General features: G+C 68.5%; 62 protein-coding genes and 2 tRNA genes (1 of these 64 running past the window's edge). 32 read left to right on the top strand and 32 right to left on the bottom strand.

Annotated features, from left to right (window positions below; genetic code table 11):
• Nucleotides 1–153: 153 nt before the first annotated feature.
• Nucleotides 154–369 carry a hypothetical protein gene (locus tag DJ74_RS07775; protein WP_094525149.1) on the top strand — a complete coding sequence of 72 codons (216 nt, stop codon included), beginning with the start codon at nt 154–156 and terminating at the stop codon, nt 367–369.
• Between the two features lie 13 nt (nt 370–382).
• Here DJ74_RS07775 and DJ74_RS07780 read toward each other — a convergent pair whose 3' ends face one another.
• Genes DJ74_RS07780 through DJ74_RS07790 form a run of 3 tightly spaced genes read right to left on the bottom strand, consistent with a single transcriptional unit; the run spans nt 383 to nt 2,900 of the window.
• The gene (locus DJ74_RS07780) at nt 383–1,609 is read right to left on the bottom strand and encodes a DNA primase (protein ID WP_094526878.1); all 1,227 of its coding nucleotides are present in this window, start codon (nt 1,607–1,609) and stop codon (nt 383–385) included.
• 54 nt (nt 1,610–1,663) lie between these two features.
• Nucleotides 1,664–2,215, bottom strand: coding sequence for a DUF5518 domain-containing protein (locus tag DJ74_RS19610; protein WP_249269145.1), 552 nt, complete (start codon nt 2,213–2,215; stop codon nt 1,664–1,666).
• A gap of 7 nt (nt 2,216–2,222) precedes the next feature.
• Nucleotides 2,223–2,900: an HVO_2922 family protein gene (locus DJ74_RS07790; protein ID WP_094526879.1), complete on the bottom strand. Its 678-nt coding sequence runs from the start codon at nt 2,898–2,900 to the stop codon at nt 2,223–2,225.
• A 122-nt stretch (nt 2,901–3,022) separates the two neighbouring features.
• On the opposite strand from DJ74_RS07790, the gene DJ74_RS07795 reads away from it, so the two are divergent.
• Nucleotides 3,023–3,772: a pirin family protein gene (locus DJ74_RS07795; RefSeq protein ID WP_094526880.1), complete on the top strand. Its 750-nt coding sequence runs from the start codon at nt 3,023–3,025 to the stop codon at nt 3,770–3,772.
• Between the two features lie 71 nt (nt 3,773–3,843).
• Here the strand turns inward: DJ74_RS07795 and DJ74_RS07800 are convergent, their stop codons facing one another.
• Together DJ74_RS07800 and DJ74_RS07805 are read right to left on the bottom strand one after the other, a co-directional pair.
• A complete protein-coding gene (locus tag DJ74_RS07800; protein ID WP_094526881.1) occupies nt 3,844–4,476 on the bottom strand; it encodes a protein sorting system archaetidylserine decarboxylase in 633 nt (210 codons plus the stop codon).
• Between the two features lie 2 nt (nt 4,477–4,478).
• Entirely contained in the window at nt 4,479–5,528 is a 1,050-nt protein-coding gene (locus DJ74_RS07805) for an AAA family ATPase (protein WP_094526882.1), read from the bottom strand.
• Nucleotides 5,529–6,043: 515 nt separating this feature from the next.
• Here DJ74_RS07805 and DJ74_RS07810 point away from each other — a divergent pair.
• The 4 genes from DJ74_RS07810 (at nt 6,044) to DJ74_RS07825 (ending at nt 10,438) form a co-directional block, all read left to right on the top strand.
• The gene (locus tag DJ74_RS07810) at nt 6,044–7,201 is read left to right on the top strand and encodes an ABC transporter substrate-binding protein (RefSeq protein ID WP_094526920.1); all 1,158 of its coding nucleotides are present in this window, start codon (nt 6,044–6,046) and stop codon (nt 7,199–7,201) included.
• Nucleotides 7,202–7,211: 10 nt separating this feature from the next.
• Nucleotides 7,212–8,255, top strand: coding sequence for a carbohydrate ABC transporter permease (locus DJ74_RS07815; RefSeq protein ID WP_094526883.1), 1,044 nt, complete (start codon nt 7,212–7,214; stop codon nt 8,253–8,255).
• Nucleotides 8,252–9,199, top strand: a complete 948-nt coding sequence (locus tag DJ74_RS07820; protein ID WP_094526884.1) for a carbohydrate ABC transporter permease — start codon at nt 8,252–8,254, stop codon at nt 9,197–9,199. The genes DJ74_RS07815 and DJ74_RS07820 overlap by 4 nt, the downstream gene beginning before the upstream one ends.
• A 93-nt stretch (nt 9,200–9,292) precedes the next feature.
• Nucleotides 9,293–10,438, top strand: a complete 1,146-nt coding sequence (locus tag DJ74_RS07825) for an ABC transporter ATP-binding protein (protein WP_094525157.1) — start codon at nt 9,293–9,295, stop codon at nt 10,436–10,438.
• A gap of 52 nt (nt 10,439–10,490) precedes the next feature.
• Here DJ74_RS07825 and DJ74_RS07830 read toward each other — a convergent pair whose 3' ends face one another.
• From DJ74_RS07830 to DJ74_RS07840, 3 genes are all read right to left on the bottom strand, one after another.
• Complete coding sequence (locus DJ74_RS07830) at nt 10,491–11,171, bottom strand: DUF4013 domain-containing protein (protein ID WP_094526885.1); 681 nt, start codon at nt 11,169–11,171, stop codon at nt 10,491–10,493.
• A 154-nt stretch (nt 11,172–11,325) separates the two neighbouring features.
• Nucleotides 11,326–11,736, bottom strand: coding sequence for an SHOCT domain-containing protein (locus DJ74_RS07835; RefSeq protein ID WP_094525159.1), 411 nt, complete (start codon nt 11,734–11,736; stop codon nt 11,326–11,328).
• Nucleotides 11,737–11,831: 95 nt separating this feature from the next.
• Entirely contained in the window at nt 11,832–12,311 is a 480-nt protein-coding gene (locus DJ74_RS07840; RefSeq protein ID WP_094525160.1) for a DUF192 domain-containing protein, read from the bottom strand.
• A 61-nt stretch (nt 12,312–12,372) separates the two neighbouring features.
• On the opposite strand from DJ74_RS07840, the gene DJ74_RS07845 reads away from it, so the two are divergent.
• Nucleotides 12,373–12,446: transfer RNA gene (locus tag DJ74_RS07845), tRNA-Val, on the top strand.
• Between the two features lie 204 nt (nt 12,447–12,650).
• Here DJ74_RS07845 and DJ74_RS07850 read toward each other — a convergent pair.
• Complete coding sequence (locus DJ74_RS07850; protein ID WP_094526886.1) at nt 12,651–13,580, bottom strand: hypothetical protein; 930 nt, start codon at nt 13,578–13,580, stop codon at nt 12,651–12,653.
• A 153-nt stretch (nt 13,581–13,733) separates the two neighbouring features.
• On the opposite strand from DJ74_RS07850, the gene DJ74_RS07855 reads away from it, so the two are divergent.
• The gene (locus tag DJ74_RS07855) at nt 13,734–14,816 is read left to right on the top strand and encodes a CNNM domain-containing protein (RefSeq protein ID WP_094526887.1); all 1,083 of its coding nucleotides are present in this window, start codon (nt 13,734–13,736) and stop codon (nt 14,814–14,816) included.
• Nucleotides 14,817–14,865: 49 nt separating this feature from the next.
• On the opposite strand, the gene DJ74_RS07860 is transcribed toward DJ74_RS07855, so the two are convergent.
• The 4 genes from DJ74_RS07860 to gvpA all read right to left on the bottom strand — a co-directional run bounded on the left by DJ74_RS07860 (nt 14,866) and on the right by gvpA (nt 17,489).
• Nucleotides 14,866–15,675: an SDR family NAD(P)-dependent oxidoreductase gene (locus DJ74_RS07860; protein ID WP_094526888.1), complete on the bottom strand. Its 810-nt coding sequence runs from the start codon at nt 15,673–15,675 to the stop codon at nt 14,866–14,868.
• A gap of 6 nt (nt 15,676–15,681) precedes the next feature.
• A complete protein-coding gene (locus tag DJ74_RS07865; protein ID WP_094526889.1) occupies nt 15,682–16,365 on the bottom strand; it encodes a haloacid dehalogenase type II in 684 nt (227 codons plus the stop codon).
• Nucleotides 16,366–16,564: 199 nt separating this feature from the next.
• Nucleotides 16,565–17,134, bottom strand: a complete 570-nt coding sequence (gene gvpO, locus DJ74_RS07870; RefSeq protein WP_094526890.1) for a gas vesicle protein GvpO — start codon at nt 17,132–17,134, stop codon at nt 16,565–16,567.
• A gap of 43 nt (nt 17,135–17,177) precedes the next feature.
• The gene (gvpA, locus tag DJ74_RS20005) at nt 17,178–17,489 is read right to left on the bottom strand and encodes a gas vesicle protein GvpA (protein ID WP_094525166.1); all 312 of its coding nucleotides are present in this window, start codon (nt 17,487–17,489) and stop codon (nt 17,178–17,180) included.
• Nucleotides 17,490–17,639: 150 nt separating this feature from the next.
• Here gvpA and DJ74_RS07880 point away from each other — a divergent pair, with 150 nt between their 5' ends.
• The 9 genes from DJ74_RS07880 (at nt 17,640) to DJ74_RS07920 (ending at nt 22,899) form a co-directional block, all read left to right on the top strand.
• Nucleotides 17,640–18,266, top strand: coding sequence for a GvpL/GvpF family gas vesicle protein (locus tag DJ74_RS07880; protein ID WP_094525167.1), 627 nt, complete (start codon nt 17,640–17,642; stop codon nt 18,264–18,266).
• Between the two features lies 1 nt (nt 18,267).
• Entirely contained in the window at nt 18,268–18,519 is a 252-nt protein-coding gene (gene gvpG, locus DJ74_RS07885; RefSeq protein WP_094525168.1) for a gas vesicle protein GvpG, read from the top strand.
• Nucleotides 18,516–19,451: a hypothetical protein gene (locus DJ74_RS19120; protein ID WP_176451322.1), complete on the top strand. Its 936-nt coding sequence runs from the start codon at nt 18,516–18,518 to the stop codon at nt 19,449–19,451. The genes gvpG and DJ74_RS19120 overlap by 4 nt, the downstream gene beginning before the upstream one ends.
• Nucleotides 19,444–19,929 carry a gas vesicle protein gene (gene gvpJ / locus DJ74_RS20010; RefSeq protein WP_394338305.1) on the top strand — a complete coding sequence of 162 codons (486 nt, stop codon included), beginning with the start codon at nt 19,444–19,446 and terminating at the stop codon, nt 19,927–19,929. The genes DJ74_RS19120 and gvpJ overlap by 8 nt, the downstream gene beginning before the upstream one ends.
• The gene (gene gvpK, locus DJ74_RS07900; RefSeq protein WP_094525169.1) at nt 19,926–20,252 is read left to right on the top strand and encodes a gas vesicle protein GvpK; all 327 of its coding nucleotides are present in this window, start codon (nt 19,926–19,928) and stop codon (nt 20,250–20,252) included. The genes gvpJ and gvpK overlap by 4 nt, the downstream gene beginning before the upstream one ends.
• Nucleotides 20,245–21,066, top strand: coding sequence for a gas vesicle protein GvpL (gene gvpL, locus DJ74_RS07905; protein WP_094526891.1), 822 nt, complete (start codon nt 20,245–20,247; stop codon nt 21,064–21,066). The genes gvpK and gvpL overlap by 8 nt, the downstream gene beginning before the upstream one ends.
• Nucleotides 21,047–21,286 (top strand): gas vesicle protein GvpM, encoded by a 240-nt coding sequence (gene gvpM, locus DJ74_RS07910; protein WP_094526892.1) that lies wholly within the window; start codon nt 21,047–21,049, stop codon nt 21,284–21,286. The genes gvpL and gvpM overlap by 20 nt, the downstream gene beginning before the upstream one ends.
• A gap of 270 nt (nt 21,287–21,556) precedes the next feature.
• Entirely contained in the window at nt 21,557–21,940 is a 384-nt protein-coding gene (locus DJ74_RS07915; protein WP_249269148.1) for a low molecular weight phosphatase family protein, read from the top strand.
• A 5-nt stretch (nt 21,941–21,945) separates the two neighbouring features.
• Nucleotides 21,946–22,899 (top strand): halo transducer protein, encoded by a 954-nt coding sequence (locus tag DJ74_RS07920; protein WP_094526921.1) that lies wholly within the window; start codon nt 21,946–21,948, stop codon nt 22,897–22,899.
• A 118-nt stretch (nt 22,900–23,017) separates the two neighbouring features.
• Here DJ74_RS07920 and DJ74_RS07925 read toward each other — a convergent pair whose 3' ends face one another.
• Genes DJ74_RS07925 through DJ74_RS07950 form a run of 6 tightly spaced genes read right to left on the bottom strand, consistent with a single transcriptional unit; the run spans nt 23,018 to nt 29,601 of the window.
• On the bottom strand, nt 23,018–24,058 hold the full coding sequence (locus DJ74_RS07925) for an AbrB/MazE/SpoVT family DNA-binding domain-containing protein (protein ID WP_094526894.1): 1,041 nt from the start codon (nt 24,056–24,058) through the stop codon (nt 23,018–23,020).
• A gap of 2 nt (nt 24,059–24,060) precedes the next feature.
• On the bottom strand, nt 24,061–24,729 hold the full coding sequence (gene phoU / locus DJ74_RS07930) for a phosphate signaling complex protein PhoU (RefSeq protein WP_094526922.1): 669 nt from the start codon (nt 24,727–24,729) through the stop codon (nt 24,061–24,063).
• 5 nt (nt 24,730–24,734) lie between these two features.
• Nucleotides 24,735–25,676, bottom strand: coding sequence for a phosphate ABC transporter ATP-binding protein PstB (gene pstB, locus DJ74_RS07935; RefSeq protein WP_094526895.1), 942 nt, complete (start codon nt 25,674–25,676; stop codon nt 24,735–24,737).
• Nucleotides 25,673–27,241, bottom strand: coding sequence for a phosphate ABC transporter permease PstA (gene pstA / locus DJ74_RS07940; RefSeq protein ID WP_094526896.1), 1,569 nt, complete (start codon nt 27,239–27,241; stop codon nt 25,673–25,675). Before pstA ends, pstB begins: the two co-directional genes overlap by 4 nt.
• A complete protein-coding gene (gene pstC, locus DJ74_RS07945) occupies nt 27,238–28,365 on the bottom strand; it encodes a phosphate ABC transporter permease subunit PstC (protein ID WP_094526897.1) in 1,128 nt (375 codons plus the stop codon). The genes pstA and pstC overlap by 4 nt, the downstream gene beginning before the upstream one ends.
• 51 nt (nt 28,366–28,416) lie before the next feature.
• Nucleotides 28,417–29,601, bottom strand: a complete 1,185-nt coding sequence (locus tag DJ74_RS07950; protein ID WP_176451323.1) for a substrate-binding domain-containing protein — start codon at nt 29,599–29,601, stop codon at nt 28,417–28,419.
• Nucleotides 29,602–29,941: 340 nt separating this feature from the next.
• Here DJ74_RS07950 and DJ74_RS07955 point away from each other — a divergent pair, with 340 nt between their 5' ends.
• The 3 genes from DJ74_RS07955 to DJ74_RS07965 all read left to right on the top strand — a co-directional run bounded on the left by DJ74_RS07955 (nt 29,942) and on the right by DJ74_RS07965 (nt 31,074).
• On the top strand, nt 29,942–30,463 hold the full coding sequence (locus tag DJ74_RS07955; protein ID WP_094525178.1) for an Lrp/AsnC family transcriptional regulator: 522 nt from the start codon (nt 29,942–29,944) through the stop codon (nt 30,461–30,463).
• Between the two features lie 142 nt (nt 30,464–30,605).
• The gene (locus DJ74_RS19615; protein WP_254922152.1) at nt 30,606–30,740 is read left to right on the top strand and encodes a hypothetical protein; all 135 of its coding nucleotides are present in this window, start codon (nt 30,606–30,608) and stop codon (nt 30,738–30,740) included.
• A gap of 145 nt (nt 30,741–30,885) precedes the next feature.
• Entirely contained in the window at nt 30,886–31,074 is a 189-nt protein-coding gene (locus DJ74_RS07965) for a hypothetical protein (RefSeq protein ID WP_094525179.1), read from the top strand.
• A gap of 51 nt (nt 31,075–31,125) precedes the next feature.
• Here the strand turns inward: DJ74_RS07965 and DJ74_RS07970 are convergent, their stop codons facing one another.
• Entirely contained in the window at nt 31,126–31,641 is a 516-nt protein-coding gene (locus DJ74_RS07970; RefSeq protein ID WP_094525180.1) for a redoxin domain-containing protein, read from the bottom strand.
• 175 nt (nt 31,642–31,816) lie between these two features.
• On the opposite strand from DJ74_RS07970, the gene DJ74_RS07975 reads away from it, so the two are divergent.
• Nucleotides 31,817–32,602: a TSUP family transporter gene (locus tag DJ74_RS07975; protein ID WP_094525181.1), complete on the top strand. Its 786-nt coding sequence runs from the start codon at nt 31,817–31,819 to the stop codon at nt 32,600–32,602.
• Nucleotides 32,603–32,706: 104 nt separating this feature from the next.
• Here the strand turns inward: DJ74_RS07975 and DJ74_RS07980 are convergent, their stop codons facing one another.
• The 5 genes from DJ74_RS07980 to DJ74_RS08000 form a co-directional block, all read right to left on the bottom strand.
• Nucleotides 32,707–34,893: a type B DNA-directed DNA polymerase gene (locus DJ74_RS07980; RefSeq protein WP_094526898.1), complete on the bottom strand. Its 2,187-nt coding sequence runs from the start codon at nt 34,891–34,893 to the stop codon at nt 32,707–32,709.
• Nucleotides 34,890–35,153, bottom strand: coding sequence for a hypothetical protein (locus DJ74_RS07985; RefSeq protein WP_094526899.1), 264 nt, complete (start codon nt 35,151–35,153; stop codon nt 34,890–34,892). Before DJ74_RS07985 ends, DJ74_RS07980 begins: the two co-directional genes overlap by 4 nt.
• A complete protein-coding gene (locus tag DJ74_RS07990; RefSeq protein ID WP_094526900.1) occupies nt 35,153–35,851 on the bottom strand; it encodes a hypothetical protein in 699 nt (232 codons plus the stop codon). The genes DJ74_RS07985 and DJ74_RS07990 overlap by 1 nt, the downstream gene beginning before the upstream one ends.
• Before the next feature lie 302 nt (nt 35,852–36,153).
• Nucleotides 36,154–36,522 carry a DUF5615 family PIN-like protein gene (locus DJ74_RS07995; RefSeq protein ID WP_094526901.1) on the bottom strand — a complete coding sequence of 123 codons (369 nt, stop codon included), beginning with the start codon at nt 36,520–36,522 and terminating at the stop codon, nt 36,154–36,156.
• Nucleotides 36,519–36,794 (bottom strand): DUF433 domain-containing protein, encoded by a 276-nt coding sequence (locus DJ74_RS08000; protein WP_094526902.1) that lies wholly within the window; start codon nt 36,792–36,794, stop codon nt 36,519–36,521. Before DJ74_RS08000 ends, DJ74_RS07995 begins: the two co-directional genes overlap by 4 nt.
• Nucleotides 36,795–36,928: 134 nt before the next feature.
• On the opposite strand from DJ74_RS08000, the gene DJ74_RS19125 reads away from it, so the two are divergent.
• The 6 genes from DJ74_RS19125 to DJ74_RS08025 all read left to right on the top strand — a co-directional run bounded on the left by DJ74_RS19125 (nt 36,929) and on the right by DJ74_RS08025 (nt 41,297).
• Complete coding sequence (locus DJ74_RS19125) at nt 36,929–37,069, top strand: hypothetical protein (protein WP_176451324.1); 141 nt, start codon at nt 36,929–36,931, stop codon at nt 37,067–37,069.
• 70 nt (nt 37,070–37,139) lie between these two features.
• Complete coding sequence (locus tag DJ74_RS08005) at nt 37,140–37,469, top strand: hypothetical protein (protein WP_094525187.1); 330 nt, start codon at nt 37,140–37,142, stop codon at nt 37,467–37,469.
• A 307-nt stretch (nt 37,470–37,776) separates the two neighbouring features.
• Nucleotides 37,777–38,787 (top strand): site-specific integrase, encoded by a 1,011-nt coding sequence (locus DJ74_RS08010; RefSeq protein ID WP_094526924.1) that lies wholly within the window; start codon nt 37,777–37,779, stop codon nt 38,785–38,787.
• A gap of 102 nt (nt 38,788–38,889) precedes the next feature.
• Nucleotides 38,890–39,582, top strand: coding sequence for a nucleotidyltransferase domain-containing protein (locus DJ74_RS08015; RefSeq protein ID WP_094526903.1), 693 nt, complete (start codon nt 38,890–38,892; stop codon nt 39,580–39,582).
• Nucleotides 39,575–40,087, top strand: a complete 513-nt coding sequence (locus tag DJ74_RS08020) for a DNA-binding protein (RefSeq protein WP_094526904.1) — start codon at nt 39,575–39,577, stop codon at nt 40,085–40,087. Before DJ74_RS08015 ends, DJ74_RS08020 begins: the two co-directional genes overlap by 8 nt.
• Before the next feature lie 340 nt (nt 40,088–40,427).
• Nucleotides 40,428–41,297: a DNA adenine methylase gene (locus DJ74_RS08025; protein ID WP_094526905.1), complete on the top strand. Its 870-nt coding sequence runs from the start codon at nt 40,428–40,430 to the stop codon at nt 41,295–41,297.
• Between the two features lie 15 nt (nt 41,298–41,312).
• On the opposite strand, the gene DJ74_RS08030 is transcribed toward DJ74_RS08025, so the two are convergent.
• On the bottom strand, nt 41,313–42,350 hold the full coding sequence (locus DJ74_RS08030; RefSeq protein WP_094526906.1) for a restriction endonuclease: 1,038 nt from the start codon (nt 42,348–42,350) through the stop codon (nt 41,313–41,315).
• Nucleotides 42,351–42,531: 181 nt separating this feature from the next.
• Nucleotides 42,532–42,604: transfer RNA gene (locus DJ74_RS08035), tRNA-Arg, on the bottom strand.
• 184 nt (nt 42,605–42,788) lie between these two features.
• Between DJ74_RS08035 and DJ74_RS08040 the strand changes: the two genes are divergently transcribed.
• The 4 genes from DJ74_RS08040 to DJ74_RS08055 all read left to right on the top strand — a co-directional run bounded on the left by DJ74_RS08040 (nt 42,789) and on the right by DJ74_RS08055 (nt 48,389).
• A complete protein-coding gene (locus DJ74_RS08040; protein WP_094525188.1) occupies nt 42,789–44,345 on the top strand; it encodes a PAS domain S-box protein in 1,557 nt (518 codons plus the stop codon).
• Nucleotides 44,346–44,427: 82 nt separating this feature from the next.
• Nucleotides 44,428–44,901: a ribosomal protein S18-alanine N-acetyltransferase gene (rimI, locus tag DJ74_RS08045; protein ID WP_094525189.1), complete on the top strand. Its 474-nt coding sequence runs from the start codon at nt 44,428–44,430 to the stop codon at nt 44,899–44,901.
• Nucleotides 44,902–44,992: 91 nt separating this feature from the next.
• The gene (gene pepF / locus DJ74_RS08050; RefSeq protein WP_094526907.1) at nt 44,993–46,792 is read left to right on the top strand and encodes an oligoendopeptidase F; all 1,800 of its coding nucleotides are present in this window, start codon (nt 44,993–44,995) and stop codon (nt 46,790–46,792) included.
• Between the two features lie 439 nt (nt 46,793–47,231).
• Nucleotides 47,232–48,389 carry an aminopeptidase gene (locus DJ74_RS08055; protein WP_094525191.1) on the top strand — a complete coding sequence of 386 codons (1,158 nt, stop codon included), beginning with the start codon at nt 47,232–47,234 and terminating at the stop codon, nt 48,387–48,389.
• A 21-nt stretch (nt 48,390–48,410) separates the two neighbouring features.
• Here DJ74_RS08055 and DJ74_RS19130 read toward each other — a convergent pair whose 3' ends face one another.
• From DJ74_RS19130 to DJ74_RS08065, 3 genes are all read right to left on the bottom strand, one after another.
• Entirely contained in the window at nt 48,411–48,575 is a 165-nt protein-coding gene (locus DJ74_RS19130; protein ID WP_158217301.1) for a hypothetical protein, read from the bottom strand.
• Between the two features lie 123 nt (nt 48,576–48,698).
• Nucleotides 48,699–50,435: a phenylalanine--tRNA ligase subunit beta gene (pheT, locus tag DJ74_RS08060; protein ID WP_094526908.1), complete on the bottom strand. Its 1,737-nt coding sequence runs from the start codon at nt 50,433–50,435 to the stop codon at nt 48,699–48,701.
• On the bottom strand, nt 50,435–51,943 hold the full coding sequence (locus DJ74_RS08065) for a phenylalanine--tRNA ligase subunit alpha (RefSeq protein ID WP_094525193.1): 1,509 nt from the start codon (nt 51,941–51,943) through the stop codon (nt 50,435–50,437). The genes pheT and DJ74_RS08065 overlap by 1 nt, the downstream gene beginning before the upstream one ends.
• Before the next feature lie 360 nt (nt 51,944–52,303).
• Between DJ74_RS08065 and DJ74_RS08070 the strand changes: the two genes are divergently transcribed.
• On the top strand, nt 52,304–52,609 hold the full coding sequence (locus tag DJ74_RS08070; RefSeq protein WP_094526909.1) for a HalOD1 output domain-containing protein: 306 nt from the start codon (nt 52,304–52,306) through the stop codon (nt 52,607–52,609).
• 38 nt (nt 52,610–52,647) lie between these two features.
• On the opposite strand, the gene DJ74_RS08075 is transcribed toward DJ74_RS08070, so the two are convergent.
• Nucleotides 52,648–53,364 (bottom strand): peptidase, encoded by a 717-nt coding sequence (locus DJ74_RS08075; RefSeq protein ID WP_094526910.1) that lies wholly within the window; start codon nt 53,362–53,364, stop codon nt 52,648–52,650.
• 61 nt (nt 53,365–53,425) lie between these two features.
• Nucleotides 53,426–54,056 carry the 3' portion of a P-loop NTPase gene (locus tag DJ74_RS08080; RefSeq protein WP_094526911.1) on the bottom strand. 20 nt of this gene lie beyond the right edge of the window, so only the last 631 of its 651 coding nucleotides appear in the window; its start codon lies beyond the right edge, outside the window; the stop codon is at nt 53,426–53,428.

The following is a 54,056-nucleotide window of genomic DNA, read 5'->3' on the forward strand; positions in this document are numbered from 1 at the left end:
CCCTCGCTTCCCGTGAAAATAGGCCCCGTAAACGGTTAAATTCGCCGCTGAAGGGGGTCGAGCGTCAGATATTCCGGACACGGTCGCCGGAGCCGTCGGACCCCGGCCGCCCTCATCGAAGTCCTTTTTTAGCGGCGACGGAAACTCGCGGGCATGGAAATCGACGCGGAGCTTCGTCGGCAGATCACGGTCTCTCTGGCGGCGGCCGCCGTTTTCATCGTCGGGCTGGTCGGGATCGGGGTCACCTTCGGCGGGTCGGCCGGACTGCCGGCGTCCGGCGCGCTCGCGCTCGTCGGACTGCTGGCCGGGTTCGTCCTGTTGATGGCGCTCGTCGGCGCGTACCTCATCCGCGCGAGCGACGAGGCGTAGGCCGGCGGCGCGGTTACTTCGTTCCGCCGGCGTCCGTGGTTTCTCCGGCGTTCGTGGATTCTCTGCCATCCGTGGCCTCGTCCGCTTCCGCCTCTCCGCTCTCGTTCTCCCCGTTCCCGGCCTCGCGCTCTCGCCAGTCGTCGATCTCGTCGGCGGCCGCGACCCGCTTCTCGTAGTACGCGAGGGGGTCGGCGGCCACCTGCATGTGGTCCTCCTCGTTGTGGCAGATCCCGTAGTTCGCCAGCGTCTCGCAGGTGGGGGGCGGGTACTGCGTGCCGCGGTCGTCTTTTAAATACTCCGTCTGGTAGCGGATCCCCTCGGCGTCGAGGCTCGTGTCGGCGCAGAACGTCACCACCTCGTCCGGGGTCATCCCGATCCCGACGAGGAACGCCATCAGCGCGAACGACTCCGGCGGCGAGAGGTCCGCGTCGCGCTCGGCCTTCTCGATCAGGTTCGTCATGCACGGCGGGAACAGCTCGGGGGCGACGACGTCGACCGGCCCCGTGTAGCTCCGCTCGGAGAGCAGGCGCTTGAGGTCGGCGACGCCCTCCTCTAACTCCGCGGCGATCCCCTCGCCGGCCGCCAGCTCGAACGGGAGCCCCTCGCGCACCCGCTCCTCGACCGCGGCCTCCAGCGCGTCCAGCAGCTCCCCGCGGGAGACGCGCACCGCGCCGTCGGCGAGCGCGCGGTTGACCAGCCGCCACGACTCGCCCCACGACGGCGACGTGAGCCGGAGGTACGGGCCGACGTCGATCCAGTAGTTGGCGGGGTCGCGGTCGGGGGCGCCGACGCCGGCGCCCGAGGCCGATCGCGGCGACTCCGGGCGGACCGCGTCGGCGAGCTCGAACTCGGCGAGCACGTCGCCGAGGGCGACGGTCGGCGTCGACACCGACCGAAGCTCGTCGTCGGTCGCGAGGTCCCCGCGGATCCGGTCGACCGCGGTCGCGGCCTCCGCGGCGGCGTACTTCTCGATGGCGGGCTCCGAGTCCAGAAGCGAGACGAGGATCCGCGCGACGGGGTACGAGAGCAGCTCCGCCTGCACGTCGTAGGCGGACTCCCCGGGGAACCCGCCGCTCTCGGACTCGACCGTCCCGTCCATCAGGGCGCGCTCGACGCGCTCGCGCCCGCGCTCGACAGCGGGCGCGTCGGCCGCGACGAGCTCCGGCAGCGACACCGCGGCGTCGGCGACGGCCTCGCGGGCGGCCGCAAAGAACGGGTACTTGGCGTCGAGCGCGTCCATGTCCGACCCGAGGTAGCGACGGGCGTCGAATAAGCGGTGCGGTCCGCGGTCGCGCTACAGCTCCCCGCGGAGGTAGTGGCCGAGGTAGCCGCCGACCACGCCCGAGCCGAGGGTGTAGGCGGCGCCGACCCCGACAACGAGGAGCGCGAAGACGCCGAACTCCGCCGGCGCTCCGGCGAACCCGAACAAGAAGAGGAGGAAGGCGACCACCGCGACGAACGGGAGCGTCATGACCGCGCCGGCGACCGCGCCCGTCTTGAGCGCGTCGGCCGACGTGCCGCCGCAGAGGTAGCCCGCGAGCGCGCCGCCGAGGACGGTCGCGAAGGGGACGAACGACAGCACCGACCCGGCGATCCCGCCCAGCAGACCGTAGAGGAGGATATCGCCCAGATCCGCGGGCGCGTCGTCCCCGGGCGAGAGGTACCCGCCCGAGTCGTCGTCCGGGTCGTATCGATCGCCGGCGACGCGGCGGTCCGAGGCGTCTCGGCTCTGCGCGTCGCTGGCAGTGGGGGCCGCTCCGGCATCACCGGTGGTCGGCTCTGCTCTCGTGTCGTCGGTGGAGGGCTCTACTCCCGCGTCGTCGGTAGAGGAATCGTCGGGGACCATGACCGCCTCACTCCTCGTCGTCCTCGGCCGGCTCGTCGCCGTCGAGCTCCTCGACGAGCGCCCCCGGTGCGTTCGACTTCACGCTGTTGAGCCCCTGTTTCGCCTTCTGCTTCGAGGCGTACCCCTGTCCGCCGTCGGCGATGACGTTGCCGTTGTCGTGGCGGAGCCGCCAGCGGTACTCGTCGGCCTTGTCCCTGAACAGCTCGAAGACGGCGTCGCTCCCGCCATCCTCGGGCGGCTCCTCGTCGCGGCTCTCGTCGATCACGTGCGCGCCCGGCGCGTTCCGCTGGACGCTCTCGATCCCCGACCTCGCGTCGCGCTTGTCCGCGTACCCCTCGCCGCCGTCGGCGATGATGTTCCCGTTGTCGTGGACGAGGCGCCAGCGCCACTGATCGGCGCTGTCGGCGTACAGCTCGAAGGCCGCCTTGCTCGCGGCGGCGTCGACGTCGACCGCGCCCTCCGCCTCGTCGAACTCGACCTCCACCTCGAAGTGGACGGTGCCGTCCTCGCGTTCGAGCTCGACCTCGACCTCGGACTCGGCGGCGGGGTCGACCGTCACCGTCCCGGCGTCGTCGACCGGGAGCGGCTCGCCGCGACCGAGCGCCTTCGCGATGCGCCGGAAGTACGTGGCCAGGGCCTGTCGACTCCGCGACCCCTTCGACTCGTGGATCGTCTCTTCGGGCATGCACGATCCGTGTCGCAGGGGGCACACAAAACGCTATGCCCGCGGGCCCGCCGCCCGTCGCTCCGCGCCGTCTCGGCCACCGCCGACGAGACCGTTATGCGTGCCGAACCGGTGGGTCACGTATGGTCACCGACGAAACGGCGGGCGACGGCGGCGGAGTCGTCCCGGGCGAGCCGGTTCGCCACGGGACCGGCGTGAACTCGAACCGCGCGTTCCCGACCGGGAGTCACCCGGCGAACCTCGACCCGTTCGTGCTGTTCGAGCGGTTCCACATCGAGCCGGACACGGGGTTCCCGATGCATCCGCACAAGGGGTTCGAGATCGTCTCGTACATGATCGAGGGCGGCATGGAGCACGCGGACTCGCTCGGCGTCGAACACACCGCCCGCGAGGACGAGGCGATGCGGATCACGGCCGGGGGCGGCATCCGTCACTCGGAGTTCCCCGCCGACGGCGCGGCGTGCAACGGGCTCCAGCTGTGGGTGAACCTCCCGCGGGACGAGAAGGATGTCGACCCCGACTACGTCGACGCGAGCGCGGCGGCGCTCCCCACCCGAGAAACCGACGGCGCGACCGTCACGACCGTCGTCGGCGAGGGGTCGCCGATCGACCTCCACACCCCGACGGAGTACCTCGACGTCCGCGTCGACGACGAGTGGACGTGGGCGGTGCCGGACGGGTGGACCGGCTTCCTCTACGGGGTCGCGGGGAGCGGGTCCGTCGAGGGCGACGCGTTCGGCGAGGGCGACGTCTTCGCGACCCGCGGGGGCGGCGAGTTCGCGGTCGCGGCCGACGGCGACCTCCGGCTCGTCGCCGTCGCGGGGCGGCCGCACGGCGAGCCGATCCGCCAGCAGGGGCCGTTCGTCCTGTAGGCGACCGCCGTGCGAGGGGGTCGCTCACTCCCGCTCGGCGATCCTACTCCCGCTCGGCGACGACGGCGATCCTACTCCCGCTCGGCGACGATCGTCTCGCCCGCGCGGACGGTGTCGCCCTCGCGCGCGAGCAGGTCGTCCTCGTCCACGTCGGCGGGGAGGATCACGTCGGCGCGCGAGCCGAACGAGACGTGGCCGACGCGCTCGCCGCGGTCGACGGCGTCGCCGGGCTCTACGGCGGGGTGGATCCGGCGGGCGAACCAGCCGGCGATGACGAGCAGCTCGTACTCGCCGAAGTCGATCGCGACCTGCTCGTTGCGGTCGGACTCCTTGCTGAACGCGGGGCGGTTCGCGCCGGGGCGGTGTCGCACCTCGCGGACCTCGCCGGCGATCGGCGCGCGGTTCACGTGGACGTCGGTGACGTTCATGAACACGCCGACCCGCAGCCGGTTCCCCTCCTCGCGAACGACCGAGACGGTGCCGTCGGCGGGCGCGACGACGGTCCCGTCGGCTTCCGGCGGCTCCCGGTCGGGGTCGCGGTGGAACCAGAGGATCCCGAGCGCGAGCGCGACGAGGGCCGCGCCGACCGGGGGGACGAGAGGGAGCGTCGCGGCCCCGACGAGGGCGGGGACGAGCGCGAGCCGCCACGCCTCGTCGACGACGTGGAACGGGAGGACGCGCGCGAGGGGCGGGTTCCGGGCCATCGTCAGGCCTCCACCGGGTCGCGGAGGTCGGGTCGGAGCTCCGTTCGGCCGGCCGCCCACGCCCCGAGCAGGTGCGTGAGGTGGATCCGGTCGTCGAGGCCGCCGGTGAGGTCGAGGTCGGCCTCGCCGGCGAGCACGTGGAGCCGCGCGAGGTCGTCGCCGCCGTACTCGGAGCCGGCGCGGGCGACCCGCAGGACCTCCCGGAGGAGCTCCTCGCCGTCGTACCCGCCGTCGTCGAGCAGGTCGTCGAGGGCGGACCGCGCGTCCTTCAGGTCGCCGGCGCGGGCGTCGGCGAGCGCCTCGCGGATCGCGTCGTCGTCGCCGACCTCGCCGAGCGTCTCGTAGGCGGTCGACATCGTGATCTCGCCGCCCTCGACCGCGGTCGCCTGCGCAGAGAGGACCGCCTCGCGGAGGTCGCCGCCGGCCGCGCTGGCGACGAACTCCAGCCCGTCGCCGTCGTAGTCGACGCCCTCGCGCTCGCAGATCGTCTCGAGGACGTCGATCGTCTCGTCGGTGGTCGGCGCGCGCACCCGCACCGGGAAGCAGCGCGACCGGATCGGCGCGATGAGCTTCGACGGCTGGCGGGTGGCGATCACGAACTGCGTGGTCCGGTGGTGCTTCTCCATCACGCGCCGGAGGGCCTGCTGGAAGTCCTCGCGGATCGACTCGGCGTTGTCGAGCAGGACCGTCTTGTACTCGCCCGACATCGGGGCGTACGACGCCGACTCCTTCAGCACGCGGTTGATCATGTCGCGTTTCGCCATCCGGCTCCGCCCCTGCAGGAACCCCTCGAAGCGCGGGTCGGTCCGGATCTCCTTTTTCGTCCGGCCGAAGAAGTCGGCGACGTTGATTTCGATCAGGTCGCTCTCGGGGTTCTCGTGGGCGGCGCGGGTCAGCGCGCGCGTCGCCGCCGTCTTCCCGACCCCCGGCGGTCCCTGCACGACGAGGTTCATCGGCTCGTCGACCGCGCGCTCCAGCCGCTCGCGGGCCTCGTCCTGGCGGATCTCGTCGAGCGCGGGAGCGTGCGCGTCGATCCACAGCGGTCCGTCCATGCCGTGTGGGTCCGGGCCGGGCGCTCAAGAATCGGTCGGTCGGTGCGCCGACGCGGCGAGTCGGGGGCGCCGTCCTCGGCGGCCGTCCGGACCCCGATCGACCCCAATTTGTTACGATCGCCCCCGCCCAAATCGTTCAGAAATGGTGTGTCGACGGCGTCCCGAAGCGGGCGTATATTTCCTCTTTCCCACGAAGAGCCCGTTTACGGCGGTTTAGTCTGCGATCCGTTTTTTAATAATATTTTGAGTAAATAAACATCAATCGTTAAGTATGGGGCATCCGAACCCGTGGACACATGTCACGTGACAACAGCGCAAGTTCGGAGGACCGACTCACCCGTCGCCACTACGTGGCCGGCGCCGGGTCCCTCGCGACCGTGGGGATCGCCGGCTGTTCCGGCGGTGGCGACGGCGGCGACGGGAGCGACGGAAGCGACGGAAGCGACGGCAGTGACGGAAGCGACGGCAGTGACGGAAGCGACGGGAGCGACGGCGGCTCCGGCGACCCCGTCGAAGTGCTTCACGGCTGGACCGGCGGCGACGGCGCCGCGGCGGCCGAGGCGCTCGAGGAGGCGTTCAACGAGGCCCACTCCGACGTCGGCCTCGAGATGAACCCCATCGGCGGCGGCGGCAATCAGAACCTCGACGCCGTGGTCGCGAACCGGCTCCAGAGCGACGACCCGCCGGGGGCGTTCGCCAACTGGCCCGGCCCGAACCTCCTCCGCTACGAGGGCGTCCTCGGCAGCGTCGACGACGTCTGGGAGGAGAACGACTTCGAGGACGTGATGGTCGAGGAGGCGATCGACCTCCACAAGCAGGGCGGCAGCTACCGCGCCGTGCCGCTCGGCTCCCACCGACTGAACTGCCTCTTCTACAACGTCTCCGTCGTCGAGGACGCGGGGATCGACGTCGACTCCCTCAACAGCCCCTCGGCGCTCATCGACGCCTTCGAGACGGTCTCCAGCGAGACCGACGCGATTCCGATGACTCACGGGATGTCCGGCACGTGGACGACGACGCAGCTGTGGGGCGCCGTGATGCTCGGCGAGAACGGCTACCAGCCGTACATGGACTTCCTCAGCGGTGAGGGCGACGAAAGCGCCGTCCGTGCGGCGTTCGAGCGGACCGCGGAGATGCTGGAGAACTACATCAGCGACGACGCGTCTTCGATCGGTCTGACCCAGTCGAACCAGAACATCATCAACGGCAACGCCGCCTTCATCCACCAGGGCAACTGGGCGGCCGGCGCGTTCCGGAACGCCGAGGACTTCGAGTACGAAGACGACTGGGGCTTCAAGACGTTCCCCGGAACCGAGGGCATGTACACCCTCCACTTCGACTCGTTCCTCTACCCGGCTGACAACCCGACGCCCGAGGCGTCGAAGACCTGGGAGGCGTTCGTCGGCAGTCCGGAGGCCCAGATCGCGTTCAATCAGTTCAAGGGGTCGATCCCGACCCGGACGGACGTGAGCATGGACGAGTTCGGTCCGTACCTCCAGGAGACGGCCGAGGACTTCGCCAACGCGGAGTACCGGCCGCCGAACCTCCAGCACGGGCTCGGGGTCCCCTCCGAGACGATGACGGCGCTCAACGAGGTCATCTCCTCCGAGTTCACCGGCCCGTACAACGTCGACGCGGCGACGCAGGGCTTCCTGGACGCGGTGTCGAACTGAGCTCCACGCGATGCTCGATTTTTACCGTCGATTGTACCGGACGATCAGGCCCTCCTCGGGGGACGACGATGGAGAGGTCCGCGCGGACGGCGGCGTCGTGAGCGACGGCGCCGCCGGGTCCGCGGCCGAACCGGAGCGGGACCTCGTGGCCCGTATTAAGTCGGCGCTCGACCGCCGCTTCGGAAGCGACTTCATCGAGTCGTCCGTCTTCTGGCTCCCGCCGTTCCTGCTGATGGGGCTGTTCGTCTACGGTGCGGTCATCTGGAACCTCCTCATCTCGTTGACCGACTACGAGCGCTTCGCGAACGCCCCGGACTACTCGAACCTCGACTTCGAGATGTACACCCGGGCGCTCGCGGACTCCGGGTTCATCGACGCCGCGATCAACACGCTCATCCTGCTCGTCGCGTTCACCGCCGGGACGCTCGCGGTCGGCCTCGTGCTGGCGATCCTGATCGACAGGGGGATCCGGTTCGAGAACACGTTCCGGACGATCTACCTCCTGCCGATGAGCCTCTCGTTCGTGGTGACGGCCCAGTTCTGGCTGTGGATCTACAACTACAACAACGGGATCGCCAACAGCGTCATCGGGACGTTCGGACTCGGCCCGGTGAGCTGGCTCGGTAACCAAGAGATCGTCCTCTACGCGGTCATCTTCGCGTTGATGTGGCAGTTCTCGGGATACGCGATGGTCGTGTACCTCGCCGGCCTCCGCGCGATCCCGACGGAGCACTACGAGGCGGCCAAGGTCGACGGCGCGTCCACGCTGAAGATGTACTGGCGCGTGATCATTCCCCAGCTGAAGGGCGCGACCATCAGCGCCGCCGTGGTGCTGATGGTGTTCGGGATGAAGGCCTTCGACTTCCTCTACTCGCTGGTGGGGGGATACCGGCCGCCGAACGGCGCTGACATCCTAGCGACGAAGATGGTGCGCGAGGCGTACGCGAACCTCAACTGGGCGTACGGGTCGGCGATCGCCATCGTCCTGTTCGGGATGGCGCTCAGCGTCATCGGCCCCTACCTCGTGTACGAGTACCGGAGGGACAACTTATGAGCGACGCAGAACCTCGGACCGACGGCGGCGCAACGGCGACGACGACGGCGCGACTTCGCCGGAAGGTCGACCGGCTGACGGTCGAAGACGTCGGCCTGTACGTCGTTTTGGCCCTCGCGGCTGCGTTCTACCTCGTCCCGATCGAATCCGGGCTGGTGACGTCGTTCAAGACCGGCACCGCGATCATCGAGACGGCGCCGTTCGCCCCGCCCGGCCCGTCCGGGCTCACGTTCGAGAAGTGGCGGACGGCGATCGACGTCCTGTTGCGCGGCATGGGGAACAGCCTGCTGTACGCCGTGCCCGCGACGGTGATCTCGGCGTTCGTCGGGAGCATCACGGCGTACGGCCTGACGATTCCGACGTGGAAGAAGTCGTACAAGGCGGTGGTGCTCATGCTCATCATCGCCGGGATCTTCATCCCGTACCAGGCCGTGCTGGTCCCGCTGACCCAGTTCTGGTCGCAGTGGGCCCAGCTCACCGATCTGCTGTCGTTCGTCTGGGCGCTCGGCATCCCGAACGACTACGTCGGTATCATCGAACTGGTGATCACCCACGTCGCCTACGGGATCCCCATCTGTACGCTCCTGTTCCGGACGTACTACAAGACGATGAGCGACGAGATGATCGAGTCGGCCCGCCTCGACGGGGCGACGCTCCGCCGGGTGTACCGGCGGATCGTCCTCCCGCTCTCGGGACCGATGTTCGCCGTCGTCCTCATCTATCAGTTCACCCAGATATGGAACGACCTCCTCTTCACGCTGGTGCTCGTCTCCACCGAGTCGAGCCCCGCGGCGCCCGTCGTGCTGATCCTGGCGGGCCTCGGGACCTCGATGGAGGGGCAGGACTTCGCGCTCCGGATGGCCGGAGCGTTCTTCGCGGCGCTGCCGACGCTGGCGGTGTACATCTTCTTCGGCGAGGAGTTCGCCGAGGGGGTGGCGGCGTGACCCGCACGCCCGATCCGTCCGGCGGCGGAGACCGTTCGGCGGGAGATTCGGCGCGTCGCGCACACGACCACTCATCGACCACAACTCAAAGATATGGCAACGCTTGAACTCGACTCGATAACGAAGACGTTCCAGGACGGCGACGAGGAGATCGTCGCGGTCGACGATGTTTCGCTGTCGATCGACGACGGCGAGTTCCTCGTCGTCGTCGGTCCGTCCGGCTGCGGGAAGTCCACGACGCTCCGGATGATCGCCGGCTTAGAGACGATCACGTCCGGCACGCTCAGCATCGACGACCGCGTCGTCAACGACGTGAAATCCCAGGACCGGGACATCGCGATGGTGTTCCAGTCGTACGCGCTCTACCCGCATATGAGCGTCCGACAGAACATGTCGTTCGGTCTCGAAGAGTCGACGGACCTCCCGGACGACGATATCAACCGGATGGTGTCCGAGACGGGCGAGATGCTCGGTATCTCGGACCTGCTCGATCGGAAGCCGAGCGACCTCTCCGGGGGTCAACAGCAGCGCGTCGCGCTCGGTCGCGCCATCGTCCGCGACCCCGAGGTGTTCCTGATGGACGAGCCGCTCAGCAACCTCGACGCGAAGCTCCGCGCGGAGATGCGCACCGAGCTCCAGCGGCTCCAGAACGACCTCGGCGTGACGACGGTGTACGTCACCCACGACCAGACCGAGGCGATGACGATGGGCGACCGGATCGCCATCCTCGACGGCGGCGAACTCCAGCAGATCGCGACGCCGCTGGAGTGTTACCACGAGCCGGCTAACCGGTTCGTCGCGAGCTTCCTCGGCGAGCCGTCGATGAACTTCTTCGACGTGACGCTCGACGGCGACCGCCTCGTCGGCGAGGTCTTCGAGTACCCGATCGCCGAGGGGGTCCGGTCGGACCTCGGCGCCGCGACCGACCTCGTCCTCGGGATCCGTCCCGAGGCGGTGGAGCTCGTCGACGACGGCGGCGCCCACGAGTTCGAGACGACTGTCGACGTCGTCGAGCCGATGGGCGACGAGAACACCGTGTATCTTCACTTCGACCCCGACGCGGACCCCGAGACCGCGGCGACGCTCGTCGCGACGATCGACGGGTTCAACCGCGTCAGCGAGGGCGACGCGGTGACCGCGCGCATCCCGGAGGACGCGATCCACCTCTTCGACCGAGCCACGGGCGAGGCGCTCCACAACCGGTCGATGGCGGACGCGGCCGAGCAGATCGACCTCTAACTCGACGCTCGTCCCGCCGCTCCCTTTTCGAGCATCTCGATCGGCCCGCCGCTCACCAGTACCGGGTCCGATCGACGCCCTCCGCGAGCAGCGCCGCGGCGGCGACGTGGGCGTAGGCGCCCCACGCGAGCGCGAGGAGCGCCGCCGCGCTTCTCGCGGCCGTCGCCGCGAGCCCGGTCCACGCGACGACGACGAGGACGGTCCCGCCCACCCACGCGAGGAAGTACGAGCTCGAGGCCGTCCCGCGGAGGGCGTCCCGCCGGAGTCCGGCGCGGAGCCCCTCCCGCACGCTCGCGGCGGCCGCCGACGGGAAGAGGTACGCGCAGACGACCGTGACGAGCAGCGCGGCGGTCGCCAGCGTCGCGAGCGTCACGCCGCCCAGCGCGCCCGGGGCCGTCCCCCTCGCGACGACGTAGCTGACGGCGACGACGGTGACGACCGCGGGCGAGAGGTAGACGGCGCCGACGCCGAACAGGCGCCCGGCGAGCCGCGCCGTGACGGCCGACGCGACGCGCGGGAACCCCTCGCCCGCGAGGACGCCGCCGACGAGGCCGAGAAACGCGGCGAGCGGGCCGGCGGCGAGCAGGAGGGGGGCCAGCAGCGCCCAGTCCGGCCAGAGCCCCGCCGCCGTTCGGAGCAGCGCGCCGGCGAGCAGCAGCGTCGCGAGGCACTTCGCCGTGCCGTTCCGCCGGGCCCGATCGGCGAACGGGTACCGGAGGGCTTCGAGGAACATCACTCGCCCTCCGGCCGCTCGACGGCGGCGCGTCTCCGTCGGTCGTCGCCGCCGCGTCCCGACCGCCCGGCCGTCGATATCGACGCGTCCGATCGCGTCGCCGCCGGCTCGCGATCCGATGTCGATCGCGCCCGCCGCGGGAGACGCCGGTCGGTCACTCCCGGATCCGTTCGACCTCGCGCCGGACTCCCTCGCGGACCCGGTCGGCGACGTCGTCGCCGGCCCGGTCGACGGTCTCGGCGTCCTCGGTCTCCAGCAGGCGGTCGAGCTTCCGCTCGAACTCCCGCTCGTCGATCTCGCCGCGCGCGTAGCGCTCGCGGAGGGCGTCGAGAGCGGGGTCGGCGTCCGAGCCCTCGTCGCCGCCGTCTCGGTCGGGGAGGGGCCGCGTCAGCGTGTGGAGCACGGGGAGCGCGACGAACAGCCCGAAGAACCAGACCAGCGGGAGGCTCCACCAGAGCCCGGTGACGAACGGGGCGGCGACGCCGGCGCCCACGACGAGGAGCGCGAACACCCGTCGCCAGCGGTGGCGGAGGTTCCACGCGATCCGTGCGGGGAGCCCGGTCATGATCGGGTCGACGACTGCGAGGGGGAAATCGGTTTCGTCGCGGGGCGGCGGCGCCCTCCGGGTCCGGTGCAGACGGGCCGCTCCCGCACCGGCCCTCATCCGCAGTCGAAGACGATCTGATCGCCCGGCTCGACGCCGTGGCGCTCGCTCCACCCGCGCGGCACTTCGAGGACGTACCGACCGGTGCCGCGGTACCGCGTGAGCGGCGCCGACTCCGGCTCCGCCCCGTGGATCGTCGTGACCGTCCCGTTCGGGGCGACGAAGACGATGTCGAGCCCGAACGCCATCTCCCGCATCACGTAGGCGCGCTCGGCGGCGTCGTCGTGGACGAACAGCATCCCCTCGTCCTCTGCCAGTTCCTCGGTCGCGGAGAGCCCGACGTACCGCTTCACGAACCCGTCGGCGACGCGGGCCTCCACCGTCGCGAGCGACTCGCCGGTCTCGCCGTCGACGGCCTCGACGGTCGTCGTCTCGTAGCCGGTGATCAGGAGGGCCGGGTTCGCCGCGGCGACGGCGACCGCGACGAGGACGATCAGCGCGAGGCCGGCGGCGACCCCGACGAGGCGGCGGTTCACGGTGGACCGTCGCGTCGGAGAAAGAAACCGTTTTCCGCTCCGGACGGGTTGCAACCCGTGAGGGCTCGTGGTCTAGCTGGTTATGACGCGGCCTTTACAAGGCTGAGATCGGCGGTTCGAACCCGCCCGAGCCCACTACCGGCGCCGCGAACACCACGTGAGCGGCGCCGCTATGACTGTCCGAGGGCGTGGTTCGAATCAGAGAGCGGGAGGTGAGCGAGCGTAGCGAGCGAACGGGAGCGACACTGGTTCGAACCCGCCCGGGCCCGCTGTCGCTGTCGCGAGCACCCCCGCGACCGACGGCGACACACGACTCGACCGAGCCGTCCCGACTCGCGGTCAGGACAGGTGACAGAAGTACCAGTCGCCGTCGTACCGGACCAGCGGCGCGGCCTCGTCGCCGCCGGTCGAGAGCCGGTCTCGGAGGGCGCCGAACGGCTCCGAGTACGGCTCGCACTCGGCGTACGTCCCGTCGATGGCCCGGTCCACGACGTCTCGCTGGTCGGCCGAGAGAGAGTCGAGGACGACGCCGCGCCGCTCGCCGACGTGTGCCCTGAACTCGTCCGGCGACGTCGCGACGCGTTCGGTTCGGACGGTCGCGCTCGCGATCTCGACGGGCCGCCGCTCCTCGAAGATCACCCGAATCGGGACCCCGTCCCACTCCAGATAGCGCGCGTCCGCTTCGGGGACGAACGCCGACCGGTCTCGCGCGTCGGCGTCTTCGTACGCGAACACGACCGAGAACGACGTGTAGTGCGGCGCGTGGAGGAGTCCCGGATTCCCGATCGCGCCGCGGAGCGACTCGCGGTCGTGAGCGGGCACCTCCGCGACCGAGCGGACCGGCCCGCCCCCGGGGAGCGCGGAGTCGTCGACGTCGATTTCGACCACGTACTCGTACCCGGTCGTCTGCATCCGGTCGTGCTCCGTCACCCGAAGCCGGTAGTAGTCCGGTCCGGGACCCGCGACGACGAACTCCGTCCGCGGGTCGGGGCGGTAGTACCCGCGGGCCGTCGCTTCGCCGGTCTCGGTTTCCAGCGCGTCCGCGACGGGGACCCGCGTCGCGTGCGGCAGCATGTCGAGCGGCCTACTGAACTCGTTCGAGACGCCGGTCGCGGTCGCGTCGTCCAGATCGAGGGTCCCCTCGTTCGAGCCCGGACAGCGGTCCGACCGCGAGATCGGCGAGAGACACCCCGAGAGGGAGGCGGCGCCGACGCCGCCGATCGCCCGCAGCGCTCGTCGCCGAGTGATATCCGTTGGAGGGCGGTTCACAGCGGGAGATCGGTCGCTCCGGTGATATATCCGCGGGTGTCGCTTCCGCCCCGTCGCACGCGACGGACGACCGATCCCCACTGCGGGGGTCTCCGCTCCGACCGCACGGGGATCGTGGCCATCTATTTGAGCCCCACGCGACCACCCTTCCGTATGAACGGCATCGAGGTCGCCGTCCGCCTGACGGCCGGGGCCCTGCTCATTCTGGCGAACGGGTTCTTCGTCGCGATCGAGTTCGCCCTGACCCGCGTCCGCCAGTTCTCGGAGTCGGAGTTCGACGCGCCCGGGCTCCGGCGGGCGTGGGAGATGACGCAGGACCTGGAGATCTACCTCACGAGCTGTCAGGTGGGGATCTCGGCGACGAGCATCGCGGTCGGGATCATCGCGGAGCCGGCGCTCCGCGAGCTCCTCGATCCGCTGTTCGCGAACACGGCGCTCGCGTCGGTCGGCGCCGGCGCGCTCGTCGCCTTCATCATCATCAACCTGCTCCACCTCACGCACGGCGAGCAGACGCCCACCTACCTCGGCGTCGAGCGCACGAAGTTCGTCGCCCGGTACGGCGCGACGCCGCTCTACTGGTTCGCGAAGCTGCTGTACCCGGTCATCGTCATCGGCGACGGGGTCGCCAAGTGGACGCTTCGCCGCTTCGGCGTCGAGATGACGGGGGCGTGGCTCGAGACGGAGACCGACCGGGTCGAGTCGCGAGCGGACCTTCGCAACCGGCTCGGCTCGCTCCTCTCCCGAAGCGACCTCACCGTCGAGCGACGCGAGGAAGTCCTCAACGCCCTCACGATCGGCGAGATAACGGTCGACAAGGTCATGACGCCCCGCGAGGAGGTCGTCTTCCTCTCGACGACGGCGAGCGCGGCGGAGAACATCGACCGGATCGGCGGCAGCCCGCACACGCGGTTCCCGCTGGTCGACGACGACATCGCCGACCCGGACGACTTCCTCGGGATCGTCTACGTCCCGTCCGTCGTCGAGCGGGTCGACGCGCTCCGCGACGGCGCGGCCGCGTTCGAAGACCTGGCCGCCCCGCCGATGACGCTCGGGCCCGAGGTGCACATCAGCGACGCCGTCGACCGGTTTCAGGACGCCAAACAGGAGCTCGCGCTCGTCGTCGACGACGGGCGCGTCCTCGGACTGGTCACGGCGACGGACGCGCTGGAGGCGGTCGTCGGCGAGATCGAAGACCCCCTCGACGTCGCGCTCGACGGCCGGCCGCAGTCGGCGTGAGACTCCGCTCGGCCGGCGACGACGCGACGCCGCGTTCGACCGACCCCCCTCACCGCGCGGTCCAGCCGCCGTCGGCGGCGAGCGTCTCGCCGGTGAGGAAGCTCGCCGCGTCGCTGGCGAGGAAGACGACGGGCCCGGCGACCTCCATCGGGTCTGCGAACCGGTCCATCGGGGTCCGGTCGAGGATCGACTCCCGGAGCCGCTCGTTCTCCCGGAGCGGCTCGGTGAGGTCGGTCGCGACGTAGCCCGGCGCGACCGCGTTCACCCGGACGTCCGGCGCCCAGTCGATCGCCGCGCTCTTCGTGAGCCCGACGAGCCCGTGTTTTGAGGCGACGTACGGGTGTTGCCGCGGCAGGCCGACCTCGCCCGCGACGCTGGCGACGTTGACGACGCACCCCTCGGCCTCTCTCAGGTGCGGGCCGGCCGCCCGGAGCGTCCGGAACGCGCCCCGCAGGTTCACGTCGAGCACGTCGTCGACCGCGGCGGCGTCGACGTCGGCGGGATCGCCGAGCGCGCCGTCGGGGTTGAACCCCGCGTTGTTGACGAGCACGTCCAGCGAGCCGTACGCGTCGACCGTCTCCCCGACGAGCGCGTCGACGTCGGCGTCGTCCGTCACGTCCGCCGCGATCCCGCGCGCCTCGACGCCGAGATCGCGGGCCTCGTCGGCGACCGCCTCGACCTCGCGCTCGGTCCGCGCCGCGGGGACGACCGTCGCCCCCGCGGCGGCCAGCCCGAGCGCGATCGCCCGCCCGATCCCGCGGCCGCCGCCCGTGACGACGGCGACCTTCCCGGAGAGGTCCGGGAGCACGTCGACCGGGGGACCGAACGGTTCCCCCGCCTCCGCGTGGCCGTCGGACATCGCGGCTCAGACCTCCAGCGCGTCCGCCAGTTCGTGGATCGACTCGACCGTGTCGTCGGGCTCCCCGTCGAACGGCTCCCAAGGGGTCCCCTTCCGGTCGAGGCGAACCGCCTGCATCCCCGCGTTGGCGGCGCCCATGACGTCGAACCAGCCCGCGGTGACGTGGACGATCTCGTCGATCGGCGTCCCGGTCCGGGCGGCCCCGTGGCGGTACAACTCCGCGGCCGGCTTGAACGTCTCCACCTCGTCGGCGCTTATGGCGTCCGCCACGAGGTCCTCGATCCCGGCGTGTTCGACCATCGACTCCAGCATCGCCGGGTTCCCGTTCGAGAGCACGTACGGCTCGTACCCCCCGTCGCGCAGGCGCTCGATCCCCGACCGAACGTCGTCGAAAACCTCCAACTCGTGGTACACCGCGAGGATCTCGTCGCGCTCGGCGGCCGGGAGGTCGACGCCGTGCGCCTCTAGGGCGTACGTCAGCGCGTCCCGGTTCATCTCGTAGAACGGCTGGTAAGCGTCGACCGCGTTCGCGACGAACGTGTACGCCAGCGAGCGAGACCGCCACAGCCGCGACACGGGCTCGGGGTCGGCGACGCGCTCGGCCAGCGCGGCCTCGGCGGCCTCCACGTCGACGAGCGTGCTGTACGAGTCGAAGGTCACGGTCCGGACGCGGTCTGGGTCGAACGTCATTCGCGTCGGCCTACGGTCGCTCGCGTCATTACTCCCGGTGGTCGACGCGCTCGGCGTCGTCCCGTCCGTGACCTGGCTCGCGGGGCGGCGACGCGACGGGTACCGCTTCGACTATCGAACGAACCGGTCTTCCGGGACTGAAACGCACTGATTCGAGGGCCTCGATGACCGCTCGAAGACGAACCGGAGGCGGCGGTCGTCAAAGCTCGTCGGGGTTCGACTCCGTCCGCCGGTAACGGTTCACGCGGCGGTAGCCGGCGACCGTTCCGTCGTCGGTGAACTCGATCTCGTACCGGCCGAGGATGTCTTGCGTGTCCGGAACGGACTTCCGTTCGATCGTCTCGACGACCGCGACCCATCCCTCGCCGCTGTTCGTGACCTCGATGATGCCGTCGAGGTCGCGTCCGGTGAGATCCGGGGCCACGTCGATCGCTTTGTTCCGGACCGTCATGAGCCCCGCCGTCTCCGGCGACGCCTCGTCGTCCGCGACGCCGGTCTCCCCCGGCTCGTCGTGCGATCGGTTCTCCGGCTCGTCGCCGCTCGTTTCGTCGGACACCGTCCCTTCGTCTTCAGGCGCATCGCCGACGAGCGAAACGAGTTCCGACGCGGTCGCCGCGCCGACGCCGCCGACGTCGTACAGGTCGCTCCGCTCTGCGCCGTGGAGGTCGGCGACCGTCTCGATTCCCTCGTCCCGGAGCTTCTCGGCCGTCTCCGGTCCGACCCCGTCGATCGACTCGACGTCTGCCGACCCGTCGGTGTCCGGTGTCACGAGCGGAACCCTCGGTCGAGCACGTGTTCAGCGGCCACCACTTCTAGGAGGCGTCGACGCCGGCTCGACGCTTCTCCATCGCCTGCTCGTGTTCCCGGGCGGAGGTCGTTTCGATCTCGAGGTCGCGGATGTCGTCCAAGTCGCCCGTCTGGGTGGCCTGCTCTATCTTCGACATCTCCGAGGCGTACGTCAGGAACGTGTCGATCGACGCGGCGACGACGCGCGCTTCGATCGTCAGGATCTCGATACCGACGACCGAGATCCGCGCCCAGACGTCGATGACGATTCCCTTATCCAGGATGCGGTCGAGAACCTCCGCGAGACTCGATGAGTCGGGTGATGCTGAGGCGGGCATTGCAACTCCGGTCCCCCGCTTTGTTATTTATTATGCGGCTGCTAGCCGATCTCGGTCGAAATAAATCCCGTCTTACTCGCCGCCGTTCGTTTCAATGGAGGTAATAAATATTGATTCGGGGGAGCGAGCCTGTGTTAACATCGCACTCTGATGAACGGAAATCACATCTACACCTACGGCGTCGTCGACGACGAGGAGTTCGAACTGGACGTCACCGGCGTCGACGGCGGGACGCCGATTCGGACGGTCCGGTACCGGACGCTCTCGGCCGTCGTCAGCGACATCGACACGCTCGACCCCGAGCGGTCGGACGAGAACGTCCGCGCGCACGACGAGGTGCTCCGGGAAGTCATGGCGTTCGGCGACGGCCGCACCGCCGTCCCGATGCGGTTCGGGATGGTCTTCAAGAGCGGACGGGCGCTCAAGAACGTCCTCCGGAGCGGCCGCCGGGCCTTCCGGAAGGCGTTGCTCGACGTCGACGGGACCGTCGAGCTCGGCGTCAAGGTCGTCGTCGACGAGGGCGAGGTCGTCGAGGAGGCAGCCCTGCAGAACATCGCCGACCGCCTCGCGGCCGCCGCCGAGCGCGACGTCGAGAACGACCTCTTCAGCGACCGCCTCGCGCTGAATCGGGCGTATCTCGTCGCCTCCGACAACCGCGAGGCGTTCTCGGAGACCGTCCAGGCCGTTCGGGACGATCACGACGGCGTGACCGTCCGGTACAGCGGTCCGTGGGCACCGTACAACTTCGTCGACATCGAGGTCGGGGCGGCGCAGTGAGATGTTTCTCGTCGACGACCTCCTCTTCAGGCCGTTCGTCTCGCTGCTTAACACCCTCCACTCGATGGCGATCGAGGAGCTACACGACGTCGATTCGATCCGCGACGAGCTCAAGGAGAACCGCCTGCTCCACGAGCTCGGCGAGCGCTCCGAGGCGGAGTACCGAGAGCGACGGGCCGAGCTGGAGGAGCGACTGGCGGTGGCCGAGGCCGCACACGAAAACCTCCAGGGGAGGGTCGAGGTGAAACGATGACGGACGGCGACCGCACGACGGACGATGGCGACGGCATCGACGATGTCGTCACCGTCGAGCACACGCCCGACGCCGTCGAGGAGGCGGGCGAACTCGTCCGGGAGGTCGAGGTCCGCCTGCGCGAACTGGCCGGTCTCGACGACGGCCCGGCGGAGCGCGAACGCGCCGCGGAGATCTTCGAGGAGTTCCGCGACGTCGCCGACGAGGCCGAGGACGTGTTGGAGACGATCAACTTCGGAGATCTCCCCGACGCGGTCGACGTGAGTGAACTCCCCGACGCCGTCGATGCGGGGGACGTCCCCGAGGCGGTCGCCGGCGGCGACCCGGAGGACGCCGTGGAACTCCGGAATCTCGGCGAACTCGTCGAACTCACGGACCTCTGGAGCGCGGTCGACGTCCGGGAGTTCTGGCGGAACAAACGCGAGTTCGACGCGGCCGTCGCCGACCTGTTCGCCGACGACGCCGAGGGCGCAAACGCCGAGACGGACGACGGGCTCCTCGACGGCGCCTCGGGCTTCGACGGCGCCGACGAGAGCGATGACGCCGACGCGGCCGACGCCTCGGACGACGGGACGGCGCCGTCGAAGCCCGAACTCGGACTGCTGGAGACCGACGAGTCGAAGCAGGCCGCCATCCAGAAGGCGATCAGCGACTCGGTCGCCGAGTTCCGCGAGAGCATCCTCGACGCCCGCGAGCGGCTCAGCGATGTCGTCGAAACGAACCGAGACCGAACCGAGCCCGTCGGTCGGCCGAACTCGCGGAACCCGACCGCCGTCTCGACGATGGCGACGTCGCGGCCGGATCTCGGGGGCGCGACCCGCTTCTCGACGGTGCCCGAGGAGACGCGCTACTCGACCGCGCCGAATCGCCCCCGCATCTACGGGCAGCGGTTCGAAGGCGCGAGCGAGCGAACGGGGACCGAGGATGACTGACGGAACGGCCCCGACCCGGCAGACGGATAACCTCGCCGACGTCGTGGAGATGCTCCTCGACAAGGGCGTCGTCATCAACGCCGATATCGCCGTCTCCGTCGGGGAGACGGAACTGCTCGGCATCGAGCTCCGAGCGGCGATCGCCTCGTTCGAGACGGCCTCCCAGTACGGACTGGAGTTCCCCGAGGGAACGGACACGGAGCGCGTCGAGGCGGCGTCTCAGCGGCGTGGACTCGGGGCGTCACCCGAACGAGGGGCGTCGACGGACGTCGAGACGGTCGACCTCGAGGAAGGAACGACCGGCGACGGCGATGACCCCGACGGGACGACCGGCGACGGCGATGACCCCGACGGAACGACCGGCGACGGCGACGATCCCGACGGAACGACTGACGACGGCGACGACCCCGACGGGACGACCGGCGACGGACGGCCCGCCGAGCGAACGACCGAGGCCGACGGTACCGACGACCGATGACGACGATAGATATCGACGGCGACGAGGCGACGAACGGGCTGACGGCGCTCGTCGTCACCGTCGTCGAGCTGCTGGTCGAGGCGCTCGAGCGGGAGGCCGTCCGCCGGATGGAGTCGGAGTCGCTCACGGACGAGGAGATCGAGCGGCTCGGCCGTCAGCTCGCGGCGATGGAGGACGAACTGGAGCGACTGAAAGCGGAGGCGGAGATCGGCGACGACGTCGATCGGCTGCGCGGCGACCTCGACTCGCTGGTCTCGGACGCCGTTCGCCGACTGGACCGCGACCGACGCGGCGCGGTGCCGGGGGAGACGAGCCGTGACTGAGACCGCGTTCGACGAGGGGAGATATCTCTACTGCGTCGCTCCCGACGGCGACGAGTCGCTGTCGACGACCGGACTGGACGACGAACCGGTTCGGCTCGTCCGCGAGGCGGGACTGACCGCCGTCGTCCACGACTGCGGTTCGCTCTACGACTCGGACTCCGCGACGCGGATTCGACGCTGGATACTCGCCCACCAGTCCGTCGTCGACGACGCGGGCGAGGCGTTCGGGACGCCGCTGCCGTTCCAGTTCGACACCGTCATCCGTGGCGATGACGACGCGGTCCGCTCGTGGCTCGACGCGGAGTCCGAACGGTTGACCGACCACCTCGACGCGCTCGCCGAGCGGTGGGAGTACCGCGTCGAGGTCGTCTGGGACGAGGACGCCGCCCGCGACGAGCTCGAGGCGACCGACGCGGACCTCCGCGCCCTCGCCGAGCGCCGAAACGAGGCCGACGAGGGCACGCGGTTTCTGCTCACTAAGCGGTACGAGACCCGCCTCGACCGACTGCTCGACGAACAGCGTCGCGCGGAGGCGGCCGATCTCGCCGATCGTCTCGGGGGCGAGGCGACGGAGCTCGTCGACCTCGGCGACCGTTCGAGAGCGGGGTTGGACATCGGCGATGCCGACGAGAACGTCGACGTCCTCGCTCGCTTCGCCGTCCTCGCGACCGACGACGAACGGGAGGCCGTCGGACTACTGCTCGATGACGTCGCGGCCGACCCCGGTATCGAGGTGCGGTTCACCGGTCCGTGGCCGCCGTACACGTTCACGCCCGAACTCGACGGAGGGACGGATGCGTCCGACGAAGTCTGACGACGACGCCCTCGTCGACCTCGTCGACGCCGTTCTCCGGACGGGAGCGGTCGTCGAGGCGGACGTCGTCATCACCGTCGCCGACGTCCCGCTCGTCGGACTCAAACTCCGAGCGGCGCTCGCCGGAATGAAGACGATGACCGAGCACGGCGTCTTCGAGGAGTGGGACGAGGCGCACCGACTCGGGAATCGCGAGGCGGCCGGCGAGCGGATCGAGTAGCGCGCCGCGTCCCCGGGCCTCCCCCGGACCGCCTCGACGACGCCTCTGTCGATCCGGTGCCTGAGACGCCGTCGCGACGGTCCGGAACGTGACGACCCTGAAGGAGGGTTCCGACGCTCACGGATCGCTATATCGCTCTATAGCCCTCCGTATCGGTCCCGAGTAACGATTTTACTGATGCCCCGCGCATACCGTGTCGTGAGCCATCACAGCGATCGACCGGACCACCGGATCGCGTTCGTCTGTGTCCGAAACGCGGGACGGAGCCAGATGGCGGCCGCGTTCGCCCGTCGCGAGCGCGACCGCCGCGAGGCGACCGATCGGATCGAGATAGTCACCGGCGGGACGCGCCCCGCCGATCGCGTCCACGACGTCGTCGTCGAGGCGATGCGCGAACTGGACGTCGAGCTCGGCGACCGGACGCCGCGGGAGGTAACGCCGGACGAGCTGCGGGCGGTTGACCTGGTCGTCACGATGGGCTGTTCGGCGTCGAACGTCTGCCCGGCGGCGTGGAACGGCGAGAACCGCGATTGGGGGCTCGACGACCCGCACGGTCGCCCGCTCGCGGAGGTGCGCGAGATCCGCGACGAGATCGCCGAGCGGGTCGACGCGCTGTTCGACGAACTGCTGTCGGAGACGCCGTCCGCGGGGTGACGCGGATGACTGAGACGCCCGACGGCGAGCCGGCGGATCTCGACGGCGCGTCCGTCGAACGAGCGGCGGCCGTCGTCGACGACGGTGGAGGCGCCGGCGAGACGCGAGAGACGCTCGCGATCGTCGCCCGGGACGGGGTCGTCCGCCGGGCGGCCGTCGACGACGCGGTCGCGAACGCGTCGCTCGTGGTGACGACCGCCGAGACGCGGACGGAGCTCGCGGCCGGGAAGCTGGACGGCGCGCGGGAGGCGGCCGCTCCGGTCGCGGACCTGGCTCCCGTGTCCGGGCGCCTCGACGACTTCGACGCGCGTCTCGCCGACGTCGAGAGCCGCGCGGACGACCTCGGTGACGCCGTTCAGGAGGTGCTCGACATGAAGGGAGACGGCGATCTCTACGAGATCGCGCGACGGGTCAAGCGGGTGACGACCGCCGCGACCGAGGTCCAGCGCGCCGCCGACGACCTCCAGTTCGAGATCGATTCCTTCGAGGGATGGCTCGCCGACTCCGACCGGCGCGTCGAGGAACTCGACGCCGACGTCGACGCGCTCGCGGCGTCGGTGGACGAGCTCGACGCCGCCGTCGAATCGCTCGCCGCCGACGGGGAGGCCGCCGGGAGCGAGCGCGGCGCGGCGGCCAGATGGGCCGCGGCGACGGTTCGACACCGCGTCGCGTCGCTGCTGATCGCGGACGTCCGGGCCGAGCTGGCGGCGCTCCGAACGTGGGCCGAGCGCGAGGGCGACCCCCCGCCGTCGGGGATCGGGCCGCGACTCGACGAGGTCCGCGCCCGTCACGAGACCGCCGGCGAGCGGCTCGCCGCGCGCGCCGAGCCCGAGTGGACCGCGCGGTTCGGCGACCGACTGGCCGCGCTCGACGAGGCGCTCGACTCGATGGAGCCGCCGGTCCCGTGGGCCGAGGTCGAGGCCCTCGTCGAGGAGTATCGCCCCGCGATCGACGGATAAGCGCGTCTCCCGGCAGTCGCGTGGATGCCGGAGAAGCGTCGAGCGTCGACGCCGCGCCCGCCGCCCGCGTCGGGCCGGCCGCTCTGTCCTACGCCGGACGACCGCGCCGTCCGAGCGGTCAGTTCCGCGTGTTCTCGTCGCGGATCGCGGCGGCGGCGGCGGTCTCCGTCACCGACCGAGCGCAGTCGGCCGCCCGTTCTAGACGCGCGAGCGCGTCCGACAGCGCGACCGCCGCGGAGACCGGCCCCGGGACCGCGCCGCCGTACAGCCGCCCGTCGATCGACTCGATGCCCGCCGCGGCGTCGTCGCACCGCTCCCTCGCCCGCCGGGCCGCCGCTCCGTCGCCGTCGAGGACGGCCGTCACCGCGTCGTCGACGGCGAGGGCGACGCCGTCGGCCACGGGGCGCACGTCCGCGGCCGCCTCGTCGGCGAGCGGCTCAGACAGCTTCTCGCCGATCCCCGCTATCCGGACGGCCTGGTCGGCGACTGCCTCGAGACGGCGAGCGGCCGCGTAGTAGGCGAACAGGTCGGGCCGGGAGACACCGAGCGCGTCGAGCTCGGCGTGTGACACCAGTGACCGAGAGAAGTGCCGCGTGACCATCTCCGCGGAGCGGCGCGCCTCGTCGGCGCGGTCGCGGATCCTCGACCGCGCGTCCGCGGCGTCAACGAAGGCCTCGGTCGCGTCGCGGAGGAGCGAGACGACCGCGTATCGGAGCTGTACGACCGACTGACGGACCGAGACGGAGGCGGTGTCCAAGAGGTGTCTGATCGTGATCTCCGAGTCCGACTCGCTGAGCACGTTCGTCCCGACCAACCCGCGAACCGCGGACCGCGCGGCGCTGCGCTCCGCGTCGGAGAACGCCTCCGCCCGACGCAGCGTTATCGTCTCGAAGCCGACCGCGTGAGCCGTCCGAACCGCGCGTCGAACGGCCTCGGGACCGCCGCCGGCGTCGGTGTCGGCGTCGTCGCCGATGTCGATCGTCGCCTCGCCGAGGCGGTCGACGTCGGCGGCCGAGGACCGGACGAGGATCGAGCCGTCACGGTGGGTGTACAGCCGCAGTTCCATCCCCACCTCGAAGCCGTGGCTCTTCGCCCACCCCTTCGGAATCGAGACGGTGAACGTGCCGCCGCCGACCTCCTGCAGCTTTCTGGTCTCCATGGTCAGTAGACTAGTTCGAGGTCACCGTCGTTCATGTACAGCGTGCGCGCGGCGACGTTGACGGCGTGATCGCCGATTCGTTCCAGGTCGCGTATCGTGAGCAGCAGCCGCGACACGTCGTCGAGCAGCCGCTCGATCTCCCAGCGATCGGGATCACTGGCGATCAGCTCGCGAACGACCGCGTCGCTGGCGTTCTGACACGCCGCGTCGAGCGCGTCGTCGCGGTCGGCGATCGCTCGACACGCCTCGGAATCGGCGTCGACGTACGCGTCGACGGCCGCCCGGAGCTGACCGGTGACGGTCTCGCCGATCCCCCCGACCCGGACGTCGGAGACGACGTCCGCGCTCCCGGCGAGGGCGTACCGGGCGAGGTTCGTCGCGAGGTCACCGACCCGCTCCAGATCCGTGAGTATCTTGAACGACGCGACCACGAAGCGGAGGTCCGCGGCGACGGGCTGCTGGAGCGCGATCAGCTCGACGCAGTCGCCCTCGAGGTCGAGGTACTGCCGGTTGACGCGTTCGTCGCCCTCGATCACCTCGCGGGCCAGCCCGCGGTCGCCGCCTTCGAGCGCGTCGAGTGCTCGCCGGAGCTGCCACAGCACGCCGTCCGCCATCGACTCTACGTCGGCCCGCAACTCGTCCAGCGACTCGCGGTACGCTTCGCGGGACACGGCGATCACCCGAACTTCCCGCTAACGTAATCCTCGACGCGCTGGCTCTCGGGATTCTCGAAGATCTTCTCCGTGTCGTCGTACTCGACGAGTTCGCCGCCGGTCAGGAAGACCGCGGTCTGGTCGGAGACGCGGGCCGCCTGCTGCATGCTGTGGGTGACGACGACGACCGTGTAGTCCTGCGCGAGGTCCTCGATGAGGTCCTCGATCTTCGCCGTGGCGATCGGGTCGAGCGCCGACGCCGGCTCGTCCATGAGGATGACTTCCGGGTCCACGGCGAGACACCGGGCGATACAGAGCCGCTGTTGCTGGCCGCCGGACAGTCCGAGCGCGTTGTCGTCCAACCGGTCGTTCACCTCCTCCCACAGCGCGGCCCGCTCGAGCGATCGCTCGACGAGCCGTGCCTCGCGTTCGGGCTCCGCGCGGCCGGTCAACCGCGCGAGGAGGCCCGTCTCGATGTCGCCGTGTTTCCGCGGTCCGTAGGAGACGTTCTCGCGGATCGATTTGGGGAAGGGGTTGGGGCTCTGGAACACCATCCCGACCCGCTTTCGAAGCTCGACGAGGTCGACGCCGTCTTGGTAGACGTCCTCGCCGTCGAGCTCGACCGTCCCGTCGACGCTGGCGGCGCGGATGCGGTCGTTCATCCGGTTGAGACACCGGAGGTACGTCGACTTCCCGCAGCCGGACGGACCGATGAGCGCCGTCACGCTCTCTTCGGGAATGTCCATCGAGACGCCCTTCAGCGCGTGGTCGTCGCCGTAGTGGACGTCGAGGTCCTCGACGGCGACCTTCGTCTCGCCGCTCGCCTCGTAGCTCGTCCACTCCGGCCGCGTCTCCTCGACGGTCTCGCCGGCGGTCGTGGAGGCCCGCCGGCCGTCGGTGCGATTCGCCGTGACCGCTGTGGCGTCCGTGGCGTCTTCGGCGTCTGCGTTCTCTGTCTGACTCATTGGTGGAGTTTCCGTCTGAAGTAGTAGCGCGTCGCGATACCGACCGCGTAGAAGGCCAACACGACGAGCAGCAGCGTCAGCGCCAGTCCCCACGCGTACTCCTGCGGGTTCCGGATGTTCCCGCTCAGTCCCGCGGTGATGAGCGCGTACAGCTGGTACGGCAGCGCGCTCGTCGCCTCCAACAGCGCGGGGTTGCTGACGAACGGCGGCGACGCGCTCAGTCGGAAGCCGCTCAACACGTTCGGAGCGGCCGACTTCGCCGGGAGGACGCCGCCGCCCATGGTCAGCAGGATCGGGGCGGTCTCGCCGGCGATCCGTCCGACACCGAGGATGACGCCGGTCGTGACGCCCGGGATCGCCGCGGGGAGGACGACGCTGCGGATCGTCTGCCACTTAGAGACGCCGAGCGCCGCGCTGGCGTCGCGGTACTCGTCGGGCACCGCGAGTATCGCCTCCCGGCTCGTGATCAGCACCAGCGGCAACAGCATGAACCCGAGCGTCAGCATGCCGGCGATCAGCGACTTCTGATTGCCGAATCTGGGGATCAGGAACGCGGCGCCGAACAGGCCGAACACGATGCTCGGCGTGCTCCAGAGGCCGTTGGTCGCCACCTCGACGGCGCCGGTGAACCGGCCCTGTTCGGCGTACTCGCTGAGGAACACGGCGGCGCCGACGCCGGTCGGCACGGCGAAGAGGACGGCGCCGATGACCAGCCACACCGTCCCCACGAGGGCGGGGAACACCCCCGCGACGTCGGCCAACAGCCCGGCGCCGTTGGTCAGGAACGGCCACCGGACGAGGGTCTCCCCGCCGACGCCGACCCCGTTCAACAGCCCGGGGAGTCCCTTCGCCGTGACGAAGGCGACGAGCCCGACGAGCACCGCCAGTATCGAGCCGACGACGAGGTAGATGAGCACGTACGCGCCGACGTTCCGCCCGCGAGCGCCGAACCCCCCGTACGCCTTCGCGGCGCTCCAGCCGGTCGCCAGCGAGGCGAACAGCACGACGGCGGGAACGACGGTGTCGCCGAACAGCGTCGCGTTGTATCCGGCGAGCGCCCGCTCCCAGCCGGGACCGACGACGCCGGTGAGGAGCGCCAGCCCGCAGAGAACGGCGACCGCCCCCGCCGGCACCGTCGATCCGACGTCTTCGCGCGGGAGCGCGGTCACCGCGAACGCGGCCCCGCCGAGGACCGTCCCGACGCCGAGCCGGCCGACCGTCCCGATCCCGGCCGCTCCGGCCGCCGTCACCCCCGCCGCGAACCAGATCGCGGTGAACGCGACCGCGGCGACGACCCCCGCGCTGGGCTGGGGGGCCGCGTCGACGAACCCCAGCCGCGAGGCGACGCCGAAGCCGCCGACCGCCAGTCCCAACGCGAGCAGCACCGCACCCAACGCCACCGACAGCTCGACGCCGGCGACGGGGTCGCCGATCTCGACGGCGCCTACCAGCGCCGCCAGGCCGACCACGAAGGCGACGCCGGAGAGCCCGACCGCGGCCCCGGCGGCCGCCTCGTACGTCGTGCGGTCGTCCCGGACGAGCGCGGTCTGCGTGGCGCGGCTCATTCGGCGCCCCCCAGGCGGCGACGCATCCGCGCCTCGATGTACTGCGAGCCGAGGCTCAGACACAACACGGTGACGAAGAGGACGACGCCGGCGGCGAACAGCGCGCTCTCGTGAACCCCGTTCGCGCTGCCGTACCCCCGCGCGATGAGAGACGTGAGCGTCTCGTAGCCGTAGAAGACGTTCACGAGCGGGTCGCTGATCCGCGGAATTCCGGCCAGCATCACCGTCGCGGCCATCGTCTCGCCGATCGCCCGCCCGACCCCGAGGAGCACGGCCGCCGAGACGCCGGAGAAGGCCGCGGGCAGCGTGATCGAGGTCATCGACTGCCAGTCGGTCGCCCCGAGCGCGAGCGACCCGTTCTTCATCACGTCCGGCACGCTCGTCAGCGCGTCCTCGGCCACGGAGACGACCGTCGGCAGCGCCATCAGCCCGACGACCATCCCGACGAACAGGTACGTCGAGCCGCCGTTGAGGGCGAACGCGTCGCTCGCCCACGGGTTGATGACGGTGAACCCGATGAAGCCGTACACGATCGAGGGGATCCCCGCCAGTATCTCGATCCCCGGCTTCACGAGCTCGCGGACCCGCGGCGGCGCGATCTCGGCGATGAACAGCGCCGCGGCGACGCCGAGCGGCCCCGCCACCAGCGTCGCGATGGCGGTCACCATCACCGTTCCGTGGATCATCGGCAGCAGCGAGTACCGGACGGGATCCGAGACGGCGTCCCAGCGGGTCTGCGCGAACATCCCGAGTCCCGGAACGGAGACGCCGAAGACGCTCGCCGCCTCGTACCGGAACGCCGGGATCGATTCGGCGAAGATGAACACGACGATGAGCCCGAGCGTGACGAGCGTCACCGTCGTCATCGCGAAGGTGACCGCGCGGGCGACGAGCGCCTGATGGCGTACCCAGCCGTAGCCGGTGGCGATCAGGAACGCTCCGAGCGGGACGGCCGTCCACGGCGACGCCAACAGGAACCCGACGAAGGCGGTCAAGAGCGACCCCATCGAGGCGATGACCACCGCCAGCGCCTCCGGGTCCGCGTCGTCGACGAACTCCCGCGTTCTGGTCAGCCGTCGCTCGATGCCAGCGCGCCAATCGGTTCGGGAGGTAGTGAGTGACATATAATGAGGTCGGACCGCGAGACGGGTGTCCGCGGGACCGAGGAGCCGGGCTCAGGCCTGCTCGGGGAGCTTCTCGCGCTCGGCCTCGATGTCGGACGTGGGCAGCGTGATGTAGTTGACGTCCTCGACGAACGTCTTCTGGCCGAATTCGGTCAGGAACATGTTGAGGAACGCGGCCTCGCGCATGTCCGTGCCCTCGGGCGTCTCCTCCGTGATCCGCGTGTACATGTGCAGGTCCCGGTTCAGCGGGTACTCCGAGTCGAAGATGGTGTTCTCGGCGTCGGGGTCCGGGCGGTAAACGGTGCCCTCGAAGTCGATCGCGATCGCCTGGATCCCCGATCCGGAGAACGCCAGCGCCATGTAGCCGATGGCGTTGTCGTTGTCTTGGAGGACCTGTTGGACCTGTTGGTTCTGGCCGAGACGGGTGTCGACGTCCATCGGGGCGTCGGCGTCACCGAGCATGTTCAGGCGGAACGACGTGTCGGTTCCGGAGCCCTCGGCGCGGCCGACCACGTAGATCTCTTTGTCGGGGCCGCCGACCTCGCTCCAGTTGGTGACGTCGCCCTGGTAGATGCCGCGGATCTGCTCGCCGGTGAGCTGTTCGACGCCGGCGTCGTAGATCGCCTGACTGACGAACACCGGCTGTCCGTCGCGGCCGACGACGTGGTCGACGTAGTTCTCGTCGCGCTGCTCCTCGCTGATGTCGAGCTCGGCCGTGATCGGCCCGGAGGAGTTCCCGATGTCGACGAGGCCGTCCCGGACCGCCTCGCAGCCGGTTCCCGAGTGGCTCAGCGCGACGCGGGTCGCGAACGGCGGGTTCGACCGCTCGCCGGTCGGCTCGAAGCCGTAGAGACCGGCGAAGTAGTCGGCGATGTTCTGATCGGTCTCGATCTGGTCCCACCCGGCGACCGACGACTCGTCGTTGGATCCCCAGTACTCGCCGTCGCTCGCCGGCGAGTTCGAGTTCCAGTAGGAGCTGCCCTTGTTCGAGATGGGGTACACCGTCGACGACCCCTCGGCCGTCACCGTCGCCGGTCCGGACGACCCGGATTCCATCGTGTTGCCGCTGTCATCGCTCTCGCTCCCGCTCCCCCCGTCGCCCCCGTCGCCGCCGTCGCTGCCGTCGTCGCTGTTGCCGCTGCACCCCGCGAGGCCGGCCGCCCCGATAGCGGCCGACGTGAGCAGGTATTTTCGGCGTGATACCGCGTCCCCTTGACGCCCCGAATCACGTGACATCAGGCGAACGCAGGCGTGGATCCGTTAAACAGGTTTATAATAGGTTACTATACCGATACTTTCCGGTATCGTGCGACCGGTATCGTATTATATCGATTATTACTGATACTGATCGATATATAGCAAGAACGAGGGGCCGCGGCGAGCGGGGGACGAACCGACGCCTCCGGCCGTCCGTACCGTCGCGAGGACGTCCGGATACCACCGGAGCTCCGGACCGAATCCTCGACTCCCGAGCGGGTCCGCGGAGGCAAGTCTATTTACTCAGCTACCGACACGGTACGAGTATGACTGACACTCGGTCGGCGCGCGGTCGGACCCGCTCAGAGGTGCGGGACAGATGAGCCTCGACGCCCGGGACGTTCGCATCCTGCGCTCGATCGCCGAGAACGACTCCACCAGCCCCGAACGCATCCAAGAGGAGACGGGTATCCCGAAGTCGACCGTTCATTATCGGATCAAGAACATGAAGGAACGAGGGGTGATCAAAAACGATCTGTTCGAGATCGACTTCGAGAAGGCCGGACTGGGTCTCACGGTCATCACCGAGGTTCTCGCCGAGTTCGGAGAGGGGTACCAGGAGAAGGTCGGGCGGGAGTTGGCCGATATCGAAGGCGTGAACGAGGTCTACTTCATGATGGGCGACACCGACTTCATCGTCGTCTCGCGGCTCCCGTCCCGCGACATGGTCGAAACCCTCGTCGAGGAGTTCGAGGCCGTAGACGGTATCCAACGGACGAGCTCGAAGTTCGTGATCACTTCGATCAAAGCCGACGAGAGCGTCGGGATGTTACGCGACTACGGCGAGGAGACCCTCCTCCGCTCGCACGGGCTCGAGGAGGCGGACGGCGACGTCGAGTGATCGGCCCCGCCGCGCCCGCAGCGGGCGACGAGTGAGGGTCGCTCTTCGAACGGGCGCCCGCATAGGGGTCCTAACGCCGTCGTCGGCCTCGACGACCCACGGGTACCGGACAGCCCCGTCGCTCGGCGTCTTCGAAGGCGCCTTGGATCGGACGGTCGACCTCGACGGGTGCGGAACCGGCGACCCCTTCGAGTTCCTCGACGAGCCGAGCGAACCGGTCGACGAGTGGATCGACCGGGCCGTCGACCACCACCGCGACTCGCTCGTTTTCGACTAGCGGGGCGCCGCGATATCCCGGTCCGCCGTTTTTGTCCCCCCGATACGCCGTCTCTGACGCCCCGATACCCCGTCCCGGGGCCGCGTGTGTATCGCCGCCGCACTGCCCGACTATGTTTATCTGTTAATAAATTGTATGCTTGCGTATGTCTGACACACTTGAATGCCCGGAGTGCGAGGCGAGCATCGATTCGACCGACGACCTCGAAACGGAGGGCGAGGTGACGGAACTCGAACCGGCGGACGACGGGTCGTTCCAACTCTACGAGAACCACGACCTGTTCCTCTGTAAGAACTGCCGGAAGCCGCTCGGCGTCTCTCGGCCGTCGGAGTAGCGGTATCGCGCGACGGCGTGGGGGAAGAGCGGGGCGCGTCGCCGCCGGCGCTCACAGGTACGACTTCCCGTCCGGCAGGTCGCACTCGTCGCCGTGACACCGCGCGGCGTGTTCGACGGCCGTAAGGTCCGGCTCGTCGGCCGGCTCCTCGCTCCGCCACGCGTACCGGACGGTGCGGTCGGGGTCGACCACGAAGAGGGCCGACCGCGCGACCCCGCGGTGGTCGTCCATCTCGTCGGCGCGCACGCCGTACGCCTCGGCGACGCGACCGTCGCTGTCCGAGAGCAGCGGGAAGTCGATCCGGTGTTCCTCCGCGAACGCGCGGTGGCTGTAGACGCCGTCGGTGGAGATCCCGAGCACCACGGTGTTCTCCAGGAGGGACAGCGCCTCGCTGTCCCGCAGCGTACACATCTGGCTGGTACACACCGGGTGGAAGTCGAACGGGTAGAACACCACCACGACCGCCCACCCGCTGTCGACGTACTCGGCCAGCCCGTGCGTGTCGATCCGCCCGCCCCCCGCCCCGGGGAGCTCGAACGTCGGCGCCGTCTGTCCGGTCTGAAGCATGCGTGAAACACGACGGCCGAGCGGTATGAGCCTCGGCCGATCGTGCGGTGTGATCGCACACACCGTTACGCGGCCGAGCCCAAGGCGGATGCTCCGGAAACTCGGCTTCGCGCGCCCGTGCCCCGCCGCCGCACAGGCAACGGTCGTTTATAAATAGGGATCACGTCTCGAACGTATGACCCTCGCGCTCTCCGTCGAACTGGCGGCGGCGATAGCCCTCGTCGTCGCGGTCGCGGGCGCCGTCAACGGGGTCGCGGGGTTCGGCTTCGCCGTCGTCGGGACGATGGTACTGGCCACGACGCTCGACCCCGCGACCGCCGTCGCGTTCATGATCCTCCCGATGTTCGCCGTGAACGTCGCGCTGGTCGGCGACCTCACCCGCGAGGAGCTCCGCACGTGCGGAACTCGGTTCGCACCGCTGCTCGTCGCCGCGCTGGTCGGCACGATCCTCGGGATGGCCCTGCTCGATCGGCTCCCCGAGGCGCCGGTGCGCGCGCTGCTCGGACTCGTCTCGCTCGCGTTCGTGGCGAGCGCCCAGCGCGCCGTCCCGTTGCCTCCCCCGCCCGTCGTCAGCGACCGGGCGGTCGCCGACACGCCGCTCGTCATGGGCGCCGTCGGCGCCGTCTCCGGCGTCCTGTTCGGCGCGACGAACGTGGGGGTGCAGCTCGTCGCGTTCGTGCGGAGCTTCGACCTCTCGCACGGGCTGTTCGTCGGCGTCGTCGCGCTCGTGTTCGTCGGGATCAACGGCCTGCGCGTCGTCGCGGCGGGCGCGCTCGGACTCTACCCGGACCTCGGGCTCGCCCTCGCGTCGGTCGCCGCCGCGGTCCCCGCCGTCGCCGGCGTCGCGGTCGGAAAGCGCCTCCGCGAGCGCGTGAGCGAGCGGCTCCGACGCGGGACCGTCCTCGGGCTGTTGACGGTCATCGGCGTCCGGCTGATCCTCGGCGGCGCCGGAATCGCTTGAGCGGCGGTCCCGATCTCCGCCCCACGCCGCACTCTCCGTGCGCCGCAATCGACTGACTCGGACGGAGATCGTCTGACAAGCGGGGTCTCAACCGGACCGCGACCTCAGTATCCCGCTAGCGTCTCGTCCCTCGTTCCGGCGAGGTACCGCCTGATCGCTCCGTCGCGCCACCCTACCGGAGCGAGCACGCTCTCCACGGCGCGCACGGCGGCGTCCTCGTACCACTCGGTATCGTATCGGTCGACCTCCTCGAACTCCAGGCGGACGCGCGCAGCGCCGCGCGCGTTCGCGTCGACGACGACGTATCGCACGGTCTGTCCCGGTGCCACCCCGGCCCCCTCGATCCGTGCCCGTTTCAGGGCGGCCACGGTGAGCGTCTCCGCCGAGTAGTCGTCGACGTCCCTCGACACGCGGTTGTCGACGACGAGCCCGGTGGGATCGACCGCGCCGTCACGGAGCTCACGAAGCCGGCGCCGAAGCACGTCACACACCGCCTCCGGCGACCGCGTCTCGTCGAACGCGCGGAGCGCCTCGGCTTGCACGCCCTCGACCCACTCCGGCGTCGAGCGCTGTCGCCCCTCGATGCCGCGGGTCTTGACCGCGTCACCGAGCCCCGTCTCGGGGTACTCCTCGCCCCGTCGCTTCCCGAAGTACCGGGTCAGCGCTCCCGACTCCGAGCTTCGCATCGGGCAGAACGCCACCCAGTCGAACGCGCACTCGTACTCCAGTTCGATGCCGGCGTCCCGGCTTATCTCGTCGGCGACCGCCGTCAGCGGACGCTGTTCGCGACCCTCGGCGGGCGTCACCCAGACGGAGTCGACGATTCCGTGGACGACGCGCCATCCGGCATCCTCCAGGGCGGCCTTCGCGTCGAGGAGGAGCTCGCGAGCGTACGCGTTGATCGCTTCGTGACACTCGATGCGCCCGAACTTGGCGTTGCTGAATCCCTGATACCCGAAGCAAGACACGAGGATCCACTTGATTGCCGACGAGGCGGCTTCCAGCCGCTCGCGCTCGTCGTCGTCGGCGTCGGGAATCTGCGCCTTGATCGCGAGCCGAGCGTCGATCAGCGGCCCGAGCACGTCAGGGAGGTAACCGTCGCGCTCGCAGATCGCGTAGCCCAGTCCCGGCACATCGTCGGTGTCACAGCACCCGCACCGAACGGTCTCGGGCGAGATGTTGCGCGTCCGGATGATGTTGGGATACAGCGACGCGAAGTCGAGTTCGTGAACGTTCTCGTGGACACCGGTATCAGGAGCGAACGTCGTTCCACCGCGGTCGGCGTCATCGAGCGTCGACGCCGGTTTGAACAGTTCCGGCCGCCACGCCCGCCACGGAACGAGCACGTCACGGTTCCGGGCCTCCCGGATCTGCATCGCCGTCAACACGCGTCCGATGGAGGCCCACCCGAGCTCTTGTAAGGGCAACCCGGAGCGCTTGACGAGGTCGAGACACCCCTCGAGCCCCGACTCGTGATAGAAGAACGAGTTGGACTCGTCGACGATGACGCGTCCGGGGACCGCGTACCGCGCCGGCGAGTGCCCCACGTTCCCGTAGGACGTGTACGTCGACTCGCCGGCGAGTTTCGTGTACCCCGGTCTCCGTCCGAGTTCGAGGTCGACGTCGTACGCGTCGGCCGCCTCGAACAGCAACGGAACGAGGTCGGCCGTCGACACGACTAGCACATCGGGGTCGCGCTCATCGAGCGCCGCCCGAACGCCTTCCACGACCCCTCGCGGTGACGAATCGATTCGGTCACCGCCGACGGAGAGCCGCGGCAGCGACTCGACGCCCGATTCGTGGCCGGGGAAATCCAGGCGTACCGTCCGGAGGTCGCGAACCGATCGGTCGGGGCCAGCCGGCGTGTCCGTTTCGAGGCAGTATCGCAGCTGTCGCGTGAGGTCGACGTTGTAGCAGGTGTACGCGTCCGGACGGTCGAACCGGCGGACCCGTTTCGCGACCGTTCGGACCGCCTCGATCGACGTCGCGTCGATGCGGAGGAGCGGGCGGGCTGTCGTCCGAAACGTCTGGCGGTGTTCCTCGACGCCGAGCCCGGCGACCGCCTCCTGTCCGGCGAGAAACGACCGGAGTTCGCTCAGCACGTGCGAGAGCCCGTCGCGAGCGGGCGGCGTCGGATCGGAGCCGCCCCGTCGCCCGTAGAGGTCGTCCGCCGAGTCGCCGACGAAGAGCGTCGGCCGGTAGCTCTCGCGGACGCGGCGAGCGACACCGTCCGACGCGAGCGTCCACTCGGCGACGCGACCGTCACCGAGGAAATCCACCGTGAGGGTCACGCTTCCCCGTCGGTGAGCGCTTCGACCCGCGTCTCGAGCTCGTCGATCCGCCGTTCCTGTTCAAGTAGGATCGCCATCCAGACGGGTGCCAGCGGATCCGGGTGGTTGAGAGTCCCCGCGGCGTCGGCGTGATCGCGGGCGTACACGAACAGGTCGTCGAATCGGTGCTGATCCGCTCGCCGGAGCGCCCGCCGGAACGCCCCCCACTCGTCTTCGATCGCGCCTAACCGGTCTCGGTACGTCGGATTCGTCCGACCCATTACCGGAGTCCAGATGTGACCGGCGTGCGTTCGAGCGCCGACGCCTCGTGCATCCGGGCGCGGTGTTCGAGGACCTCCCGCCAGTAGGTGAGCGTCGTCTGGAGCCACCCGTCGTCCGTGTGGTACACGAGCGTCTCAGCGTCGCCCTCCGCGTCCTCGAAGCGGGGCCCGAACGGCGTCGCTCGGCACTGGAGGCACGTCGCCGCGGCGCGGCGTAGCGGCCGCGAGAAGTCGTCCTCGCGACGCCGCGTCACGACGACCGGTACGTCGTGGACGCGAGCGACGCGCGCGACCGACGCGACCGCACGGACGAACATCCGCTCCGCGAGTTCGCCGTCGACGTCGGCGGCGCGATACATCCCGTCGAGTCCGGTCGCGACGACGACCGACGGCGTCTCTCGGGCGGCCAGCCGACCGGCCAGCCGGTCGAGGAGAGCGGTGTGCTGATGGGCCGTGAACCCGCGTGCCACCTCGATGCGGTCGAGCACGCGATCGGCCGGTGCGAGCTCGCGGAGGCGCGTGGTGTTCGCGCTGTTCGCGCCGTCGACCCAGAACGCCGGGTCGTCGCCGCCGAGCACTCGGTCGAGGAGAAGCGCCTGGACGGGCGTGACACCGAGCTCGTCGTCGACGTCGACGAGCGTGACCTCGGGTGCGAGTTCCGGGAGGTCGGCGGTCGGTCGTCGGGAACGGGTGTGCATAGTGGTGGAGACGACGAGGCGTCTAAAAGGGGTGAGCCATGGACGGACGGTGAAAGTGGAAGTGGCGCTCACCGCAACTCCTGAACCGCGCGAAGGCGACGATCCCTCACGTCGCGTGACGAACTCAAACCCGCCACTGGGGGTTCAGTTTATATACACCCGGCCGCCGTCACGTTTGCTCCGATAAAAAACGTGACGGGCGCGACGGGCGCTACTTCGACTGTCGAACGACTAGACCTTTCAGTCGTGAGGCGGCTGAATTCAGGGGGTTGAGATCGGCATCTCGGCGGTCGGACTAAGCGCTACGCGTGAAGCCACTCGTACCACTCGCCGAGATCGACCAGTTCGTTCGTGACGCCGTCCGTTCCGTACTGGTTGAAGACCTCGTCAACAGTTCTGGCCAGCCCCTCGGGATCAGTGTCTGGAAGGGCCTGCTCGTAGTAGAGCAGTATCCCTGCGTGGTCGTGTTCCCGGTGCAGCGGTTCGAAGTCGCTGGCGTTGTTCGTCACGAGAACGACACCGTTGTCCGCACACCACTGCAGCAATGCGTCGTCAGTCGTGTATTCGCCGAACCGATCTTTCGCCTGTTCGACCTCGTGTCCGCGTTCCCGAAGCAGTCGCTCGAAGACGCGACCGACGTGTTCGTCAAGAAGGATTCGAGCGGTCGTCACTGAACTGTTTCTTTCGGCTTCAGCGACGACTCCCGAACGCGATCGAACGCCGCTTCGTTCTCTCGTTCAAGCTCGCGCATTTCCTCGATGTGCGCGTAGTAGTACGAGAGCGCCTCGTAGACATCGGAAAGTGAGAGGTCGAACTGGTCTGCGACGTGAGCGGGTGACTGACCGCCGTCGATCATCCGAGCAGCGACGTGGCGAACACCGACTCTCGTCCCGTCAATTCGGGGTTCGCCGCCGAGAACGTCGTCGTCGCTGACAATAACCATGTCTGCCGGTACGGTACCCTCGGTTATATTCTTTCGGCAGATGCCCTCAGCGACTCCGAATACCGACAATCGTCTATCGCCCGGCGATTCGTCGGACCCGAACGGATAACAGCGCTCGAAGCGTCCGTTCAGATGTGGCCACCGAGGAAGAGACAGAAACGACTTCCCCGCTTGACGGTGTGATGGAAGATATCCGCCGGGAATTGGTTCGGCGGGTCGCGGCGGACGATCAGGGTTCGAATCCGGACACCTACGACGTCATCGAAGACGAATAACACCGTTACCGGCCGTTAACGCTAGTAGAAGTAATTATACACACAGACGGACTCCCTCTACACGAGTAGTATGGAGCACGCAGATGACCGCGGAGCAAAGAAGGAACTCCGGAAGGAGCACCCGAGCGGGTGGCTGTACCTCACGCAGCACGATGCGATCCCGATTCTCGTAGACGCGCTGCTCGATCTCCCGCCGAACCGCGAGTTCAACAAGACCCAACTCGCAGAACACGCCGGCGTCACGCGTCAGACCGTCGGTAACTACACCGACCTCCTGATTGAGGTGGAACTCATCGAGGAAGTTCCGAACACGTCACCGCGTCGGTACCGGGTCGCGGACAGCGATGTCGTCCGAGAACTCTTCGAGCTGAACAGCGCGCTCAACAGCGTCGGCGAGTAGCAGCTGTCCACGAGGGTACGCTGAGTCTCCTGGGGTATCCGCTGCTCCATTTAATAAGTCAATCAACGATTGACTTTCTCTACTGAGTTCAGTTTGGATGTATGTGAACCCCACCGATACACCAGTGGACGACCACCTGTTGAACGAAAGAACGCGCCTCGCGCTATTACGGCGTCTACCCCGACGCAGTCATGCGATTAGAACGATACGGGCGCGACGGGATAGCGACCCCAACGCGGAAACGTTGGTGATTCGCTGAACGGGTGTCGAAGGCCGCGCCTTCGTGTGGTTCGAGACCGAACGAACCATAAAACTCGAACCAATCGACCCCGAAACGGCATTCGAGCTGTACATCGCGGAGAAAGAAACCTCGGTTGCGGACGCAACGGTGGCCTCTCACAAGTCACGCCTGAGCTTCCTGCTCCGATGGTGTGCGGAACACGACATCGAGAACCTGAACGAGCTGACCGGCCGGCGGCTTCAGGAGTTCCGGCTCTGGCGGCGCAACGTCGGCGACCTCACGAAGGTGAGCGAGAAGACGCAGATGGACACGCTACGCGTCTTCGTGAAGTGGCTAGAGTCAATAGACGCCGTCGAACAGGACCTCCACAAGAAGGTCCGCTCGCCCGATATCACGCCCCGAGAGAACAGTCGCGACGTGATGCTTGAGACCGACGACGCCGAGACGATGCTCGCGTACCTCGAGCGATACGAGTACGCCTCGATCCACCACGTGACTGCGACGCTCCTGTGGCACACGATGCTTCGGATGGGCTCGGTGCGAGCGCTCGACGTCGAAGACTACGACCCGGAAGAGCAGTCGCTCCGGCTTCGACATCGACCCGATACCGACACGCCACTCAAGAACAAGCGGGAAGGCGAGCGGATCATCGTCGTCTCGAACGAGGTCTGTCTCGTCCTCGACGACTGGATCCGGGAGCGGCGGCCTGACGTCACGGATGACCACGGCCGGAACTCGCTTCTTACGACGAGCGGCGGCCGGATTTCAAAGTCTAGCTTTCGGATGAAATGCTACCGAATGTCCCGTCCGTGCGAGTACGGCCAAGCGTGTCCACACGACCGTGAACCGGCCGATTGTGAGGTCACGATGAGTCGCGCAGCATCGAAGTGTCCGTCTAGCGTTAGTCCGCATCCGTTCCGTCGTGGCGCGATCACGCACTACCTACAGAGTGACGTGCCCGAGACGGTGGTCGGCGATCGGGCGGACGTGACGCCTGACGTCATCGACCAGCACTACGACCAGCGCTCGCAAAAAGAGAAGATGGAACAACGGAGGGGATACCTCGACGACATCTAGAGCCACTCCCGGCCGCTGCTGACTCTCACAACGCTATCTATTATAAACCGAGCTACCGTATTTATATAAAGTTTAAATAGAAAGAGAAACATATCCTTCGCTATGAAAAGTAGCTCGAATATTGTGGCCGAAGACGGGTTACAGATACTTCTCGATATCCCGCTCCAAAGCGGGGAATTATTCGGCAGTACGGCCACAGAAACGGTTCTCTCTTTCTTATGCCGTCATCATACGGAGGAGTTCTCGATCAGTGACCTCGTCGAGGCAGTGGAGTATTCGCAGCCGAGCGTCTCCAAGGCGGTAACCGTACTCTCCGAAAACGATCTCGTCGCCGAACGACGCGAGGGCAACACGCGATGGGTCCGAATCAACCAGGAGCGGCTCCACGTCCCGGACGACCCCTATCTACAGATTCCTCAGGCCGAGTTTCAAGAACCGGTGAGAGCAGCAGCAACCGAACTCTGCGACGAACTCAACGGCGTGATCGGGATCGTTCTGTACGGCAGTGTCGCGCGGGGCGAAGCGGACCGGCGGAGCGACATCGATCTCTGGGTGCTCGTTGAGGAAGACCGGATGGCAAACCAGCGAGCGGCGAATCAGGTCAAACAGGCACTCAAAGACGAGGAGTTCGAGAACGGCCGGTACGAATACGAGATCGACGTCGAGGCGCTTCAGGCGGTCCCGAAGTACATCGCCGAGATACGGGAGGTGCTCAGCGATGGGATCGTAATCCACGAGACAGAGAAGTTCCAGACAGTCCGGAACATGGTTTTCCACGGTGATCTCGATGAGTGAGGAGTCCGATCCGCAGGATATTCGGACGGCTCTCGATGCGGCTATCGACGCGTTCAACGAGGAGGGGTTCGGCGTCCCGAACCGCGAGGACGCGATCGCGACCGACGACGATTGGAAGACGCAGCTCACGAAGGCGTGTCGGCTGCTGGATGCGGTCGCACGGATCGACGGAGAGGGACACTACACCGCTGTCATCGAACTTTGCTTCGGGGCAACCGAGCGGTCTATCGAGGCCTACGCCCTCGCAGTCGGTGCTGACGAGCTGGACGACTTCCACGACCACACGCACTGTTACGACCGAGCGGCGGACCTCGGCCTGCTCTCGCGGACGGCAACACGGGAGCTTCGGGGACTCTACGACGACAACAGAACGGACAGCTACTACGGCGGCAAGCGGCCCACAGAGAAGCAAGCGGATAGTATGTACGCGCTCTCTCGCAGCGTTCACCAGTACGTCACGGATCAGATACGGGAAGGTGGCGTCTGTGTCTGCGACACTCGATAATCAGGACGTGACGACTAGGTGTACGACGAGCCACGACCGTCGACGTCGTCGAGAAAAGGTTGGCCCGGAGGCGATGAACAGGATCGCTGTTCGAGATACAGAGTCGGTTCTGGAATCGTGTCTCGTTGTCAGGGAACTCGATTCGCAGTTGATTATTTCGATGGCTTGCTGGACGCACCCCCCTCTGTCCCCGTCTTTCTGCCAAACTGCAGTAGTACCGAAAAAGTACAGTGGTATTGCGGATGACTAATCTCTGGATGCTATCTCAAGAGAACTGATCAAGTGCCACTGCCACTCTAACGAGACAGTTTTTTGCTAATACCGAGGAGATCTATATTGAATGGTGGAGCCGATCTTAAAGTGGGCGGGTGGGAAGCGCCAGCTTCTCTCTGAAATCACGGCGCTGTTTCCGACCACATATGTGGCGTATCACGAACCGTTCGTGGGAGGCGGTGCTGTCTTTTTTGATCAGGATCCTGATGGTGGAACGATCAACGATCTGAACACGCGATTAACTACCTTTTATGAGATCGTTCGAGACCAACCGGACGCCCTTATTGCCGAGAACAAGACACACGAGCATACGGAAGAATACTACTACAACGCTCGCTCGGAGTTTAATGAGCTCCTGACACAGTCGACGCTAACACAGGACGAGCGAGTCCGCGAGGCGAGCTTACTTTTATATTTAAATCGGACGTGTTTCAACGGATTGTATCGGGAGAACAGCGATGGCGAATTCAACGTCTCTTTCGGACGGTATTCGAATCCAGATTGGGTACAAGAGCAGCGAATTCGGAAGGCGTCACGCGTCCTCCAAGACACGGCAGTGTTCAATACGGATTTCAGCTACGTCGTCGATGAGGCTTCTACTGGCGATCTTGTGTATTTTGATCCGCCGTACGAACCGGTGTCGAAAACCGCGGATTTCAATTCATATCAGGCGGGCGGATTCGACCGAGAGGACCAACGCCGACTTCGTGATGTCGTGATAGAACTCACGGAAATGGATGTTTCCGTGATTCTCTCTAATTCGCCGCCGGTCACGGAATTATACGAAGGCCACGATGTGTTCTCGATCAGATACGTAGACGCTACTCGTGCAATAAATAGCGATGCCAGTAGTCGGGGAGAGGTCTCGGAAGTGCTCATTACGAATGTCCCGGCAGGTGAGCAACGGCGAAAGACTCTTTCCGACTTTACTGAATGAGTCGTCGAAGATCGATTAACGTGGCGTTGATGCTAGAACGTATTGTTGCTCGGATCCCCGACCGCTCGTAGTGATTTCAGGAAGGCGGACGAGCCACTGCCCAACGGTTCGGGCACGTCGACGAGTGGTTGAATCCGAGAGATCCGTTTCGGCAGCGAGGATATCCGTAATATCACGTCGAGAGAGAGTACCGTCTTCTTCTAGTTGAGCGTATACACGGGAGATGATCTCGACATCACGGATCTGCTGTGTGAGAAGGTCATTTGCGGATTCTCGATTACCACGATCGAGGTACGTGAGGTATTCCTCACCGAGCCGGGTAAGTCCCCAACGACGGATCGTGTGGTTGTCGACCCCGACCTCCTGTTCTTTGTGGAGAAACTGGAGAAGCCACGCAGCAATACCGTAATAATCCGCTTGCCGCGGATCGAACGTGTCTGTATCCGTCCGTCTTCGAATGTATTCTGCGATATTAGGCTTAATATCAGAACCCGTTCCAACCGCTCGGATGACGGTGCATATCAGGTCAAAGTTGTCTGCCTGTGGCACCTCTAGAGACGGGATCGTATCTGTACGCTCAGGCTTCTCGAACGCACTCCAGAATGTGGGATCGAGTTCGTATGATTCGTCGTCTGTACCGACGCCGATATTGCTCTCGATCATGACATCCGTGAGCCGGTCACCGTCGATCAACCGAATGAAGTCTTGATTTGCGCTTGTCTCGGCTCCAGAAGTGAACGAGGACGTCGTGATCACCGTTCCGATATGATACTGTTGCTCTGAGAGTGCACCTTTAAATCCGCGGAGGGTTCGAGCGCCGACGGTGTTTCCAGTAGCATACTGTTTCGCCTGTACGCCGAGCCGTGCGTGGAACAATTCTCGATCGACGACAGCGTGGATATCGATTCCACCATCGCCACGGAACGGCGTTAACTCGAGTTCACGAGTTGGCTCTGCCCGCTCGATCACCATTTTACAGAGCTGCTCGAACTGCTCGTGGTCAATCTGTAGTCCCTTATCGAGCAGTTCCTCCTTTGCCGTCGATGCTTTCATTCAGGATTGACGTTTTCACGGCTGAATAAAAACCTCCTGCCAGAGGGAGCGTTCACACCCGATCAAATACGGCCGAGTGCACTCCTCCAAAAACGGACAGAAAGCGACGGGACCCACGCGAGCGCAGCGAGCGTGGGGCCAGTCGCGCCCGTGTTCGAGCGAGCGAAGCGACGTGAGAACACGGGCGCGACGGGATTTGAACCCGCGGCATCTTGGTCCGGAACCAAGTGCTCTGTCCGCTGAGCTACGCGCCCTCACGACCGGATATCCGCGGCGCGCGTTTAACGCTTCTGACTCGGGACGTTACCGTCGCCCGAGGGAGCCCGCTCGCCTCCGCTCGTCGCGCCGCAGTCCTCGGATCGAACCGCTAATTATCACATCTGATATCCATGGCACGCACGTTTATACCCGCTCTCTCGTAGAGCGGATAGAACAACTGTGACTCTGCGTCCCAGCGACAGGCCGTCTGCCCCGCGGGGCGATTCTTCTCGCGACGACGAGGGACGGCCGCCGACGGATCGACGACGCTCCACCGTCGACGAGAGGGTGAGCCCCGAGCGGGCCGGCGCCGGCGACCGCGAGACGACGGACCCGACGACCGCGGGCGACGGCGGATCTGACCGCTTCGTCGCGGCGGTCGCCGTCGACGGCGAGGTGCTGTTCGCGGGCCCGTCGGTGCCCGCGGTGCTCGGCGTCGAACGCGAGGCGCTGCTCGGCGACAACCTGCTCGAGCACGTCCACCCGAACGACCGCGACCCCGTCTCCGACGCGCTCTCCGCAGTCGCGGCCGACCGCACCGTCACCCACCGACTCCGACACGCGAGCGGCGGCTTCGTCTGGGTCGAGTCCGTCGTCGACGAGGAGCTCGCTCCGGAGTTCGGCGGGCGCGTCGTCACCGCGCGCCGCGTCGACATCGACCGCGCCTTCCCGGAGCGGTTCCGCCAGTTCCTCGAGTACGGGACCGACCTCGTCACCGTCGTCGACGACGACGGGTTGGTCAGGTACGAGAGCCCGTCGATCGAGGAGGTGCTCGGCTACGAGCAGGGGTCGACCGTCGGCCGGTCGCCGCTCGGGTACGTCCACCCGGACGACCGCGAGCGCGTGACGGAGCGGTTCTACCGCGCCCTCGACGACCCCGAGGCGGCGCCCACGATGGAGTACCGGTACGGCACCGCCGACGGCGACTGGGTCTGGCTGGAGTCGCGGACGCGCTCTCTGCCCGACGACGTCGCGGTCGGTCGGCTCCTCATCAACTCCCGCGACGTGAGCGAGCGAAAGGCGCGCGAGCGCCGGCTCACCGACCGCAACGAGCGGCTCGACCGGTTCGCGAGCATCGTCTCGCACGACCTCCGGAACCCGCTGTCCGTGATCCGCGCGTCGATGGAGATGGCGCGGCTGAAGGAGGACACCGAACCGCTGGAGCGGGGCGAGCGCGCCGTCGACCGGATCGACCAGCTCGTCTCCGAGCTGCTGACGCTCGCTCGGCAGGGGTCGGGGATCGACGAGCCGACCGAGTTCGACCTCGCGGGGGCCGTCCGCGAGGCGTGGGCGACCGCCGGGAGCGACGGCGCGACCCTCGTCGTCGGCGCCGACGCCCGGGTCCGCGGCGACCGCGGACGCCTGCGGCAGGCGCTGGAGAACCTCTTCCGGAACGCGGTCGAACACGCCCGTGAGGCCGACGCCGACGCCGACGTCACGGTCGTCGTGAGCGCGACCGACGAGGGGATCGTCGTCGCCGACGACGGCCCCGGGATCGATCCCGAACACCGCCGGGACGCCTTCGAACCCGGATTCACGACCAGCGCCGACGGGACGGGGTACGGTCTCGACATCGTCCGCGAGGTCGTCGAGTCACACGGCTGGTCGATCGAGCTCCGCCCGGACGCGGAGCCCTCCCTGCCGGCTCAGGTCCCGCGGCCGGACGGCGCCTGCTTCGTCGTCGAGGCCCCCGCCCCCGACGCGGTCGCGGCGACGGAGCCGTGGATCGACGGGTGAACCGACGAGGCCGTTCGACGGCGGTCGGCGGGTCCCGATCCCGTCCCGTCGCGTTTATTCCTCCCGACTACCAATCTGAACCGTGACTCCCGTCGACGCCACGATCCGCCGGATCGAGCGCGCGGACTTGCTCGCGGTGGTGCGGATCGAGCGCGCGTGCTTCGCGGACCCGTGGCCGTACGACGCCTTCGAGCGCCTGCTCGACGAGCCCGCGTTCCTCGTCGCCGAGCGCGACGGCGGGGTCGTCGGCTACGTCGTCGCGGACGCCACGCCGAACCACGGCCGCGACATCGGCCACGTCAAGGACCTCGCGGTCCACCCGGACGCGCGGGGCGAGGGGCTCGGCCGCGGGCTGCTCCGCTCGGCGCTCGCGCGGCTCCGTGGCGTCGGCGTCGCGGTCGTGCGCCTGGAGGTCCGCGAGAGCAACGCGGTCGCCCGGTCGCTGTACGGGGACGAGGGGTTCGAGCCGGTCCGCCGCGTCTCGAACTACTACCGGGACGGCGAGGACGCGATCGTGCTCGTCGTCGACCTCGCCGAGTGGGCGACGGGCGTGTGAGCGCCGGCACGATCGCGATTCGTCGGCCCCTCGCCGCCCGCGTGCTTCCGCTTTTGACAACCCTTAGTGCCCGGGGCGCGAACCGGACGGTATGAGTTCGGTTCCCGAACGAGCGGAGATCGACGAGGCGTACAAGTGGGACCTCCAGAGCATCTACGCGGACGACGAGGCGTGGGAGGCCGCCTACGAGACGGTCGCCGACCGAGTCGACGAGCTGCGGGACTACGAGGGGCGCGTCACCGAGGACGCCGCGACCCTGCTGGAGCTGCTCGAGCTCCGCGAGGAGGTCTTCCGGGAGCTCCAGCAGGTGACGACGTACGCCCGCCTGCGCAGCGCCGAGGACACGCGCAACCAGGAGTACCAGGCGATGTCGGCGAAGGCGTCCTCGCTGAGCTCCGAGGCGTCGAGCGCGGTCTCGTATCTCGAGCCCGAGCTGCAGTCGCTCACCGAGGGGGCGGTCGCGGAGTTCCTCGAAAGCGAACCCGCGCTGGAGACGTACGAGCACTACCTCGACGACGTGTTGCGAATGAAAGAACACACGCGCTCGGCGGAGGTGGAGGAGGTGCTCGCCGACCTCTCGGAGGTCACCGACGCCCCGAGCGAGATCTACTCGATGCTGACGAACGCCGACATGACGTACGGCGTCGTCGAGGACCCCGACGGCGAGGAGGTGGAGATCACGCAGGCGAACTTCACGAAGCTCCAGACGAACCCGGACCGCGAGTTCCGCCGACGCGTCCACGAGACGTTCTACGAGCAGTGGGGCGACGTGCGTAACACGGTCGGCACCGCCCTCGAAAAGGCGGTCCGCGAGCACGCGACGAGCGCCGAGATCCGCGGCTACGACAGCGCCCGCGCGGCCGCGCTCGACGGCTCGAACGTCCCGGTCGAGGTGTACGACACCCTCGTCGAGACGGTCGACGACAACCTCGACGTGCTCCACCGGCACGCGGGGCTGAAGGAACGTGCCCTCGGCGTCGATCGGCTGGAGAGCCACGACCTCTACATGTCGCTGACGGGCGACCAGGGTCCGGACGTCGAGTACGACCAGGCCCGCGAGTGGGTGATCGAGGCGGTCGCGCCGCTGGGCGAGGCGTACCAAGAGCGGATGGCGGAGGGGCTCGACTCGCGGTGGGTCGACGTGTACGAGAACCGCGGGAAGCGCTCCGGCGCGTTCTCATCGGGCACCTACGACACCCAGCCGTACATCATGATGAACTACCAGGACGACATCGCCTCGATGTTCACGCTGGCTCACGAGCTCGGCCACTCGATGCACTCCGAACTGGCCGGGGACGCCCAGCCGTGGCACGACGCGAGCTACGAGATCTTCGTCGCGGAGATCGCCTCCACGGTCAACGAGACGCTGCTCACCCACCACCTGCTCGACACCGTCGAGGACGACGAGCTCCGGACGCACGTGCTCGACGAGTACCTCGAACGGTTCCGCTCGACGCTCTTCCGACAGACGATGTTCGCGAGCTTCGAACAGGAGATCCACGATCGCGTCGAGGCCGGCGACGCGCTCACGCCCGACGCCTTCGACGAGATCTACGCCGACCTGAAGGGCGACTACTACGCGCCCGCCGAGCTGACCGGCGGCATCGAACGCGAGTGGGAGCGGATTCCGCACTTCTACTACAACTTCTACGTCTACCAGTACGCGACCGGCATCTCCGCGGCCGCCGCGATCGTCGAGCGCGTCCTCGACGAGGGCGAGTCCGCCGCCGCCGACTACCGCGAGATGCTCGCCGCGGGCGGCTCCGACTACCCGCTGAACGTCATCGAACTCGCGGGCATCGACATGGCCTCGCCGGACCCGATCGAGTCCGCCGTCGGGATCTACGACGACTACCTCGACGAGATCGCCGCGCTGCTCGACTTGGAGTAGTCCGGCGGCGGCAATCTGACTGACGCTCTCTTTTATAAACAGAACTGCGGTGGCGCGTGCCTGCGAGGCCGCTTCGTGGCCGAGCAGCACGCGCGAGGGAGTCGCTGGCTCCCGGAGCGAAGCGGAGGGTGCCAGCGACGAGGCTGGGGAGGCGTGAGGCGCTGTGCGGAGGGGGCGGGACTCAAAGGGGCAGTCGCGCTCGGCGAACCTCGGCGACGCAAGCACCGCAAGGAGTGAGCGAAGCGAACGACTGAGGAGCACAGCGAGCCGCGGGAGCCGAGCGCGACTGGGGCTTTGGCGACGTTCTTCACCGATTCCGAGGAGTTATTTATGAATAAGCGACCGACGCGTCGTCGGAGTCCGCCGCCGTGTCGTCGACCGATGATAAATAATCACCGTCCCGGCACCGATTTACGCTTCCCCGAACACACACGGAGTAATGGACGAACGCGTACGCGAGCACGCCGAGGTGCTCGTCGACTGGAGCGCGCGGGTCGAGCCCGGGGACGACGTCGTCGTCAGCGTCGCCGAGGACGCCCACGAGCTGGGCGTCGCCGTCGCCGAGGCGCTCGGCGAGCGCGGGGCGACCGTCACGACGCTGTACGGCTCCGACGAGCTCTCCCGGGCGTACCTGAAGGGCGCCGAGGCGGGTGCCGACGGCGACGGCGCCGACGGCGACGGCGACGCGGTCCCCGACTTCGACGACGACCCGGCGGTCGACCGCGCGATCTTCGAGGCCGCCGACGCCTACCTCCGGATCGGGGGCGGTCGCAACACCACCGCGACCGCGGACGTGGCGAGCGAGACCCGGCAGGCGTACGCCAAGGCGCGAACGGGCGTCCGCGAGGCCCGGATGGACACCGACTGGGTGTCGACGGTCCACCCGACCCGGAGCCTCGCCCAGCAGGCCGGGATGGCCTACGAGGAGTACCGCGACTTCGTCTACGACGCGGTCCTCCGCGACTGGGAGGCGCTCGCCGCCGAGATGGCCCGGATGAAGGGGGTCCTCGACGCCGGCGAGGAGGTCCGACTCGTCACCGAGCGCGACGGCGCGCCCGACACCGACGTGACGATGTCGATCGCCGGCCGCACCGCGGTCAACTCGGCCGCCTCCGTGGCGTACGACTCGCACAATCTGCCCAGCGGCGAGGTGTTCACCGCCCCGTTCGACACCGCGGGCGAGGCGTTCTTCGACGTGCCGATGACGATCGACGCGACCCGCGTCCGGGACGTGCACCTCGTCTTCGAGGGCGGCGAGGTCGTCGACTTCGCGGCCGAGACCGGCGAGGACGCGCTCGCGGGCGTCCTCGACACCGATCCGGGCGCCCGGCGGCTCGGCGAACTCGGCATCGGGATGAACCGCGGGATCGACCGCTTCACCGACTCGATCCTCTTCGACGAGAAGATGGGCGACACGGTCCACATGGCGGTCGGTCGCGCCTACGGCGCCTGCCTCCCCGAGGGGGAGTCGGGCAACGACAGCGCGGTCCACGTCGACATGATAACCGACGTGAGCGAGCGCTCCCGGATGGAGGTCGACGGCGAGGTCATCCAGCGGAACGGGACGTTCCGGTGGGAAGAGGGGTTCGAGGGGTAACCCCGGTCTCGACTCGTCGCCCTACTGCACCACGGACCGTTCAGCGGAGTCCGCGGGCGTCGACGTGTCCGGACGCTCCGTCACCGCGCCCCACTCCTCGGAACACGTCACGCAGAGGTAGTAGGCGAACCCGTCGACGTCGCAATGGCGGACCGGCGCGTCGGTGCCGCACCTCTCACAGTTCATGCGAAGTTCCTTCGACAACCGACACAAATACTTTCTGTTCCTGATCTCACGATCCCGAACGATCGTGAAACCGTCGGATCGAGCGGTTTCGCCGGCAGACGGTTCCGCAGGGGAACGGTTCGGCTAGCGCAGCGCGTCGAGGTCGAACTCGAAGGCCGCGACCGGGACCTCGAGGTCGTGCTCGACGAGGACCGCGGGATGGACCTCGCCGATCACGCCGACCCGCTCGCCGTCGATCTCGACCGCGGCGGTCCGCCCGTCGATGAACGACGGGTGCTCGGTGCGGGGCGTCGCGAGCTCCGCCCCGAAGTCGTCGCACACCGCCTGTAGGCGCCCCTTCGCGGCCTCGTAGGAGGCGTCGCGCCGGGCGACCGCGCCGGCGACGTGGCGGCGCTCGGCGACGTTCGTGTTCTCCGAGTCGTCGCGCTCGGCGACGAAGCCCACCTCCGCGACGTCCTGCGGGTACGCGTTGTGAGTGTTCCGCTCCAACAGCAGCACGAGCGAGGGGAGCGCCCACGTGCGGAGCTGGGTGTACTCCTCGCTGTACGGCTCCGTGATCTCGACGGGCTCGCCGCCGCCGAAGGCGGCGCTCCCCGGCTCCACGTTCATCCGGTCGTAGTTCTCCGTCCCGCTCGTCATGTGGAAGTTGAGCAGGTCCTCGAAGCCGAGCCCGACGAGGCTCGTCCGGACCGCGTCCTCCAGCCGGGAGCGCTCGTGGCGCCCGCCGACGGTCCCCACGTCGGGGTAGCGCGGCTCCAGCTCGTCGAAGCCGTAGGCGCGACCCACGTCGTCGACTAAGTCGAGCGGGTGGAGGACGTCGACGCGGTACGGCGGGATCTCCACCTCGTAGGTGACGTCCTCGTCGAGCGTGTACGAGGCGTCGAGGCCGGCGCGCTCGAAGCAGTCCACGACCTCTTCCGGCTCGAAGTCGACGCCGAGCAGCGTCTCGATCCGGTCGTGGCCGACGGACTTCTCGTCGAGGTCGAGGTTCGGACGGACGAGCTCGGCGCCGTACTCGCTCGGGGCGGCCGCGCCGTCGGCGTAGTTCACCTTCACCTCCTCGATGGTCGCGCCGCGGGCGGAGAGCGCGTAACAGACGATGTTACACATTCGGTCGATCGTCCACTGGTCGGTGCCGGTGAGCTCGACGAACAGCTCGCGCGAGCCCATCGTCACCTCGGTCCGCTTCCCGTTGATGACGGGCGGGAACGAGAAGAGGCCGAGCTCGTCGTAGATCGCGGGGTACCGGTCCAGGTCCGCGACGAGGTCGGCGTACGTCCGTCCCGTGTCGTGCTCGTCGAGCACCGCGGCGGGGGTCAGCTCGTCGTTCGCGTCCAGCGGAACGAACGTGTCGCCGTCGGGCTCGACGCCGCGGTAGGTGATCGACGGCTCCGACCCCTCCTGGAGCGGCGCGCCCTTGAGCATCGCGAGGTCGTGGATCCCGATCGCGCCCTTCGCGCGGCCGCGACCCATCGTCGCGTGGAGCTTCTCTTGGAGCTGGATCAGCGACTCGAGCGCGCCCTCGTCGAGGTCGACGCCGCGGATCACGGCCCCCGTCACGTAGGGGCGCTCGTCCGGCACGGAGTCGTCGACCTCGATCGTCCACTCGGGGTCGTTCGTCTCGGGGACGTAGACGCCGCGGTCGTCGCCGTGGTGGTAGCGCAGCGAGCGCGCCACGCCCTCCACGGAGAGGCGGTCCAGCCTGTCGGGCGCGAACTCGAACTGGAGGAGGCCGTCGTCGGTCTCCCCCTCGAACTCTAAGCCGAGCCCGAACAGGTCCTCTTTGAACTCGTCGTCGCTCGCGTCGGTGCGACCGGTGAGCCCGCGCAGCTCGTCCGTGTCGATGTCGACGACGGGCATCAGTAGCTCACCTCCGCGTCCCGCAGGAACTCGATGTCGGCAAGGGTCCCGTGGAGGTCGCGGATGTCCTCCGCGCCCGTGGTGAGCATGGCGAGCCGTTCGAGGGCGAGCCCCCACGCCATCACGTCGCAGTCGACGCCGAGCGGCCCGGTGACCTCCTCGCGGAAGACGCCGGAGTTCCCGATCTCGATCTCTTCGCCCGTCTCCGGATGCTCGCCGAACAGCTCGAAGGAGGGCTCGGTGTAGGGGTTGTAGTGCGGCTTGAACCGGATGTCGGTGATGCCGAACTGCCGGTAGAACTCCTCGAAGGTGCCCATCAGGTCGCGCACCGAGAGGTCCTCGGCCATCACCCACCCCTCGATCTGGAAGAACTCCAGCAGGTGCGTCGGGTCGAGCGTGTCGTTGCGGTACACCTTCTCCACGGAGAAGTAGCGCTGCGGGGGGTCGAGATCCGCGCCGGCGATCCCCGAGAGGTACCGCATCGACAGCGAGGTGGTGTGGCCGCGTAAGGCGACCTCGCGGGCGAACTCCTCGGACCACGGCGAGTGGTAGCCGTCGCCGTCCTCGCCCCACCCCTCCCGGTGGGCCGTCTCGACGCGGTCGATCAGCTCCTCCGGGATCTCGTCCATCGGGTCGACGTCCAGCGCGAACCGGTCCCAGTGGGTCCGCGCCGGGTGGTCCTGGGGCATGAACAGGCAGTCGTTGATCCAGAAGTCGCTGTCGGCGTGGGGGCCCTCCATCTCCTGGAACCCCATGCCGACGAGGACGTCCTTCACGCGGTCGGCCGTCCGGCGGAGCACGTGCTTCCGCCCGCCGCGCGTCGTCGGGGCGTCGGCCTCGACGTTGTACTCGGAGAACTCCACGTCGCGCCACTCGCCGCTGGCGAGCAGCTCTGGCGTGAGCTCCGAGACGGCCTCGGCCGCCTCGACGCCCGTCATCAGGGCGTCGACGCCGTCGTCGGTGAGCGTCACCGAGCGCGTCACCGACTCGCCGCGGTCGACGAGCCCGCGGGAGTCCAACCGCTCGAGGACGGCGTCGTCGGCCCCGGGGTCGTCGCCGGCGGCGAGCGCCGCGAGCGCGGCCCCCTCCGGGTCGGCGTCGGGGTCGGCGTCGGGATCGACCCGAAGCTCGCCGGAGTCGATCGACCCGAATCCCTTCCGGGCGAAGTTCGAGAGCGCGATGTCGACCTCGGGTCCGTCGAGGTCGGCCTCGCCGATGACCCGCCCCATCGATACCGGCGCCTCGCCGGCGTCGAGCGCGAGCCCGGCCCGGTAGAGCCGCGTCTCCGGAAGCCCGTCGTCGACGTAGCGTCGGCCTTCGTCGGTGAGATCGAGGGTCTCGGCGGTGCGCTCGGCGACGGAGCACAGCCCCTCGTCGCGGAGGTCGAAGGCGGCGCCGACGACGGTCTCGGGCTTCAACCCCGTCTCCGCCGCGATCTCGTCTATCGTCCGTTCGTCCGTCGCGCTCGCGGCCTCGAGGACCGCGAGCTGTCGTTCCGGGAGTCGCATTCGAGTTGTATCCATACGCGTGTGGCTGGTTGGTAACGGTTCCGGCACGTCGCCGTCGCGGGACGACACGGGTCGGTTCGGCTCCCGCCCGACCGTCCCGTCCGTCGAACCACGCGGTTTCGCCGCCCGGCCGCGGGGCGGGTCCGCCGCGCGTCAGTTAGTTAAAAAAGAACCCGAACGCGTCGCCGTCGGCTCTCCGGGCGATACCCGCCGTGGGGCGTCCGAGTGACATGTTACCTGATGTCTCGCGCAGGGCGTTAACGGTTTGTCTCCGGCCGATCCATCCGTCGGATCGCCCGAATTATCACCTTTGATTAACGACGGCGAGCGTTTATATACTGGTTCGCCGACAGGACGGGTATGAGCAGTGTTCCGTCAAACGCTTCCGACGCCGGTTCGCTCCCCGGACCGGTCCGGGTCGCCCACGGCTCCGACGACCGCCCGGCGAGCCAGGCGGTCGTCGAGGCCGTCGCAGACCTCGTCGGGGTCGACCCCGACGCGCTCGCCGACGAGGCCGACATCGTCCTGTACGACCACGTCGACCCCGACGCGCTCGACGCGCTCGTCGAGCACCGTTCGGACGAGGGATTCTCCCTCTCGTTTTCCGTCGCCGGGTACGACGTCCGAATCGACGCCGGCGAGGCCGTCGCTCGGCCCGCCGAGTAACGACGGCCGAGTACCGACCGCCGACCGTTCCCGTCGCGTCAGTCGTCCGATCCCGCCCGTTCTCGAAGCGCCGCGATCCGATCGCCGAGCGGCGGCTGTACCTCGAACCACGTCGACCAGTCGCCCCTCGCTGGCTCGACCCCCCGAACCGCGGCGACGCGCTCGAAGGCGTCGGCGACGCGGCCCGCGCCGACCGCGTCCGCGGCGCGGTCGTCGGCGGCGTACTGCACCCGTCGGCCGACCCAGAACGCGACGAGCGCCACGGCGACGAGCGACGCGAACCCGGCCTGAAACGGCACCGCGACCGTCACGATCGCCGCCAGCACTCCGAGCACCGCCGCGATCGAGACCGCGCGGAACTCGCCGTAGTACGTCTCCACGCGCCCCGCCTCGGCCGCGAGGAGGCCGATCGCGACGTCCTCGTCGAGGCCGTCGAGCACGCTCTCCGTGAGGAACAGGACCCGCCTGCCGGGCGGTCCGCGAACGGCGATGTCGACACGTCCGATCCCCGCGCCGTCCCCGTTCGTCGCCGCCCCGTCGGCAGTCTCTTCGTCTCCCGTCGCCCCGCCGTCGGTCTCGATCGCGACCCGCTCGATGTCGAGCCCGGCGGTTTCGCGGAGCGAGGCGAGTCGCTTCCGCTCACCGTCAGTCGGCTCCCGCAGGTCGCGGAAGCGGTCGGCGGCGTACAGCGGTCCGACCTCGACCGCGAGGAAGCCGACGACGGCGACGCCGACGAGGAACGCGACCGTGAACATGGCTCCCCCTCCGTCCCGGACCGAATAAAGCGACCCGATGTTCCGCGCGCTCGGCGCTCAGTCAGCGGGGGACCCGCCCGGCCAACCCCCCGATCGCCCGCGCGGCGTCGCTCTCGGGGGCGGCGTCGACGACCGGCCGCTCCGCGGCGACGGAGCGACCGACCCGCGGGTCCGCCGGCACCACCGCTGCGGGCGCGCCCAAGGCGTCGGCGATCGCCTCGGTCGGCGGCTCCTCGGTCACTCGGTTGACGGCGCAGCCGACGAGCCCGGCGCCGAGCTCGCGGGCGAGCGCTCGGGTGCGGATCGCGTCGGCCAAGGCGAACGCCCGCGGGGAGACCACCAGCAGACACGCGTCCGCGACCGCGAGCGGAACGCCGGCGTCGGCCCGCCGGCCGGCCGGGCAGTCGAGGACGACGACGCCGTGGTCCCGCTCGATCGCGGCCACCGCGTCTCCCAGCGCCGACAGGTCGCAGGCGCGGGCGCCGGCGAGCGTCCGTCCGCAGGGAACGATGTCGACAGGGCCGGTTCGCACCGTCTCCGTCGGGTCGGCGCGCCCGCCGAGCACGTCGTGGAGGTCCGGACCCCGACCGCCGGGGAGGTCGGCCATGCCGAGGTCCGCGTCGACGACGACCGCGTCGAGCGCGGCGGCGACGTTGTACGCGACCGTCGTCTTCCCGACTCCGCCCTTCCCC

This window comes from Halorubrum sp. Ea8 (genome assembly GCF_002252925.1).
Classification (GTDB): domain Archaea; phylum Halobacteriota; class Halobacteria; order Halobacteriales; family Haloferacaceae; genus Halorubrum.

What these genes read in the sequence shown, in the direction of transcription:
- DJ74_RS07775 (WP_094525149.1), top strand. Translation starts at nt 154, where the DNA reads ATGGAAATCGACGCGGAGCTTCGTCGGCAGATCACGGTCTCTCTGGCG.
- DJ74_RS07780 (WP_094526878.1), bottom strand. Translation starts at nt 1,609, where the DNA reads ATGGACGCGCTCGACGCCAAGTACCCGTTCTTTGCGGCCGCCCGCGAG.
- DJ74_RS19610 (WP_249269145.1), bottom strand. Translation starts at nt 2,215, where the DNA reads ATGGTCCCCGACGATTCCTCTACCGACGACGCGGGAGTAGAGCCCTCC.
- DJ74_RS07790 (WP_094526879.1), bottom strand. Translation starts at nt 2,900, where the DNA reads ATGCCCGAAGAGACGATCCACGAGTCGAAGGGGTCGCGGAGTCGACAG.
- DJ74_RS07795 (WP_094526880.1), top strand. Translation starts at nt 3,023, where the DNA reads ATGGTCACCGACGAAACGGCGGGCGACGGCGGCGGAGTCGTCCCGGGC.
- DJ74_RS07800 (WP_094526881.1), bottom strand. Translation starts at nt 4,476, where the DNA reads ATGGCCCGGAACCCGCCCCTCGCGCGCGTCCTCCCGTTCCACGTCGTC.
- DJ74_RS07805 (WP_094526882.1), bottom strand. Translation starts at nt 5,528, where the DNA reads ATGGACGGACCGCTGTGGATCGACGCGCACGCTCCCGCGCTCGACGAG.
- DJ74_RS07815 (WP_094526883.1), top strand. Translation starts at nt 7,212, where the DNA reads ATGCTCGATTTTTACCGTCGATTGTACCGGACGATCAGGCCCTCCTCG.
- DJ74_RS07820 (WP_094526884.1), top strand. Translation starts at nt 8,252, where the DNA reads ATGAGCGACGCAGAACCTCGGACCGACGGCGGCGCAACGGCGACGACG.
- DJ74_RS07825 (WP_094525157.1), top strand. Translation starts at nt 9,293, where the DNA reads ATGGCAACGCTTGAACTCGACTCGATAACGAAGACGTTCCAGGACGGC.
- DJ74_RS07830 (WP_094526885.1), bottom strand. Translation starts at nt 11,171, where the DNA reads ATGTTCCTCGAAGCCCTCCGGTACCCGTTCGCCGATCGGGCCCGGCGG.
- DJ74_RS07835 (WP_094525159.1), bottom strand. Translation starts at nt 11,736, where the DNA reads ATGACCGGGCTCCCCGCACGGATCGCGTGGAACCTCCGCCACCGCTGG.
- DJ74_RS07855 (WP_094526887.1), top strand. Translation starts at nt 13,734, where the DNA reads ATGAACGGCATCGAGGTCGCCGTCCGCCTGACGGCCGGGGCCCTGCTC.
- DJ74_RS07860 (WP_094526888.1), bottom strand. Translation starts at nt 15,675, where the DNA reads ATGTCCGACGGCCACGCGGAGGCGGGGGAACCGTTCGGTCCCCCGGTC.
- DJ74_RS07865 (WP_094526889.1), bottom strand. Translation starts at nt 16,365, where the DNA reads ATGACGTTCGACCCAGACCGCGTCCGGACCGTGACCTTCGACTCGTAC.
- gvpA (WP_094525166.1), bottom strand. Translation starts at nt 17,489, where the DNA reads ATGCCCGCCTCAGCATCACCCGACTCATCGAGTCTCGCGGAGGTTCTC.
- DJ74_RS07880 (WP_094525167.1), top strand. Translation starts at nt 17,640, where the DNA reads ATGAACGGAAATCACATCTACACCTACGGCGTCGTCGACGACGAGGAG.
- gvpG (WP_094525168.1), top strand. Translation starts at nt 18,268, where the DNA reads ATGTTTCTCGTCGACGACCTCCTCTTCAGGCCGTTCGTCTCGCTGCTT.
- DJ74_RS19120 (WP_176451322.1), top strand. Translation starts at nt 18,516, where the DNA reads ATGACGGACGGCGACCGCACGACGGACGATGGCGACGGCATCGACGAT.
- gvpJ (WP_394338305.1), top strand. Translation starts at nt 19,444, where the DNA reads ATGACTGACGGAACGGCCCCGACCCGGCAGACGGATAACCTCGCCGAC.
- gvpK (WP_094525169.1), top strand. Translation starts at nt 19,926, where the DNA reads ATGACGACGATAGATATCGACGGCGACGAGGCGACGAACGGGCTGACG.
- gvpM (WP_094526892.1), top strand. Translation starts at nt 21,047, where the DNA reads ATGCGTCCGACGAAGTCTGACGACGACGCCCTCGTCGACCTCGTCGAC.
- DJ74_RS07915 (WP_249269148.1), top strand. Translation starts at nt 21,557, where the DNA reads ATGGCGGCCGCGTTCGCCCGTCGCGAGCGCGACCGCCGCGAGGCGACC.
- DJ74_RS07920 (WP_094526921.1), top strand. Translation starts at nt 21,946, where the DNA reads ATGACTGAGACGCCCGACGGCGAGCCGGCGGATCTCGACGGCGCGTCC.
- DJ74_RS07925 (WP_094526894.1), bottom strand. Translation starts at nt 24,058, where the DNA reads ATGGAGACCAGAAAGCTGCAGGAGGTCGGCGGCGGCACGTTCACCGTC.
- pstB (WP_094526895.1), bottom strand. Translation starts at nt 25,676, where the DNA reads ATGAGTCAGACAGAGAACGCAGACGCCGAAGACGCCACGGACGCCACA.
- pstA (WP_094526896.1), bottom strand. Translation starts at nt 27,241, where the DNA reads ATGAGCCGCGCCACGCAGACCGCGCTCGTCCGGGACGACCGCACGACG.
- pstC (WP_094526897.1), bottom strand. Translation starts at nt 28,365, where the DNA reads ATGTCACTCACTACCTCCCGAACCGATTGGCGCGCTGGCATCGAGCGA.
- DJ74_RS07950 (WP_176451323.1), bottom strand. Translation starts at nt 29,601, where the DNA reads ATGTCACGTGATTCGGGGCGTCAAGGGGACGCGGTATCACGCCGAAAA.
- DJ74_RS07955 (WP_094525178.1), top strand. Translation starts at nt 29,942, where the DNA reads ATGAGCCTCGACGCCCGGGACGTTCGCATCCTGCGCTCGATCGCCGAG.
- DJ74_RS07965 (WP_094525179.1), top strand. Translation starts at nt 30,886, where the DNA reads ATGTCTGACACACTTGAATGCCCGGAGTGCGAGGCGAGCATCGATTCG.
- DJ74_RS07970 (WP_094525180.1), bottom strand. Translation starts at nt 31,641, where the DNA reads ATGCTTCAGACCGGACAGACGGCGCCGACGTTCGAGCTCCCCGGGGCG.
- DJ74_RS07975 (WP_094525181.1), top strand. Translation starts at nt 31,817, where the DNA reads ATGACCCTCGCGCTCTCCGTCGAACTGGCGGCGGCGATAGCCCTCGTC.
- DJ74_RS07985 (WP_094526899.1), bottom strand. Translation starts at nt 35,153, where the DNA reads ATGGGTCGGACGAATCCGACGTACCGAGACCGGTTAGGCGCGATCGAA.
- DJ74_RS07990 (WP_094526900.1), bottom strand. Translation starts at nt 35,851, where the DNA reads ATGCACACCCGTTCCCGACGACCGACCGCCGACCTCCCGGAACTCGCA.
- DJ74_RS08000 (WP_094526902.1), bottom strand. Translation starts at nt 36,794, where the DNA reads ATGGTTATTGTCAGCGACGACGACGTTCTCGGCGGCGAACCCCGAATT.
- DJ74_RS08005 (WP_094525187.1), top strand. Translation starts at nt 37,140, where the DNA reads ATGGAGCACGCAGATGACCGCGGAGCAAAGAAGGAACTCCGGAAGGAG.
- DJ74_RS08015 (WP_094526903.1), top strand. Translation starts at nt 38,890, where the DNA reads ATGAAAAGTAGCTCGAATATTGTGGCCGAAGACGGGTTACAGATACTT.
- DJ74_RS08020 (WP_094526904.1), top strand. Translation starts at nt 39,575, where the DNA reads ATGAGTGAGGAGTCCGATCCGCAGGATATTCGGACGGCTCTCGATGCG.
- DJ74_RS08025 (WP_094526905.1), top strand. Translation starts at nt 40,428, where the DNA reads ATGGTGGAGCCGATCTTAAAGTGGGCGGGTGGGAAGCGCCAGCTTCTC.
- DJ74_RS08030 (WP_094526906.1), bottom strand. Translation starts at nt 42,350, where the DNA reads ATGAAAGCATCGACGGCAAAGGAGGAACTGCTCGATAAGGGACTACAG.
- pepF (WP_094526907.1), top strand. Translation starts at nt 44,993, where the DNA reads ATGAGTTCGGTTCCCGAACGAGCGGAGATCGACGAGGCGTACAAGTGG.
- DJ74_RS08055 (WP_094525191.1), top strand. Translation starts at nt 47,232, where the DNA reads ATGGACGAACGCGTACGCGAGCACGCCGAGGTGCTCGTCGACTGGAGC.
- DJ74_RS19130 (WP_158217301.1), bottom strand. Translation starts at nt 48,575, where the DNA reads ATGAACTGTGAGAGGTGCGGCACCGACGCGCCGGTCCGCCATTGCGAC.
- pheT (WP_094526908.1), bottom strand. Translation starts at nt 50,435, where the DNA reads ATGCCCGTCGTCGACATCGACACGGACGAGCTGCGCGGGCTCACCGGT.
- DJ74_RS08065 (WP_094525193.1), bottom strand. Translation starts at nt 51,943, where the DNA reads ATGCGACTCCCGGAACGACAGCTCGCGGTCCTCGAGGCCGCGAGCGCG.
- DJ74_RS08070 (WP_094526909.1), top strand. Translation starts at nt 52,304, where the DNA reads ATGAGCAGTGTTCCGTCAAACGCTTCCGACGCCGGTTCGCTCCCCGGA.
- DJ74_RS08075 (WP_094526910.1), bottom strand. Translation starts at nt 53,364, where the DNA reads ATGTTCACGGTCGCGTTCCTCGTCGGCGTCGCCGTCGTCGGCTTCCTC.